The sequence below is a fragment of the Sphingobacterium spiritivorum ATCC 33861 genome (genome assembly GCF_000143765.1).
In the GTDB taxonomy this organism is placed as follows: Bacteria; Bacteroidota; Bacteroidia; order Sphingobacteriales; family Sphingobacteriaceae; genus Sphingobacterium; species Sphingobacterium spiritivorum.
In genome coordinates this window covers 57672-115342 of sequence record NZ_GL379770.1, presented here as the reverse complement: position 1 = coordinate 115342, position 57671 = coordinate 57672, and the positions used below count along the sequence as shown (strand labels likewise).

The window sequence follows — 57671 nt, the reverse complement described above, 5'->3', positions numbered from 1 at the left end:
CTATCAATACCCTCCCCTGGAGCTTTTGAAAGATTATGGTAGTGGTAAGATTACCATTAACCAACAAGAACTGGAAGCTAATAAAAATAAGATTGTAGATACACTACGTAACTACAGCATTGAAATTGAGCATATCAAAGCTACCATCGGACCAACGGTAACGCTTTACGAAATCATCCCCAAACCTGGTGTCCGGATTTCAAAAATAAAAAACCTGGAGGATGATATCGCATTAAGCCTTGCAGCATTGGGAATCCGTATCATTGCTCCAATGCCCGGCAAAGGAACTATTGGTATAGAAGTACCTAACAGTACCCCTGAGATGGTATCTATGCGTTCTGTACTGGCTACCGAAAAGTTCCAAAAGACAGATATGGATCTTCCTATTGCATTGGGTAAGACTATTTCAAATGAAGTGTATATTGCAGACCTTGCAAAAATGCCTCACCTGTTGGTGGCAGGAGCCACCGGTCAGGGTAAATCTGTTGGTATCAATGCGATTCTGACCTCTCTGCTTTACAAAAAACACCCTGCGGAATTAAAGTTTGTACTGGTGGATCCTAAAAAAGTCGAGCTTTCATTATTCAAAAAAATTGAACGTCATTTCCTTGCCAAACTTCCGGGAGAAGATGATGCGATCATTACAGATACCAAAAAGGTAATCAACACGTTAAACTCACTTTGTATCGAAATGGACCAGCGATATGACCTTCTTAAAAATGGTCAGGTCCGTAATTTAAAAGAATATAATGCAAAATTTGTCAATCGCAGATTAAACCCTGAGGAGGGTCATCGATTCTTACCATTTATAGTTCTTATAGTAGATGAGTTTGCCGATCTGATGATGACAGCAGGAAAAGAGGTAGAAACACCGATTGCACGTTTAGCGCAGTTGGCTCGTGCAGTGGGTATCCACCTGGTGATTGCGACACAGCGTCCTTCCGTTAACATTATTACAGGTACGATCAAAGCTAACTTCCCGGCCAGGTTGGCTTTCCGGGTTCTTTCCAAAGTCGATTCACGTACTATCCTGGATTCAGGAGGTGCAGATCAGCTGATTGGTCGCGGAGATATGCTACTGTCAACGGGAAGTGATCTGATTCGTATTCAATGTGCTTTTGTTGACACGCCTGAAGTAGATCAGATATCCGATTATATCGGTGGTCAGCGTGGCTATCCTTCAGCTTTCATGCTGCCGGAGTACATTGATGAAAACGGAGAAGGTAGTGGACTGGCAGATTTTGATATGGATGACAGGGATCAGCTGTTTGAAGACGCTGCCCGCTTAATAGTTATGCATCAGCAAGGATCAACATCTTTAATCCAACGTAAATTAAAGTTGGGCTATAACAGAGCTGGACGAATCATCGATCAACTGGAAGCTGCAGGTATTGTAGGTCCGTTTGAAGGGAGTAAAGCACGCGAGGTGCTGTATCCGGATGAATACTCGTTAGAACAGTATTTGGAAACATTAAGAAAAGACAATTAAAGATGAAAACAACATTATGGTCATTTGTGGTAGCTGCGTTTATGCTATTCATAAGTAATCCGGTCTCAGCACAACAGGAAGCCTTTGCAAAAAAGCTACTGAATCAGGTATCTGCAAAATACGACGGTTACAAAACGATTAAAGCATCGTTCTCTTTCTCTGCCAAACAGGCAAACGGAGGAACATATACAGATGCGGGCACACTCTATCTGGATAAGAAAGCGAATAAGTATCTGATCGAGATGAAATCTCAGGACCTTATCAGTGACGGAAAAAGTTCATGGACAATTCTAAAAGAAGAAGACGAAGTACAGATAAATGATGCGGACCAGTCTAATGACAATATTAATCCGAGTAATATCTTTTCATTCTACAAAACGGGATTTAAGTATGTGAGTGCTGATGATGAGAAAGTGGGTGCAACAACCTTAAATGTAATCGAGCTCTCTCCTATTGACACGAAGAAGAATTATTTCAAGATAAAGCTCCGTATTAATAAAGCATCGAAATTAATCTATGATGCTACCATTTTTGACAAGTCCGGTTCACGGTATACATACACTATAAAATCATTAAACGGTAATGCATCAATAGCAGCAAGTACATTCACCTTTAATAAATCGAAATATCCGGGAATGGAAATTGTCGATCTCAGATAAAATAACAAAAAGGGAATACGACAACGATATTCCCTTTTCTTTTTAGCTTTTGTCATATTTTCAGCTTAACTTTATTACTCACCTTTGAAACTTAAAACATGTCAAGCATTACTATTAAAGAGATTGCCAAAGCGCTGAATGTTTCCATTTCTACTGTTTCCAAGGCTTTGAATGACAGTCATGAAATTGGAGAGAAAACAAAAAAAAGAGTTTTAGAATACGCAGAAGCCCATCACTATAAACCAAACCTTCTGGCACAAAATCTGAAGACCGGTAAATCCAATACTATTGGGGTGATACTGACTTCTATCAACAATCCTTTTTGTTCTCAGATAATCGAGGGCATACAGCAGCATGCGCTTAAAGTAGGATTTGAAGTTATCTTTATGCAGAGCCGGGAAAATCCTGAAATTGAAAGATCCTGTATAGAGACACTCATGCAACGCGGTGTTGACGGACTGCTGATTTCACCGGTAGATGAGACCTCTAATCAGAAATTGCTGGAAGATATCCATGACCACAATTTTCCGGTTGTTATTTTTGACCGGATACAGCACAATCTGGAAACTTTCAAGATCGGAGTGAACAATTTTCAGGGAGCTTACCTTGCGACCAAACATCTGATTGATTCGGGAAGAACTAAGATTGTAAATATCACAGCGTCCAGATTTGGTCTTTCAGGTGAACGTTTTAAAGGATATCATCAGGCACTTACAGATGCAGGTATCGCTTTTGACGACCAGTTCCATATTCAGTGTAATATGCAAAATCAGGAAGTACTGGATGTAGAGTTGAAGAATGCGATCACCAGACTAATGAGTGCGGAGAATAAGCCTGACGCCATATTAGGTTCTTCGGATACGATTACAGTTACGTTGCTGGGGGTGTTGGCAGAATTAGGCTATTCTGTACCAGATGAGTTAGCGGTAATCGGTTTTTCCAATATTGATTTTGCAAGATCTCTTAATCCTGCTCTATCTACTATCCGTCAGCCTGCACTGGAAATAGGTGATATGGCTATGGAGAAGCTGATGAAATTTATAGCGAAGAAAAACTGGCATCAAGTTCAGATAGAAACTACAGAACTTGATACCATTCTTACATTCAGAAAATCTTCAATTCAAAGTTAGTCTACCTGAACGACTTTCATTTTCGGAACCAGTGCTTTCATAATACACCAGGCCACCAGATAAGCTAATGCACAGATAGAAAACATAATTGTGTAACCGGTCTCGATATGTCCCAGACCACCATAGTAATCAAACAGACCACCTCCCAGCTTGGACATAATCACTCCTCCGAAACCACCGGCCATACCGCCTATACCGGTTACGGAGCCAACGGCACTTTTGGGAAACATATCGGATACAGTCGTAAAAATATTAGCCGACCATGCCTGATGTGCAGAAGCACCTATTCCTATCAGCACTACCGGAATCCAGAAGGTATAGTGTCCCAGCGGCTGTGCAGCCAGTACCACTAAAGGGAATAAGGCAATGACAAACATAGCACGCATCCGACCGTCATATGCCGCATATCCCTTATTGATAAAATACATCGGAAAAGCACCTCCACCAATGGATCCAAACATGGTCATACTATATAATACCGCTAATGGAAGCATCATCTGTGTACTTTCCATTCCATACTGCGTTTTCAGGTATGACGGCAGCCAGAATAAAAAGAACCACCATACTCCATCTGTCAGAAATTTGCCTAAGGTAAATGCCCAGGTTTGCTTATACCCCAGCAATTTGAACCACGATATTTTAGGCTGAGGAGCTTCAAAATCCCTGTTAGCAACTAATAAAGAGTCACTTACCACATAATCATATTCTTCCTTAGATAACTTTTTCTCCGGTTTGTCATATAGGATAAACCAAAATATCAGCCATATAAATCCAACTGCCCCAACAATAATAAATGCAGACTGCCATCCCCAGTTATGCGCCATCCATGGCACTGTCAACGGCGCCAGAATAGCACCGATATTAGACCCTGAATTAAATATTCCCGTTGCAAGAGCACGTTCCTTTTTGGGGAAGAACTCCGCTGTAGCTTTAATAGCGGCCGGAAAATTACCGGATTCTCCGAAGCCAAGTACAATCCGTGCGATTATAAAACCTAACACTGATGTCGAAATGGCTGTTATACCTAATACACGCGCAGAGATCTCTCCCATCTCTACAGCATACGCATGAATTATAGCTCCTATAGACCAGATAATAATAGCAATGGCAAATCCCATTTTTGTGCCTAACCTATCTATAAAACGTCCTGCAAATAACATAGATACTGCATATGCAAACTGAAAAGTTGCTGTGATATTGGCATAGTCCGTATTTGTCCAGCCAAATTCATCCTCCAGAATGGGGTGCAGCAGACTCAACACCTGACGGTCCAGATAGTTAACTGTAGTAGCGAAAAATAATAAGGCGCAGATCGTCCAGCGATACTTTCCTATTTTTTGGTTCATAATAAGTAAGGTTTATAAAAGGTGTACTCCGGTTAAAAACCGAAATACTCTTTTGCATTAAAATAACAAATATCTGATATGATCTTCCCGATCCATTCAGGATCATTCGGGATCAATCCTTTATGAATGTCTTCAGCAAAGATATTACACAACAGCCTTCTGAAGTACTCATGTCTCGAATAGGACAAGAAGCTTCTGGAATCCGTAAGCATTCCGATGAAACAGCTTATCAGCCCCATATTGGATAAAGCGTCCATTTGCTTTTTCATTCCGTCCAGTTGATCCAGAAACCACCATGCTGAGCCAAACTGTATTTTACTTTTTATTCCCTCTCCCTGAAAATTCCCGGCCATGGATGCAAAAACTGCATTATCGGCAGGATTTAAATTGTAAATAATAGTTTTGGCCAATTGGTCTGTCCTGTCCAGATGGTTTAGGAAAGCGGACAAGGCTGCAGCATGCTGATAATCGCCGATAGAATCAAAACCTGTATCTGGCCCTAATAAAAGACGTTGCCTTTGATTATTATTACGCAACGCGCCTACGTGATATTGCTGTGCCCAACCCTTTTCATGATATTTTCTGGATACAGCTGCTAAAATATAGAATGAAAAACTATCTTTAATCTCGACTGTGACACCTGTATCATCACCATCCAATACAGCCTTAAATATATGATTTATTTTTTCAGTATCTGAATTTCCTTTCAATGGAAAACAGCTTAATCCATGATCAGAGATACGACAGCCCAAAGCATGAAAAAATTCAATACGAATATGTAATGCTGCGATCAGGGAGTCTAAGTCTACGATCTGTACATTTGCAACCGCTGACAATCGTGTCAAGTATGTTCTGTAATCATCACCACCGTCAAGTTGTAGTGATTTGTCTGGTCTGAATGAGGGTAATATTTTTGTTTTGAAATCAGATTGTGCAATAGCACTATGATCTGCCAGATCGTCTGCAGGGTCATCTGTTGTGCCGACCATCTCTACATTAAAATGCTGCAATAATCCCTGAGTAGAGAATGCTGATGTTTGTAACTGTTGTTCAGTCTTATCAAAAACATCCTGCGCATTCTGACCATTCAGCAATCCGCTGAATCCAAATGGATTCTTAAGCTCCATATGCGTCCAGTGAAACAATGGATTCCTTATTGTAAAAGGTACTGTTTCTGCCCATTTTTGAAATTTATCGCGGTCGCTGGCATCTCCTGTGATGTATTTTTCTTCTACACCAAAAGCACGCATAGCTCTCCACTTATAATGATCTCCTGCCAGCCAGATATCCGTTATATTTTTATAATTCTTATTTTCCCTGATATCTAATGGCGGTAAATGGGAATGATAATCAATAACAGGTAAGCTGGCAGCATAATCGTGATAAAGCTGTTGTGCCAAAGGAGTTGACAACAGAAAATTGTCATTTAAAAACTGTTCTGTCTGCATCTTTAACTGCCTAAAATTCCAAGTTCCAACCCTCTCAATTCAGCCAAACCTCTTAATCTTCCGATTGCAGAATAACCCGGATTCGTCACTTTATTCAGATCGTCTAACATCTGATGCCCGTGGTCCGGGCGAAATGGAATCGCTTTTTCTCTTTTTTGATTTTCTGCAGTTAATAACTTCATGACGTGGTACATATCTACATCCCCGTCAAGATGATCTGCTTCATAAAAGTTTCCAAAAACATCTTTCTTCACATTCCGCAGATGTGCAAAATAGATACGGTCTTTGACTACATTAAAAATGTCTAAGACATTATTACTTACCCCTGCTCCCAAAGATCCTGTACAGAAACAAACACCATTAAAAGTCTGATCGACTCCTTTAATAATAAATTCAAAATCATCTTTATCAGAAGCAATTCTTGGCAAGCCTAATATAGGATAAGGCGGATCATCCGGATGGATGGTCATCCTGATCTGATTTTGCTCACAAGTCTCTGCAATTTGGGATAAGAACCATAGCAGATTGTCCCGCAATCCATCTTTACCTATATGCTGATATACATGGATACTTTGTGTAAGGTCTTCGAGCGTTATCCCTTTTTCACTCGGAATTCCCATCAGTATATTTTCAGACAACTTATCAATATCAGCTTTGGTATACTGGTGAGATTTTGCCAATGCCTCTTCCAGTACGGCCTGTGGATAATCCTGCTCCGCCCCTGCTCTTTTGAGTACATACAGATCGAAGAAAGCCAGGTCAAACCAATTAAAGTACAGGGCCTTAGAACCGTCTGTCATGCCGTAATCCAGATGCGTACGTGTCCAGTCCAGTACCGGCATAAAATTGTAACAGACCGTATGTATCCCGCACTCCGCAAGATTACGCAGAGATTGTTTATAGTTTTCGATATATAGACCTGCATTTTCGCTTTTAGTCTTTATCGCTTCGTGTACAGGTACACTCTCTACAACAGACCAAGTAAGACCTGCTGCTTCAATAATGGCTTTTCTTTCTTTTATATCTCCTAATGGCCATATTTCACCATGAGGAATATGATGCAGTGCACTGACAATACCTGTTGCACCTGCCTGTTTAACATCTTGAAGAGATACCGGATCATTAGGACCATACCATCTCCATGTCTGTTCTAATCTGTTCATTTTCTGTTTTTAAACTTTAGCTGTTATACTCCTGACCATGAATTGAAACCTCCGTCTACATAGAGCGTTTCCCCATTTATAAAACCTGAAGCCTGACTAAGCAGGAATATCAGCGCGCCTTCCAGTTCGGACGGATCTCCTAATCTAGAGAAAGGAGTTTTGTTGAGAAAACGTTGGGCACGCGCGGTGAATGTACCATCTTCATTGGTCAGTAATGTTCTGTTTTGCTCGGTTAAAAAGACACCCGGGGCAATTGCATTGACACGGACTTTATCTCCATATCTTAAGGAGAGTTCCGTAGCCATCCACTTTGTATATCCGATAATCCCGCATTTAGCGACATTATATCCCAATACACGGGTAATAGCACTGCTGGAGGCCAGAGAAGCGATATTAATTATCGATCCCTTACCTTTTTCCGCCAGTACACGGCCAAGGACCTGTGTCGGGATGATCGTTCCATTGAGATTGAGCTCTATAGCCTTTAATGTATCCTCTATTTTGGAGTCAAATAAATTCTGATCTGGTCCGATGGTCGCTCCGGGGATATTTCCTCCGGCCGCATTTACCAGTCCGTCTATTGTACCCCATTTTTCTATAATTTTATCCCTTGCAGCAATCATTTCAGATTCACTAAGTACATCTGCCACGATTGCAAGTCCCTCACCCCCTAACGTCTCTACTAACTTCACGCGCTCATCTGCGCGTTCCTGATTACGTCCGATAATAACGACTTTGGCTCCAGCCTCAGCCAATGCTTTCACAAAAGATTTTCCTAAGATACCGGTACCGCCTGTTACGACAATAACCTGTCCTTTTAAGGAAAATTGTTCTAAAATATTCATAAGGATGCTTGTTTATAATCTTATAATCTATAAAAGTGCTAATTTCCAACTACATTGTAAAGTTTACACTTCTGTATTTTTACGATAACGATTTCGGAAATATTATAGTCCTCCAATCTTTAAATAACAAATAGTTAGTATTTTCGTTTTCAACAATAAAATAATCAATCTATGCCCAATAAGAGAGTGCTTTCCTTCGGTGAATTATTAATACGGATGCAGGCGACTTCAGACTACTTTTTTGAAACAAACCGGAATACTTTAAAAGTATACCCAGGCGGATCAGAAGCCAATGTAGCTGTTACATTAGCCCGATTGGGTATTCCGACGACTTATTTCAGTGCTGCTCCGGATAATGCCCTTACACAGGAAATTCTGTCCAAATTAGGAAACTATGGAATAGATACCTCCCTAATGAAAATTCAGGGCGACCGTCTGGGGAGTTATTTCTTACTGTCAGCCAACGGATTGAGTAAAGGTGAAGTTATTTATGATCGTAAATATTCCTCCTTCAGTCAACTCTCGATAGATGATATAAACTGGGATATTATTTTTGAAGGAATAGACTGGTTTCATTTTACAGCCCTCACGCCGTCACTTAATCAGGAATTGGCGAATATCTGTAAACAAGCCTTACAAAAGGCAGATGAAAGAGGCATTACGATATCTGTAGATCTGAATTACAGAAACAGATTGTGGCAATACGGGAAGCTGCCAAATGAAATTATGCCGGAGCTGGTACAATATGCAGATGTCATTATGGGAAACATATGGGCTGCTAACAAGATGCTGAATAGCCCTATTGATGAAACATTAGACCGTGAGACTTCAAAAGAAACGTATGTAGCCTATTCAAAAAAATCTGCTGCTAACATCTTCCAGTCTTATCCTAAATGTAAGCATATCGCAAATACGTTCAGATTTATGGATAATGCAACACACAATCTGTTTTATGGAACATACCACAGCAGAGAGGCTGATGCCGTATCGGAGACCTTGGAAACAAATAATGTCATTGACCGTATCGGAAGTGGTGATGCTTTTATGGGAGGTCTGATATACGCGGTTATACAGGAACAATCTCCTCAGGATATTATTAATACGGCTACTCAGGCCGGCTTTCAAAAATTATTTGTTGAAGGCGATTTTGGAAATGGAAAAATAAATTAGTGATATGAATGAAGTACTTAAATTAATCGGAGGCAATCCGGTCATTCCGGTATATTATAACGATAACATTGACTCTTGTAAAGATGTTCTTACTAAGTGCTACAAAGGAGGCATACGTGTATTTGAATTTGTAAACAGAGGTGTCAATGCCAGGGAGAATTTCAAACAACTTCTGACCTTTAAGAGTGAACATTTTCCGGATTTGAAGTTAGGAATCGGAACGATTAAGACGGGAGAACAGGCAAAGGAATTCATAGCACTTGGAGCGGAATTCATCGTAAGTCCTATTATCAAGAAAAAAATAGCTGAAATAACAGCAAAACATGGATTGCTATGGATCCCCGGCTGCATGACTCCTACAGAGATTGCAAAGGCTGAAGAATTAGGTGCTTCTCTTGTCAAGCTTTTCCCGGGCGATAGTCTTGGCCCTAACTTTTTGAAAGCAATAAAACCTTTGTTTCCTGATCTGAAATTTATGCCTACCGGTGGTGTAGATACTACAGAGGAAAACATCCGCACCTGGAAACAGGCTGGTGTATATGCTGTCGGACTTGGATCAAAGCTATTCAGCCCTCCTGCAGATGAAAGTGGGGAAGACTGGTTGAGTGAGCGATGTAAGTTATTGCTAAAATGGTCGAAAGCATAATTTAAAAAACATAAAAAAGGGGTAACAATCAGATTGTTACCCCTTTTCTTATATCAGCAAGATTAATTAATCTTCTTCTTTCGATGCTAACAATTGATCGTATTCCTCACGGGAACCTACGATAATATTACCATAATCACGTAAACCTGTACCTGAAGGAATCAGGTGACCTACGATTACGTTTTCTTTAAGGCCTAATAAATCATCACGTTTACCTGCAATAGCTGCCTCATTCAACACTTTCGTTGTTTCCTGGAAGGATGCTGCAGAGATAAATGATTTAGTACCTAATGAAGCTCTGGTAATACCTTGCAGCAATGGACTTGAAGTCGCAGGGATAGCATCCCTTACTTCTACTAATTTCAGGTCGCGACGTCTCAGGCTGGAGTTCTCTTCACGTAATTTACGTAATGTAACAATCTGACCAGGACGAAGGTCGTTAGAGTCTCCTGCATCTACAACAACTTTTTTGTCGTACAATGAGTCGTTCTCCTGCATGAAATCCCATTTGTTTACAGCTTCTTTTTCTAAGAAACGTGTATCTCCCGGATCCTCGATATTCACTTTCTGCATCATTTGGTGAACGATTGTCTCGAAGTGTTTATCGTTGATTTTTACCCCCTGAAGACGGTAAACCTCTTGAATACCATTTACGATATAATGTTGTACTGCGGAAGGACCTTTGATCGATAAGATATCTGCTGGAGAGATCGAACCGTCTGATAAAGGCATACCAGCCTTAATAAAGTCATTATCCTGTACAAGGATGTGTTTCGAAAGTGGAACAAGATATTTTTTGATCTGCCCGTCACGAGATTCGATAGAAATCTCACGGTTACCACGTTTTACACCACCCAATGCTACAACACCGTCAATCTCTGTTACTACAGCAGGGTTTGAAGGGTTACGTGCTTCGAATAATTCGGTTACACGTGGAAGACCACCTGTAATATCTCGGGTCTTACCAGTAGAACGAGGGATCTTAACTAAGATCGCACCTTCTTTGATTTTCTGACCGTCAGATACCGAAACGTGAGCTCCAACAGGAATATTGTATGAACGAACGACTTCACCTTTCAGATCAAGGACTTTGATCGTAGGGTTTTTCGTTTTATCACGTGTTTCAATAATAACTTTCTCTTTGTGACCAGTTTGTTCATCTGATTCTTCACGGAATGTTACACCTTCGATAATCGCATCAAATTCAACTTTACCGCTGAACTCGGAGATGATCACGGCGTTATACGGATCCCATGATACCAAACGTGCACCTTTTTCAACTTTATCACCTGCATTCACGTAAAGTTGTGAACCGTAAGGGATATTTTGCTGATAAAGTACTTTCTTAGTTGTAGGCTCGATAACACGAAGCTCACCTGAACGGCCTAATACCACCTGGTGTGTACCATCTTCACCTTCCTGAGATACTGTACGTACGTTTTCGAATTCGATGACACCTTCATGTTTTGCTGAAATCTGAGACTCAGCAGCAATGTTAGATGCCGTACCACCCACGTGGAACGTACGAAGTGTCAACTGTGTACCCGGCTCACCGATAGATTGTGCTGCAATAACACCGACAGCTTCACCTAACTGAACACGTTTACCGGATGCAAGGTTACGTCCGTAACATGAAGCACATACTCCGCGTTTAGACTCACAAGTCAATACCGTACGGATTTCGATACCTTCGATACCTGCATTTTCAATACGTTCTGCTATTTCTTCTGAAATATCCTGATTAGCAAATGCAATGATCTCGTTAGTCTCAGGATCTAATACATCGTACAGAGATACACGGCCTAAGATTCTGTCGTATAATGGTTCTACAATATCGTCATTGTCTTTCAAGGCTGTCGTGTAGATACCTCTCAGACCGTTACAATCCTGCTCAACTACGATCATATCCTGTGCCACGTCATGTAAACGACGAGTCAGGTAACCCGCATCGGCTGTTTTCAATGCCGTATCGGCAAGACCTTTACGCGCACCGTGAGTAGAGATAAAGTACTCAAGGACTGACAGACCTTCTTTAAAGTTAGAAAGAATCGGGTTTTCGATAATTTCACCACCTGAAGCACCTGATTTCTGAGGTTTAGCCATCAGACCACGCATACCACACAACTGACGAATCTGCTCTTTGGAACCACGGGCTCCGGAGTCAAGCATCATATACACTGAATTGAATCCCTGATTGTCGTTAGACAGGATGTCCATTACGTGTGCAGTCAACTTATTGTTGATACGTGTCCAGATATCGATGATCTGATTGTAACGCTCGTTGTTAGTAATGAAACCCATGTTATAGTTACCCATTACTTCTTCAACTTCATTTGTAGCTTGCTGGATCAGATCAGCTTTTGCAGCAGGAATATTTAAATCCTGTAAGTTAAAGGAAAGACCACCTTTGAATGCTGTCTGGAATCCTAACTCTTTCATATCATCCAGGAATTTCGCGGCACGGGCCATACCCGTAGTCTTCACGATCTCACCAATAATATTACGAAGTGATTTTTTAGTCAGCAATTCGTTGATGAAACCCATCTCCTCAGGAACAATCTGATTAAAGATTACACGACCAACAGTCGTTTCCAATAAGGTATCAACGATTTCACCGTCTTTATTTCTTACTTTAGTTTTGACTTTAATGAAAGCGTGCAAGTCAATTTTCTTCTCATTCAAAGCAATAATAACTTCTTCTGCAGAGTAGAATGACATCCCTTCACCTTTTACAACTCTATCTTCAGCAGTTTTGCGGCCTTTAGTGATATAATAAAGACCGAGTACCATATCCTGAGAAGGTACTGTTACCGGAGAACCGTTTGCAGGGTTAAGGATATTGTGTGCAGCCAACATCAGAATCTGTGCTTCCAATACAGCAGCATTACCTAATGGTAAGTGAACAGCCATCTGGTCACCGTCAAAATCGGCGTTGAATGCGGTACACACTAACGGGTGCAACTGGATGGCTTTACCTTCTACCAACGTAGGTTGGAAAGCCTGGATACCCAGACGGTGAAGCGTAGGTGCACGGTTTAATAATACAGGGTGACCTTTCAATACATTCTCCAGGATATCCCATACTACAGGATCTTTACGATCCACGATTTTTTTAGCTGATTTTACAGTTTTTACAATACCTCTTTCAATCATCTTACGAATGATAAACGGTTTGTAAAGCTCTGCAGCCATATCTTTAGGAAGACCACATTCGTGTAATTTCAAATGAGGTCCAACGACGATTACCGAACGAGCCGAATAATCCACACGTTTACCTAATAAGTTTTGACGGAAACGACCTTGTTTACCTTTCAGAATATCAGAAAGTGATTTTAACGCACGGTTACCTTCTGTTTTCACAGCATTCACCTTACGTGAGTTATCAAACAGGGAATCCACAGCTTCCTGAAGCATACGTTTTTCGTTACGTAAGATAACTTCCGGTGCTTTGATTTCGATCAAACGTTTCAGACGGTTATTACGGATAATAACACGACGGTATAAGTCATTTAAATCCGAAGTCGCAAAACGACCACCATCCAAAGGAACTAACGGACGCAATTCCGGTGGAATAATCGGAACGATTTTCACGATCATCCATTCCGGACGATTTTCAATACGCTCATTTGCTCCGCGGAAAGCCTCCACAACATGAAGACGTTTTAATGCCTCATTTTTACGTTGTTGTGAAGTCTCATTAGCAGCCTGGTGACGAAGATCATATGATAACTGATCCAGATCAAGGCGTTTTAATAATTCTTCTAAAGCCTCTGCTCCCATTTTCGCAACGAATTTCTGAGGATCGTTGTCATCAAGGTATTGGTTTTCTTTAGGTAATGTATCTAAGATATCCAGGTATTCTTCCTCAGTAAGGAAGTCCATGTAATTGATACCATCTTCTTCTTTAATACCAGCCTGGATTACGACATAACGTTCGTAATAGATAATCATATCCAGTTTTTTGGTTGGAAGACCTAATAAATAACCAATTTTGTTAGGAAGTGAACGGAAGTACCAGATATGCGCTACAGGAACCACCAGGTTGATGTGTCCCATACGCTCACGACGTACTTTTTTCTCTGTAACTTCTACTCCACAACGGTCACACACGATACCTTTATAACGGATACGCTTGTATTTACCACAGTGACATTCGTAATCCTTTACAGGACCGAAGATACGCTCACAGAATAAACCATCACGTTCTGGTTTGTAGGTACGATAGTTAATCGTTTCCGGTTTTACAACTTCACCACTGGAACGCTCTAAGATTGTTTCCGGTGACGCCAAGCTAATGGTGATTGACGTAAAGTTGCTTTTAATTTTATTATCTTTTTTGTAAGACATACTTTTATTCCAAAGTTAAAGCTGTATAAAGAAGCTTAAGAGGATTTCGAAGCCTCTTAAGCTCTATTGCTTAATTAATCTAATGTAATATCTAAACCTAAACCGCGTAACTCATGTACCAGTACGTTAAACGATTCCGGTACGGATGGAGTTGGCAGGTTGTTACCTTTTACGATAGCTTCGTAAGTTTTGGCACGACCTACAACATCATCTGATTTCACAGTCAAGATCTCCTGTAAGATGTTAGATGCTCCGAATGCCTCAAGTGCCCAAACCTCCATCTCACCAAAACGCTGACCACCGAACTGAGCTTTACCACCCAGAGGTTGTTGTGTAATCAATGAGTATGGTCCGATAGAACGTGCGTGCATTTTATCATCAACCATGTGACCTAATTTCAACATATAGATCACCCCTACAGTTGTCGGCTGATCGAAACGGTCTCCGGTCAATCCGTTGTAAAGATAAGTTCTACCTGAAGCCGGTAATCCAGCTTTAGCGATCCATCCTTCTACTTCTGACGGCTCAGCACCATCGAAGATCGGAGTTGCAAATTTGACACCTAATTTCTGACCTGCCCAACCTAATACAGTTTCATAGATCTGTCCCAAGTTCATACGTGAAGGTACCCCAAGTGGGTTTAACACGATATCAACAGGAGTTCCATCTTCTAAGAATGGCATATCCTCATCACGTACGATACGTGCAACGATACCTTTGTTACCGTGACGTCCCGCCATTTTATCCCCAACTTTCAATTTACGTTTCTTAGCCACGTAAACTTTAGCCATCTGTACAATTCCGGAAGGAAGTTCATCCCCTACTGAGATTGCGAATTTTTCACGTTTGAATGCTCCAAGTTCTTCGTTCAACTTAATGTTGAAGAAGTGAAGAGCAGCTTTGATCAATTCGTTTTTATCATCATCTGTAGTCCATCCTGTTGGATTGATGTTATCGTAATTCAGATCAGCAAGAATCTTTTGTGTGAATTTAGCACCCTTTGGCACCAATAATTCTTTGTACACATTATAGATACCCTGACTGGTTTTACCATTTACGATTGTAAATAATTTATCAACCAGACGATCTTTTAATACTTTAACATTTCTGTCGTGTGTAGTTTCCAATTTTTCAAGCGTTTTGCGCTCTACTTCTTTAGACATTTTTTTCGCACGAGAGAATAATTTGGTATCAATTACTACACCTTTAATTGACGGAGGAGTTTTCAAAGAAGCATCTTTTACATCTCCGGCTTTATCACCAAAGATTGCTCTTAATAATTTCTCTTCCGGTGAAGGATCTGACTCCCCTTTAGGTGTAATCTTACCGATCAGGATATCTCCCTCACCAACTTCAGCACCGATACGGATAATACCGTTCTCGTCCAGGTCTTTGGTTGCTTCTTCTGAAACGTTAGGAATATCTGCAGTAAGTTCTTCTTCACCACGTTTTGTATCACGAACCTCCAATTCAAATTCTTCAATGTGAAGGGAAGTGAAGATATCCTGACTTACCACGCGCTCAGAGATTACGATCGCATCCTCAAAGTTGTATCCCTGCCAAGGCATGAAAGCTACTTTAAGGTTACGTCCTAATGCCAATTCACCATCTTCAGTAGCATAACCCTCACATAGTACCTGACCTTTTTCAACACGCTGTCCTTTTCTGACAATCGGTTTCAGGTTGATACATGTACTCTGGTTGGTTTTCTTGAATTTGATCAATTTATATGTTTTGATATCATCATCGAATGATACCAGACGATCGTCTTCTGTACGATCATAACGAATCTTGATTTCTTCAGCATCTACATATTCAACAACACCATTTCCTTCAGCGTTGATCAGTGTACGCGAGTCACGGGCTACGCGACCTTCAAGACCTGTACCAACGATAGGCGCCTGCGGACGTAACAATGGCACCGCCTGGCGTTGCATGTTTGATCCCATCAGGGCACGGTTGGCATCATCATGCTCCAGGAAAGGAATCAATGATGCTGCAATCGAAGTAATCTGATTTGGAGAAACGTCCATAAGATCCAGTTTTTCAGGCTCGATAATCGGGAAGTCACCTTCATATCTTGCTTTTACTTTTGGATCTTCGAAATTTCCTTTTTCATCGTAGATAGCATTTGCCTGAGCAATTGTTTTCTCATCTTCATCTTCAGCAGACAGATAGATAACAGGCTCTTCTACTACTACACGACCAGCTTCTACTTTACGGTATGGTGTTTCAATAAAACCAAGGTTATTGATTTTAGCGTGAACAGCCAGAGAAGAGATCAAACCGATGTTTGGTCCCTCCGGCGTCTCGATAGTACAAAGACGACCGTAGTGCGTATAGTGAACGTCACGAACCTCAAATCCTGCTCTTTCACGGGAAAGACCACCTGGACCTAAAGCTGATAAACGACGTTTGTGCGTAATCTCTGCCAATGGATTTGTTTGGTCCATAAACTGAGATAGCTGGTTTGTTCCGAAGAACGAATTAATGACGGACGATAATGTACGTGCATTGATCAGATCTGTAGGTGTGAATACTTCGTTATCACGAATATTCATACGCTCACGGATAGTACGTGCCATACGTGACAGACCTACTCCAAACTGTGCATATAACTGCTCTCCTACCGTACGAACACGACGGTTAGATAAGTGGTCAATATCATCGACCTCAGCTTTAGAGTTTATCAGATTAATAAGGTATTTCACAATCGCAATAATATCTTCACGAGTCAATACTTTCGTATCTGCCGGAGTATCTAATTGCAATTTGCGGTTGATACGGTAACGACCAACATCCCCCAGATCATAACGTTTGTCAGAGAAGAACAGACGATCGATGATACCACGAGCAGTTTCCTCATCAGGTGGTTCAGCATTACGTAACTGACGATAGATATGCTCTACCGCTTCTTTTTCTGAGTTGGACGTATCTTTCTGAAGGGTATTATATATAATAGAATAGTCCGCATTGTTAGATGCATCATCTTTAGCCAGAATGACAGATTTCACTCCTGCATCGATGATAAAATCAATGTGGTCTTCTTCCAAAACAGTTTCACGTTCAAGGATAATTTCATTACGGTCAATAGATACAACTTCACCTGTATCTTCATCCACGAAATCTTCTACCCATTTTTTCAATACCCTGGCTGCCAGACGACGACCAACATATTTCTTAAGACCAGACTTACTAACTTTAACTTCATCTGCAAGATCAAACAATTCTAAGATATCCTTGTCTGAATCGTACCCGATAGCACGTAATAAAGTTGTAACTGGGAATTTCTTTTTACGATCGATGTAAGCATACATGACGTTGTTTACGTCTGTTGCAAATTCGATCCAAGATCCTTTAAAAGGAATAACCCTTGCAGAATAAAGTTTAGTACCATTTGTGTGTCTACTCTGACCGAAGAATACGCCTGGTGAACGGTGTAATTGTGAAACGATCACACGCTCTGCACCATTTACAACGAAGGTACCTTTAGGAGTCATATAAGGAATAGTTCCCAAATATACATCCTGAACAATGGTTTCGAAATCTTCGTGTTCCTCATCATTACAAGATAACTTTAATTTTGCCTTTAAAGGAACGCTATAAGTAAGACCACGCTCGATACACTCTTGTATATCATAGCGGGGAGGATCAATAAAATAATCCAAAAACTCAAGCACAAAAATGTTTCTTGAATCAGAAATAGGGAAGTTTTCCGAAAATACTTTGAACAGCCCTTCCTGATGGCGGTTGTCAGAAGTAGTTTCTAATTGAAAAAACTCCTTGAAAGACTGTAATTGTACGTCCAAGAAATCAGGATAATCGATAACCTTCTTACTTGTCGCAAAATTTACTCTTTCTTTTTGAATATTATTGTTTGCCAAGGGAATAAGAATTTTAGTTTAAAAAAACTGAGCTAACTATATGCTGCTTAATTCACATTTACAATTATGCAACAGCACACATAACTGATAGTGGTGTGTTAAAATAGGAATAGACTCTGATGGATATACCGTCAGAGTCTAAACCTTTAAGGTGCTTAATATGTGAGATTACTTGATCTCAACAACAGCTCCAGCTTCTTCTAATTGTTTTTTCAAAGCTTCAGCTTCGTCTTTAGATACACCAGCTTTTAATTCTTTAGGTGCTCCGTCAACTAAATCTTTAGCTTCTTTCAAGCCTAGACCAGCTAAATCTTTAACCAATTTAACTACTGCTAATTTCTGACCACCAGCTTCTTTCAAGATAACGTCAAATGAAGTTTTCTCTTCAGCAGCAGCAGCGCCACCTTCAGCAGGAGCAGCAGCAACTGCAACAGCAGCAGCAGCAGGCTCGATACCATACTCATCTTTTAAGATATCAGCTAATTCTTTAACTTCTTTTACTGTTAAGTTCACTAACTGTTCAGCAAGTTGTTTTAAATCTGCCATTTTATTTTGATTTTTGAATTTACTTTTAAAAATTTTTGTTAATTAAATAATAACGAATATTTCTGTTAGAGAGGATTCGTTAGCCTCTTTCTTCTAAAGCTTTTACTAAGCCCGAAATTGTATTTCCGCCTGACTGAAGAGCTGAAATAACATTCTTCGCAGGAGATTCAAGCAATGCGATAACATCAGCGATAAGTTCATTTTTAGACTTAAGATTCACTAATGCATTCAATTGACCGTCTCCAACAAATGCTGCTGAATCGATATAAGCTGCTTTCAAAAGAGGTTTATCACCTTCTTTACGTAACTGCTTGATTAATTTAGCAGGAGCGTTACCAACTTCAGAGAACATTAATGTAGATGCACCTTTCAGTGTACCAAAGATCTCTTCCGAATCAACACCTGCTTCGATTAATGCTTTTTTAATTAAAGAGTTTTTCACTACTTTAATTTCAATACCGCTTTCAAAACATTTGCGACGAATGCCATTCACCTTCTCAACGCTTAAATCAGCAGTGTCAGCAATATAAAAATTACCGTATGATTTAATCTGCTCGGCCAAAGCTAGAACAATTTCTTGTTTTTCTTCTTTTCTCATGATTAAATTCCTGCTACTGATTTAGTCTCAACATGAATTCCAGGACTCATTGTTGATGAAATGTGAATGCTCTTAAAGTATGTTCCTTTAGCTGCAGATGGTTTCAAACGAGAGATAGTTTGTAATACCTCTAATGCGTTATCATAAATCTTATCTGCATCGAACGACGCTTTACCAATCGAAGTGTGGATGATACCTGTTTTGTCAACTTTGAAATCGATTTTACCACCTTTAACATCTGTTACAGCTTTACCTACTTCTGTAGTTACTGTACCAGTTTTAGGGTTAGGCATTAAGTTTCTTGGACCTAAAATACGACCCAATTTACCTACTTTAGCCATAACACTAGGCATGGTAATAATGATATCAACGTCAGTCCAACCGCCTTCGATTTTACTGATATAGTCATCTAAACCTACGAAATCTGCGCCTGCTGCTTTAGCTTCTTCTTCTTTATCAGGAGTACATAAAACTAAAACGCGAACAGTCTTACCAGTTCCGTGAGGTAAAGTTGCAATACCACGAACCATTTGATTTGCCTTACGAGGATCTACGCCTAAACGAACGTCGATATCCACAGAAGCGTCAAATTTGGTTAATGATATCTCTTTTACCAAAGCCGAAGCTTCTTTCAAAGAGTATGCTTTACCAGCTTCAATTTTGGATAGTGCCGCTTTTTGATTTTTTGTTAATCTAGCCACTTTTCTTAAACTGATTTCGTTAATTAATTGTTCCAAGGAGCATTACCGGACACGGTAATACCCATACTACGTGCTGTCCCAGCTACCATACGCATAGCTGCTTCTACAGTAAATGCGTTTAAATCTACCAATTTATCCTCAGCGATTGTTTTCACCTGATCCCAAGTAACAGAAGCTACTTTCTTACGGTTAGGCTCTCCAGATCCGCTTTTCAACCCTGTAGCTTCCTTTAACTGGATTGCTACCGGAGGAGTTTTGATGATAAAATCAAAAGATTTGTCGCTGTAAACTGTAATGACAACAGGTAATACTTTGCCTGGTTTGTCTTGCGTACGAGCGTTAAATTGCTTACAGAAATCCATGATATTAACACCTTTAGCACCTAATGCAGGTCCTACTGGTGGCGATGGATTTGCAGCTCCGCCCTTAACTTGTAATTTTACTAACGCACTGACTTCTTTTGCCATTTTGTTCTGAATTTAATTATTAAATGTTTGTTAGTAAGTTGGAAGCATATAACGTAACATTTATTTATTCAATGATACCGGACCGAAATCAGGCACCAAATGAGGTGCAAAGATATACTATTTTTTATGAAATACAAAAAATAAATAAACAAAAGAAAAGAGGAAATTTTAATTCTCCTCTTTTCTTTTGTTTATTCTTTCTCTACTTGCATGTAGTTAAGTTCTAATGGGGTTTTTCTTCCGAAGACCTTCACCATCACGATCAGCTTTTTCTTGTCTTCGTGAACTTCTTCGATTTCTCCGGTAAATCCGTTAAACGGACCATCGTTTACTTTTACCGTTTCACCAACGTAATAAGGTACGTTGATTGTCTCACCTTGCTCAGCCATCTCATCCACTTTACCTAAGATGCGGTTCACCTCGCTTGGACGCAACGGAATAGCATTTCCGGCCTTATCTCCTAAGAAACCGATTACGCTGTTAATATTTTTGATTACGTGTTCTGTTTCTGCATCAAGAGATGCTTCAATCAACACATATCCAGGGTAGTAGTTACGTTCTTTTGCCACTTTCTTGCCATCACGCATCTGGTAATACTTTTCCATTGGAATAAGTACCTGAGCAACCAGGTGCTGGATTCCTAAGCGACTAATCTCAGCATCAATATATTGCTTTACTTTCTTTTCCTTTCCACTTACAGCACGAACCACGTACCATTTTAAACTTTGATCTGCCATAAATTAAATACTGAAAAAATTATGAAGTAATACCGTACAACAACTCTAATACGTTGCTCGACGCTTTATCCATCACAAAAACCAGAAGAGCGATGATAAGAGAAGCAATAAGTACAATCACAGCTGAACTTTGCAACTGAGCCCAGGTAGGCCAAGTTACCTTCTGTGTGATCTCTTCATAAGAGTCTTTAAAAAAATCTAGTACTTTCGCCATTTTATAGTTTATCTATAGTTTGCACGGGCACAAGGATTCGAACCCTGATCAAAGGTTTTGGAGACCTCTATTCTACCATTGAACTATGCCCGTGGGTTTTGTTTTTTGACGTTGCAAATATAGCGTTTTCGCACCTCTGCAACAAATATATTTCACTTTTTTTTACTATTTCTTAATGCACTTTTGCATCAGAAAAAATAAGCTAATCAGCCTCAGCTGATTAGCTTATTTATATTTCTAATCTATTTCAGATTAAATGATTTCAGTTACCTGACCAGCACCTACTGTTCTACCACCTTCACGGATTGCAAAACGTAGACCTTTTTCCATTGCGATAGGACTGATCAACTTAACAGTGATTGTTACGTTGTCACCTGGCATTACCATTTCAGTACCTTCAGCTAAAGTGATTTCACCTGTAACGTCTGTTGTACGGAAATAGAATTGAGGGCGGTATTTGTTAAAGAATGGAGTGTGACGTCCACCTTCTGCTTTTGATAATACGTAAACCTCAGCTTTGAAGTTATCGTGAGGAGTTACTGAACCTGGTTTACAGATAACCATACCACGACGGATATCAGTTTTCTCAATACCACGTAACAATAAACCTACGTTATCACCAGCCTCACCGTAATCCAAAATTTTACGGAACATCTCAACACCTGTTACTGTAGATTTCAAGTTCTCAGCACCCATACCTAAGATCTCAACCGGATCTCCTGAGTTGATCACACCTCTTTCGATACGACCTGTAGCTACTGTACCACGACCTGTGATCGAGAATACGTCCTCTACCGGCATCAAGAAAGGAAGTTCAGTCAAACGTGGAGGGATTGGAATGTAGTTATCAACAGCATCCATCAATTCCATGATTGAATCAACCCATTGTTGCTCACCGTTCAATGCACCTAAAGCAGAACCTTTGATTACTGGAATATCATCTCCTGGGTATTCGTAGAATGATAATAATTCACGAACTTCCATTTCAACTAAGTCTAATAATTCGCTGTCATCTACTAAGTCAACTTTGTTCAAGAAAACTACTAGTGCAGGAACACCTACCTGACGAGCCAATAGGATGTGCTCACGAGTTTGAGGCATAGGACCATCTGTAGCCGCAACTACGATGATAGCTCCGTCCATCTGAGCAGCACCTGTTACCATGTTTTTTACATAATCGGCGTGACCTGGACAGTCAACGTGCGCATAGTGACGATTAGCTGTTTGGTATTCTACGTGTGCTGTATTAATTGTGATACCACGTTCTTTTTCTTCAGGAGCAGAGTCAATTGAATCAAATGAACGAGCTTCTGATAAACCTGCATCCGCTAATACTTTAGTGATAGCTGCAGTTGTAGTAGTTTTACCGTGGTCAACGTGACCGATTGTACCAATGTTTAAGTGTGGTTTACTGCGGTCAAATTTCTCTTTTGCCATGTTTATGCGAATTAGTAAATTAAAATTTTATTTTTTCTTCTAAAAAAGTTGTTATTACGAGCCAAAGATGGGATTTGAACCCACGACCTCTTCCTTACCAAGGAAGTGCTCTACCCCTGAGCTACTTCGGCTTTCAAAAGCCATTTATAGATAAACGCCTCCACCTGCAAGATATTATTATATCAAATGAGACAGAGACTTAAATCGTATAATAAAAAGAGAGCGGAAGACGAGGTTCGAACTCGCGACCTATAGCTTGGAAGGCTATCGCTCTACCAACTGAGCTACTTCCGCTTTTGCTTACAAATACCTAGCTTGAAAAACAAGCTCGGATTTGTAAACTGATTTGGTGTGGAGGGAGAAGGATTCGAACCTTCGAAGCCGAAGCAACGGATTTACAGTCCGTCCCATTTGACCGCTCTGGAACCCCTCCAGATACCTGCAATTTAAGATTGCAATTCTTGAGCCTCCTATCGGAATCGAACCAATGACCTACTGATTACAAGTCAGTTGCTCTACCAGCTGAGCTAAGGAGGCTTCTATATTTTAATATTTTTAAACTCTCTAAGAACGATGCTGTTTCGATCAGCGAGTGCAAAAATCAGATTAATTTTTGACTTCTGCAAGTTTTATTTAAAAATTATTATCAAACGACTTAAAGAACATTTCAAACGCTTCCGGGACAATTACAGACCCTGTTTGTTTGAGTTGCAAAGATAGATACTCCGATGACATTACAAAAATATTTTTGCAAAAAAACTTCCGCATAACGACAATGTATCTGATATGCAAGGGAATAATTTTCAGCTCAAGATTTCAATTTATTAAATCCGGTCAATATCCTATATTTGAAAATGCAAAAATTGATCTCCAAATCCATGCTTGGCAGTATTAGCATGGCTGTTTTTCTTTTAATTTTTCTTCCAAATTCATATGCTCAGGAGCAGAATCTTGTTCAAAAATTTAAAAATAAATTCCTTTCCAGTGAAAAAGATTCGACCAGATCGGCAAGTTTTATGGTTTTACCGGCAGCCGGATATGCACAAGAGTCAGGTTTCGAATACGGAATTGCGGGCACTTATAATTTTTATGTAGACAAATCTGACGCCACAAACCGCACATCAAGTCTGATTCTGATGGGAACAATGACCACAAAAAGTCAAAAAAACATAAAACTCAACAGTGACATCTGGACAAAAAATAACGATTACCATATTCTTTCTGAATTCAGATACCGTGACTGGCCTTTCAATTTTTACGGATTGGGTAATAATACATGGGAATCTGATGAAGATAAGATAGGCCAGAAATTGTTTCGCGCCCGCATCGATGTAGAGAAAAAGATCACTTCTTCCTATTATGCAGGAATCAATATCAATTATGAACACTTTAAATACGAAGATCAGGAAACCGGCGGAATATACGATCAGCAGGATCTGATTGGTAAAACAGGCGGGCAATTTCTGGCCTTTGGAATTTCTCAGCTCTTTGACACCCGGAATGTAACCACTTTTACGACTAGAGGATATTATGCCAGACTCCGTTATGCCTATGCTCCTGACTTCTGGGGTAATGAAAATTTCAGAGGCAATCTGTTTGATATCGATCTCCGAGGCTTCTACCCTGTTTCAAAAACGCTGTCTGTAGCTATACAGGGAATCTACAGATCTACTTTCGGCGAACGCATTCCTTTTTATCAATACCGGGATCTGGGCGGAGATAATATAATGCGCGGTTATTATCTGGGCAGATATAAAGACCGTAATTATATTGCAGGCCAGGCTGAATTGCGTTACCGCTTTCACCCGCGTTTTGGAATAACGGGCTTTGGAGGGACAGGTAGTACATTTTCTAAAGAGCATGACATCCGTCTTGTACCAAGCTATGGAGCAGGTATCCGCTATTTCTTTAGTCTGGAGCATAGCAGTACGGTTCGTTTTGATTATTCTTTCGGAGAAAAAAGACCGGGAGAAAAACGGCAATCCGGATTTTACCTATCCATAAGTGAGGCTTTCTAATCAGAAACGGGGAAACCTCAGCTTAAAATTCTGTTTGCGCTGACCTTGTCTGAAGATGATCAGACCAAAATAAAACAGATCTATTGTTAAGGTTACCCTTTCCGCCTGTTGAACTTGCTGCCAGGCGCTCTGCCGCTCTCTGTTGAAATAAGGTTCATCCCATATATATATAGTATGCCTTCCGGCGCGATGAAACTCTTGCTGCTCCGGAAGCTCATCCTTACTGATCAGAATGGCTTGTTTGAAACAATCCTCCGGAGTCTCCACAACATCCTGCTCAGCCTCATTACCTCTGTTGTCTGACAGGGAATGAACAGTCTGTATTCCGAGATGATAAAGTATGCGGACTAATGCGGCTTTTTTCTTCGAACTCCAACCGCTCAGGTTGATTTCAACTCCTTTTGCTGATCGTTGATAAATAGCTTCATCAGCGAGTTTGTATACAAAAGGTGAATGTGTCCCGTGACGGGTATTTGAAGTAAGGGCGTGTATAAATCCGGAGCATCTGTATCTTAAAGAAACCATGCCACAAACATAATAAAAAGTTGATTTGTGTAGCATCATATCTGTAACAGTTGCCTTCCCTCCTGCTGATAATCATTTACTATAAACCTGACAAAAGGTGGTAATTTCTTTAATATGTTGACTTTTCCCACTTTTAAATAAAAGAAATTTTAATTAAGTTTGAATATGAGCGATAATGAATTAAAGGCTTTAATCTCATTACTGGACGATCCGGACACTACTATTTTTGAGGAGATCGAACAAAAACTGATTACGTGTGGTCCTGAGGTCATCCCCTCCCTTGAATCTTCCTGGGAAAGTTCTTTCGATGTATTGATGCAGACACGGATTGAGAATATTATTCACAAAATCCAGTTTGATCAGATCAAAAATGAGCTGCAGGTATGGAAGATGAGTAATTCATTTGATTTGCTTAATGGCTTACTCATTATCAACAGATATCAGTATCCGGCAATGAATGTGGACCAGATTATGTTTCAGCTGGCCGAATTAAGAAGAGAAGTCTGGTATGAACTGATATACGATATGAGTCCTTATGAAAAGGTCAAACTCATCAATCATGTATTGTTTCAGGATTTTGGCTTGTCAGGTAATACAGCTAACTATCATGATCCACAAAATTCCTATCTGAATAAGGTGCTGGAAAGCAAGAAGGGCAATCCGATTACGCTGGCCTGCATCTATTGCGTCATTGCGCAACGTCTGGATATCCCAATTTACGGAGTCAATCTGCCGAAACACTTTGTGCTGGCTTATATGAATGAGGATAACATGGATTCAAAGCCATTGTTTTATATTAATGTATTCAATAAGGGGCAGGTGATGAAGATGGAAGATATCCTTTCGTTCTTAAAACAACTTAATCTGGCACCGTCTCCGGAATACGTATTGCCTTGCGATAACGTAGCTATTATAAAAAGAGTGCTAAGAAATTTGATTTCCTCCTATACCCAGATAGATAATATGGAGAAAAAAGAGGAAATCGAAATATTGCTGGATCTGATGGAAAAAGATTAATCTCTTCCGTCGAAGTATATCCCTTCAGGAATCATTTCCACATTGATACCTGTTTCCGGAGTCTTATCTACTTTTAATCTGGCATCAGGAGCTACGTTACCATTATCTGTAATTTTGAATCTGGATATATACCTTGAAGATTTATCCACTACAAACATGAATGTGCCATTCGCCCGTTTATCAATAGAAACATCCACAGGCTCAATAAGCCCTGTACTTGCCCCCTGAATAGTCCGGGTTGGTGTAATTTCGCCTGCCGGAAGTTTAGAAAAGTTTTCAATGATATATATTTTTCCTACTGCAGAAGGTCCTTCTCCCGTATAATCAGTCAACACCAGTATATCCTTCAAAAGATGGTAAGAAATTCCTCTTACTTTTGAAGCTCCGGCAATTGTATGCATTTGTGTATTGGAATAATCAGCCAGCAACGTATCTAGGTTATTGACAACATTAGGCAATACCATGACGCCGCCATTGGGCCCCGATATAGAAGCATACAAGGTTTTTCCGTTTATGGCCAATCCCCATGGTGCTCTTTCTTCACCCAGACCGGCTAAGGTAATTTTCTGTCCATACCTGACATACCCGTTTGCAATAGCACTATTGAATTTATAGATTCCTACAGGTTGTACATCCCTATTAATACCTGTCCGGCTTGTTTTGGTAACATACAGGAATCTGGGCTCATTATTATTCTCCGGAATATTAATAGCCATACCTCTGACACTTCCCATTACACTGTTTTGAATGCTATTGGTACTGGCCGGAATACCATTGAGATTATAACTCATATGTCGTAAGACCGTATCACTTAATCCATTCTCATTTTTAGGAGACTGATAAATGCGCTGTACAAAAGGATCAAAATAAAGAGTTGCTCCGCCTTTAACTCCTGAGGTAATGGATATATTGCGTAATTTGAAGATAGTAGACATATCCCCTCCGTTTGTCAATACAGAATCTGCATTATCAATGATACCTATAGTAGGGAAAGGAGTAGCTCCGTCACGGTAATTTGAAAAGGATATATATAAACGTCCGATTTTTCCTTTCGTAACAGGCGGTTCATCATCTGAACGTTCACAGGATACTATCCCGGTGATCACACTTCCGACCATTAAAGATAAAATCAGGGCTTTGGAGAATTTCTTCATTTTACAATGCTAACTTAAATGCTGTTACAAATGTATAAAATAGTTATCTGAAAAGAGGACGTATTGTACAGCCTTCTTGCTACATTAACAGTCAATTGTTGCAAATATTGTGCAATTTCGTTAAAATTGCAACGCATTTAATCAGGACTGGTATGGACGGTAAAGAATTTAAGCGTGAAAAATTAGAACTCCCGAACGAAGGCAAAAAACTATTGCTTCATTCGTGCTGTGCCCCGTGCTCCGGGGAAGTAATGGAAGCATTAATTGCCTCGGATATTGACTTTACTATCTATTTTTACAACCCCAACATCCATCCACGTAAGGAATATGACTTGCGTAAAGATGAAAATATACGTTTCGCAGAAAAGCACAATATCCCTTTCATAGACGCAGACTATGACGTTGATCATTGGTTTGAACTTGCGAAAGGCATGGAACAGGAGCCTGAACGCGGGATAAGATGTACGATGTGCTTTGATATGCGATTTGAAAAAACAGCAGAGTATGCGGCTAAAAATGGGTTTGATGTCATCTCCAGTTCATTAGGTATTTCTAGATGGAAAAACATGGAGCAGATCAATGACTGCGGACTTCGGGCGGCATCCCGTCATGAAGGCATGGAATACTGGACCTTCAACTGGAGAAAGAAAGGCGGATCGGCAAGAATGCTGGAGGTCTCCAAAAAAGAAAAATTCTATATGCAGGAGTATTGCGGTTGTGCATATTCTCTTCGCGACACGAATCACTGGAGATTAAAAAACGGACGTGACCGTATAGAATTAGGAAAAAATTACTACGAATAATAACTCCCCTGCATACGTAATTCAGGAAGGTTTATCAAGCCATTTGAGGCTCTCAAATAAATTGAAAAAAATTTCCTTTCTATAAGATTTATAATTACCTTTGCAGGCTCAAATGCAGAATTGTGAAATATCTAAAACAATATAGGATACCCTTTTCAGGGCTGAATGCAGGGAAACACAGTTTTGATTTTGACATTGAAAAGAAGTTCTTTGATTGTTTTGAGCATTCCATTGTCAAAGATGGAAACTTAAAAGCTCAGGTAGACTTGCAGAAGCAGGAGAACATGTTGATTGTCCACTTTACTATTACCGGCACGATCAAACTGACCTGCGATGTATGTTTGTCCGAATTTGACTACCCTATCGATGTAAAAGAGCGGATCCTTGTCAAATTCACAGATGAAAACTGGGAAGAAGATACCGAAGAAGTAATTGTTTTATCTAAAAATGATTACGAATTTGACATTGCACATTTACTCTATGAGTATATCAATGTAGCAGTACCTTACTACACCAAGTGCAGCGAACAGGGCTTAAATCAATCATGCGACCCGGAGATGTTGGCGAAAGTCAATCAAACCGAGGAAGAAGAAGAGAACAGTGCAGAAGAACACATTGACCCCAGATGGTCGGCATTAAGAAATATAAAAAATAACTAAAACGGAAATACGAGATGGCACATCCAAAGCGTAAAACTTCTAAATCAAGAAGAGACAAAAGAAGAACACATTATAAAGCAGAAAAACCTAGCTTAACAGTTTGTCAAGAAACTGGCGCGGTTCATTTACCTCACCGTGCTTACACAGTAGATGGAAATTTATACTACAACGGTAAATTAATCATCGAAAATACAGCTGTTGTCTAACAATCTTTCAAGACATTAAACATCCCAAAATAAGTGTAAAATTTATCTTTTATGCTTTACTTTGGGATGTTTTTGCGTATTATTGAATCGAAAAATAATAACGAATGAAGATTGGTTTAGATATTTTAGGAGGGGATTTTGCTCCGGAATCCACAATTTTAGGAGCTATTGAAGCTCAGAAAGTGTTGCCAACAGAACAACGTATTGTTCTTATCGGTGACGAACATGCTGCTAAGCAGCGTATCCAGGAATTAGGAGCTCGAATCGAGGATTTTGATTTTGTACATGCTCCTGATAATATTGGAATGGGTGAACACCCGACCAAAGCAATTGCCAAAAAACCGGATTCCAGTATAGTAAGAGGTTTTGACCTTTTGAAAAACGGAGAGATAGACTCTTTTGCTTCAGCAGGTAATACCGGAGCTATGTTGGTCGGTGCTCTTTTCAGCGTGAAGGCAGTACCGGGAATTCTACGTCCGGCCATCGCCACTAACGTTCCCAAACTCAAAGGTGGCAGCGGACTGTTGTTAGACGTAGGAGCTAATGCAGATTGCAAACCCGAAATGCTAAATCAATTTGCTATCCTTGGAAGTCTTTACATTGAACATGTATTAGGCATAAAATCTCCTAAAGTCGGATTAGTCAATATTGGCGAAGAAGAAGAAAAAGGAAATATCCTTACAACCACAACCTATCCACTGCTCAAAAACAATTCCCAATTAAATTTTATCGGTAACATTGAAGGAAGAGATCTTTTCACAGATCTGGCTGATGTAATGGTATGTGATGGATTTACAGGTAATGTTATTTTGAAAATGGCGGAGTCATTTTATGTGGTGACCAAGAAAAAGAAAATAAATGATGAATTCTTTGATAGATTCAATTACGAACAATACGGAGGCACCCCTATTCTGGGTGTGAATGCTCCTGTTATTATAGGACATGGTATTTCTCCTCCGGAAGCTATCAAAAACATGGTTTTACAATCAAGAGCAATGATCGAATCGAATTTTATCGATAAGATCAGATCTGTTTTCAATTAACGTATTATGTCAAAAATTCATGCAGCTATTACAGCTGTTAATGGCTATGTTCCTGACTATGTGCTTACAAATAAGGAGCTTGAAACAATGGTTGACACCAATGACGAGTGGATTGTCTCTCGTACGGGTATCAAAGAAAGACGCATCCTGAAAGGGGAAGGTAAAGCTACTTCAGATCTGGCTGTGCCTGCAGTATTGGGTCTTTTGAAAAAAAGAGGAATTACTGCTGAAGAGATCGATCTGATTGTTTTTTGCACGAGTACCCCTGATATGTTGTTTCCGGCCACTGCCAATATTCTTGCAGATAAGATTGGCGCTAAAAATGCCTGGGGATTTGATTTGCAGGCCGCTTGTTCGGGATTTTTATTCGGACTGAACACAGCCTCACAATTTATTATATCAGGTACCCACAAAAAAGTATTGGTTGTCGGTGCTGATAAAATGTCTTCAGTAGTCAATTACAAGGATCGCAACACCTGTATCCTCTTTGGTGATGGATGTGGTGCTGTATTATTAGAACCCAATGAAGAAGGAATGGGCATTCAGGATGCTATCCTCAAAACGGACGGATCAGGCGGACAATACCTTAATATTAAAGGCGGAGGTTCTTTAAATCCTGCAACACATGAGACCGTAGACGCCGAAATGCACTACGCTTATCAGGAAGGCCGTACTGTATTCAAATTTGCAGTAACCAATATGGCTGATGTGGCAGCGGAAATAATGGATAAGAACAATCTGACATCTGCAGACATCAACTGGTTAGTACCTCACCAGGCCAATAAGCGTATCATCGATGCAACGGCTGAACGTGTAGGTCTGCCCGAAGAAAAAGTAATGGTAAATATCCAGAAATACGGAAATACAACCAGTGCTACTATTCCAATGTGTCTTTGGGAGTGGGAGAATCAATTGAAAAAAGGAGACAACCTGATCCTTGCTGCATTCGGCGGAGGATTTACATGGGGTTCTATTTATTTAAAGTGGGCATACTAATACCCTATTTATTTATTACCTTTACAGGCTAATTTTTTTGAAACATTAAACATTTAAACATCTAAAACCTGCTAATATGAGTATGGATATTAAACAAATACAAGATCTGATTAAATTCGTTGCAAAATCTGGTGTAAATGAAGTTGCAATCGAAGAAAAAGATTTTAAAATCACAATAAAGACTAATCAGGAACCTACAATCGTTACAGCTACTGTACCTACTGCTGCTCCTGTTGCAACGGCTTTACCAGCTGCTCCTGTTGCCACTGCACCAGCTGCTCCTGTAGCCGTAGCTGCTGACAACAATGCAAACTACATCACTGTAAAATCTCCGATGATCGGAACATTCTACCGTGCTGCTGGTCCTGGTAAACCAAACTTTGTTAATGTTGGCGATGAGATCACAGCAGGAAAAGTTCTTTGTATCGTAGAAGCAATGAAACTTTTCAACGAAATTGAATCTGAAGTTTCAGGTAAAATCGTCAAGATCTTAATTGATGACGCTAAACCTGTTGAATACGATCAGCCATTATTCCTGGTAGATCCTAGCTAAGAATATACTTCTCTTATAAAGGAGTATTAGCACATTCAGCGAGAAATCGCATAACAGAAACATCAATTAAGACTCATGTTTAAAAAAATATTAATTGCCAACAGAGGTGAAATCGCCTTACGCATCATTCGCACGTGTCGTGAAATGGGCATTAAGAGTGTTGCGGTTTATTCTACAGCAGACAGAGATAGTCTTCATGTCCGTTTTGCGGATGAAGCGGTCTGTATCGGACCTCCGCCAAGTAAAGATTCTTATTTAAATATCCCTAATATCATTTCTGCAGCAGAATTAACGAATGCAGATGCGATCCATCCGGGGTACGGATTTTTATCCGAAAACGCTCGTTTTTCTGCTATCTGTGCGGAGTACGGTATCAAATTTATCGGTGCTACTGCAGAACAGATCGAAAAAATGGGAGATAAATCTTCCGCTAAAGCAACTATGAAAGAGGCTGGTGTTCCTACAGTACCGGGTTCTGAAGGCCTGTTAAGCAACGTAAAAGAAGGGATACAACTTGCCAATGAAATCGGATATCCGGTGATCATCAAAGCTACAGCAGGTGGCGGTGGTCGCGGAATGCGCATCATCTGGAAGGATGAAGATTTTGAAGCTGCATGGGATTCTGCACGTCAGGAATCTGCAGCAGCTTTCGGTAATGACGGAATATATCTTGAAAAATATGTTGAAGAGCCTCGTCACATCGAAATTCAGGTTGTAGGTGACCAATACGGAACCGTATGTCACTTATCCGAACGTGATTGTTCGATTCAGCGTCGTCACCAAAAACTATTGGAAGAAGCTCCTTCTCCGTTTATTACACCTGAACTTCGCCAGACAATGGGTGAAGCAGCTATAAAAGGTGCTAAAGCTGTTAATTACGAAGGTGCCGGAACAATTGAATTCCTGGTAGATAAACACCGTAATTTCTACTTTATGGAGATGAATACCCGTATTCAGGTAGAACATCCCGTGACAGAAGAAGTTATCAACTTTGACCTGATCAAAGAGCAGATCAAAGTTGCGGCAGGTATTCCTATCTCCGGAAAAAATTACGAACCAACTATGCATGCTATAGAGTGTCGTATAAATGCTGAAGATCCGTTCCAGAACTTCCGCCCTTCACCAGGAAAGATTACGAACTTCCACTCTCCGGGTGGACATGGTGTCCGTGTAGATACACACGTGTATTCCGGATATACTATTCCTCCGAATTATGACTCTATGATCGCTAAACTGATCACTGTAGCGCAGACCCGTGAAGAAGCTATATCGACAATGGAAAGAGCATTAAGCGAATTCGTTATCGAAGGTATTCATACAACTATCCCTCTGCATTTGAGAATCTTAAAGGATCCGAATTTCAGAGCCGGAAACTTCACTACTAAATTCATGGAGACTTTCGATCTGTCAAAGTACCCTGAAGAAGAGGAGAATACATAAAATTTCTTTTACAGAAGCAAAAAATACCATTCTTACCAATAAGAATGGTATTTTTGTTTTTCGCGATCATGTATTATGAGTAAAATGACTAAATCAAGCCTGGTTCAAGCTATTAAAGATAAAGGAAAGAATATTGAAGGAGAAATGTCCTTTTTTGACCATTTAGAGGTCTTAAGATGGCATATTATCCGCTCTGTATTAGCCGTAGCCGTATTTGCGACATTAGCTTTCACCTTCTACGACTATGTGTTCAATGAAATTATTATGGGCCCTAAAAAGCTTGATTTCTGGACCTACAGAATGATGTGTAAAGTCGGTGAATTACTGCATATTGATGGTTTTTGTGTGGAGAGAATCCCATTCAATATTATCAATACCGAGATGGCAGGTCAGTTTATGCTACAGATTAACTCCTGTCTGATTACAGCTGTTGCCTTAGGATTCCCATATCTTCTCTTTGAAGTATGGCTGTTCGTCAAACCGGCGCTGACGGATATAGAAAAGCGCTCAGCAAGAGGATTTGTCTTCTATGCGACTATCCTGTTTGCATTAGGAGTGCTCTTCGGATACTATATCGTTGTTCCGCTTTCGGTAAATTTTCTCTCTAACGTATCGTTAAGTGAAGAGATCACCAACCAGATTACCATTGACTCTTACCTGTCTACTATTGCGACCCTGTCTTTAGGTTGTGGAATAGTATTTTTATTACCAATCCTGATTTTCATTTTATCCAAGATCGGATTGATGACACCCGAATTTATGCGGGCGAGCAGAAGATACGCTGTCGTTATCATTCTGGTAATTGCGGCCGTGATTACACCTAGTGCAGATGTCATCACTATGCTTACGGTGAGTGCGCCTATGTTTATCCTTTATGAGATCAGTATAATGGTATCAGCGAATGTAAAGAAGGCAAGAGCTGCGAAAGAAAAAGAATTTTATAGCAATAAATAGAGAATATGAGTTCAGTAAAAACCATCGCTATCGGAGGCGATCATGCAGGATTTGATTACAAAAAAGAACTGATCCCCTTTCTGCAGGAGTTGGGTTATGAAGTAAAAGATTTTGGAGCACATTCTACAGATTCTGTAGATTATCCGGATTTTGCGCATCCTGTAGCCTCTGCTGTGGAGAGCAAGGAGTTTGACAAAGGTATACTTATCTGTGGTAGTGCCAACGGTGTCGCGATCACAGCCAATAAGCATCAGGATATTCGTGCTGCAATATGCTGGCTCGAAGAAATTGCAGCATTAGCCCGTCAGCACAATGATGCAAATATTGTATGTATTCCTGCCCGTTTCATTAGTCTGGATCTGGCAAAAGCAATCGTCAAAACATTTATGAGTACAGATTTTGAAGGCGGCCGTCACGCTAACCGCGTCAATAAAATCTCTTGTTAATTATAACATTTTAGGGTAGCTCACCGCTACCCTATTTAGTAAACCTATTTTCTGATGAAAAAACTTCTAATACTTCTGAGTGTCCTGCCTTGGTTATACAGCTGTGCTTTTGCACAGGAGCCTGTTCAGAAAAAATACGCTGAAATGCTGAATGAAGAGAGCGCTAAAAAACATCTTACTATTTTATCATCTAAAGAATACGAAGGTCGCGGTACCGGACAGAAAGGTGGCGAAAAAGCAGCTCAATACATCGCAGCTGAATTTAAAAGATTAGGACTGAAAGCTCCGCAATCCGGTTATTTTCAAAAAATAAATCTCAAAAACAGACGTTTTGAAGTCAATCAGTTTACTATAGGAAGTAAGGATTTCAAAAACGGAAAAGACTTTTTTATTCTGGGGGATAATGAAAAGACGGTTATAAACACTAATGACATCGTATTTGTCGGTTATGGTATTGAGGATACAAAATATAACGATTATGCGAATATAGATGTCAGCAATAAAGTAGTTTTACTGATTACAGACGATGAACCTACAGATAAAAGTGGAAATTCCCTGATCACAGGTACTTCGAAGAAATCAGAATGGAGTACTTCCAGAAATAAAAAGCTGCAACATCTGATGAAAAAGAATCCAAAGTTAATTCTGGCAGCTTCAGTCACAACCGAACTCATGCTGAAAAGAATGGCCGGAAGATTGACAGGAGGCTCTTATGAATTACAAAAGGATAAGGAAGAAGCTGAAAAGCAGACTTCAGTCACGCCTGCAGTCGTTTTTATTACCCCTGCAATTGCAAATGATATTCTTCAGGTAAAGAACACATCTTTTCAGAAATTTAAAGAAAATAACAGCGTACAATCTACTCTGATCCCCGTAAAGTTTAATGCAGAATACGGAATTACAGAAGAAATGCTTAATGACGCAAATGTATTAGGTCTACTGGAAGGTACAGATCTAAAAGAAGAAATAGTGGTCTTATCGGGTCACTATGATCATGACGGGATCGATGAGAACGGCACTATTTTTCCGGGTGCTGATGATAACGGCTCCGGCACGACCGGAGTATTGGATCTTGCCCGCGCCTTTGCTCAGGCTAAGGCTGATGGTCATGGCCCGCGCCGGAGTATCCTTTTTATTGCTTTTGCAGCAGAAGAAAAAGGTCTCCTTGGATCCGAGTACTACTCGGAGAATCCTGTCTATCCCTTGTCCAATACTGTTGTCTGCCTGAACATGGATATGATAGGCCGTATTGATGATAAACACCTGAATGGAAATCACAATTATATACATGTTATCGGATCAGATAAACTAAGTTCCGAACTACATGCAATCAATAAGAAAGCAAACGATGATTTCACAAAGATGGAACTGGATTATATGTATGATGATCCCAAAGATCCTTTGCGCATCTATTACCGATCGGATCAATATAACTTTGCCAAACACAAGATTCCGGTTATTTTTTATTTCTCAGGATTACATCCACATTACCATACTCCGGAAGATACTATTGAAAAGATAGATTTTCCGATGATGGTCAAACGTGAAAAGTTAGCCTTTTACACCGCCTGGGAAATTGCCAACCGGGATAAAAGACTTGTCGTAGACAGTAATAAAGAATAAAAAATTCTACTTCTTAACTAAGTTGTAAAAAGCCTTTCTCGGATTACGGAAAAGGCTTTTTTGCAGTGTGAATTGGCTTTAGGGAAACAAATATATCCTCCCAATTAGTTAATAATTGTTAATTAACATTTATTAATTATCCCGTTAAATATATTTTAATATTATTGTAGCATAATCAATAAACCCTTTATGAAATTAGTGCTACTCGGGCTTTTCATGCTTATGTATCAGCTTTCCTTTGCTCAATCTTCCGGATTAATTTCGGGTACTGTACACAATGCTGAAGACAAGATTTTGGAAAAAGCTACTGTAAGTGTTCTTAATAAAAAAGATTCAACTGTTATTTCTTATACACTGACTGATGAAAAGGGAAATTTTCGTCTGATTAAACTTCCGGTGGAACGGGAGCTTCTTCTCTATATTTCGCACATATCCGGACAACCTTTCCAGCAGACTTTATCTCTTAAGGATCATGAAGCAAAAAATATGGGCGTTCTCAAACTATCCGAAAACATGCTGGAAGAAGTCAGCATTACAAGTGCCCCTCCTATCCGCATGTCAAAAGACACGCTGGAGTATAACACAGCTTACTTTAAAACCAGACCAAATGCAAACGTGGAAGAATTACTGAAACAGCTGCCGGGACTTCAGGTCAATATGGATGGCACGATCTATTATCAGGGAAAAGAGGTGTCTTCAGTCAAAGTGAATGGAAAAGATTTTTTTGCTACGGATTTAAAAATCGCTACCCGAAATCTGGATGCTTCTCTTATTAAAACGGTACAGGTGTACAGAGATAAGGGGGAATCAAAGCGAATTGTTGAAAATGAGGAACATCTTCCCGTAACAATCAATCTTAAGTTTAAAAAAGATTTTCTGAAAGCGGATTTTGGAAAAGTTTACGGCAGTGGTGGTACCCGCAAACGATATGAGGCCGGAGGTCTGTTTAATACTTTCAGAGATACCTTACAATTAAGTTTTATAGGATTCGGTAATAACATCAACAGACAAAGTTTTGACTATGGTGAACTGCAACAGCATGCCGGCCTTGGAAGAGCAGAGAACTACGGATTTGATAATTTCGGGGGAAGGAATTACTGGGGGATCGGCAATGATGTTGCAGGTGGGTTCAATCTCAATAATGACTGGGGAAAGAAAACAAAACTCAATCTCATGTATATGCTTTCCTACAACGAAAATAACAGCGAAAACAGGAATAGCAGTACCTCGCTTTATGACGGAGAGAAGCAATTGGGCACATATTTCTCTGACGCACAAAGCAAAGCATGGAAACACAATATCAAGACCTTGCTTCGGCATCGTTTTGACACAACGGCATATTTTGAATTTACCCCTCGTCTGCAATTAGAAAACACTAAAAACAAGAATAGCAGTATCGGAGAAAACAGCACGGAATCTGCTATGCTCAACAGAAGTGAAAACAATAGTAACAGAGATCAGAAAAAACTGACCTATGAACATGGATTTTTTATTGAAAAGCAAATAACACCAAATCATGTTGTTTCATTCAGAAATAATCTAAACATCAATAGTGGTCAAAATGATAATATCAATGAGCAAATCGCTCTTATATACAAACAGAATGATGGATCTGCACGCAACATATGGCAGAATATGAATGCGAAAAAAAGATCTAACACCTTTGGAAACTCCTTTAATTATGGTAATAAGACTATAAAAAAGCTCAATTTTGAACTTTACTTCACCTTTAACACTTCCGGTAACCGCTCTATGGAATCACTCCTGCTCAATAAAGATAACACGGGTACGATACGGGCTACGGAACTGGAAAACAGTTACAAATACAGGGATCAGGATTACATATCAGGAGTAAAGTTCTTTTGGAAGCCTGTAGATAAGTTATCCGTTAATTTCGGGACAGCTTATCAGACCAAGAAGAATTATTTTGATTTTCTGGATATAGCGCCGGATATCAATAAAAACCAAAGCTATTGGCTGCCTAATATTTCTGTACGATATAAAGAACTGGAACTATCATGGGCTAAAGATCTGGAGGGTCCGGAGACACAGCAAATTGTAGTCCAGCGCAAGGATCAGGATCCACTGTATACCGTATTGCCTTCTCTTAATTTCGATAATATCGAACGCCAGGATTTCAGATTAAGCTACAATAAGTATGCACAGAAGTATCAAATGGGAATCAATGGCGGATTTAACTTTAAGAACAGAAGCGTTGGGTACAAAAGCTGGAGAGAGAATGAAACCGGACACTATACCATGCAGGCATTTCAGTCCGGCAAAGTCAGCAGTGCTAATGCTTCTTTCTACCTGCGCTATAATATACTGACCGGTAAAAAATGGCAACTGTACTTTTCTCAAAACTCGAATAGTTACAGCTATCAGAATTACTCCACCATCAATGATATTGCTAATAAATCTACGACCTGGTCCAGTACCTTCACACAGGAATTATCTTTCATGTGGAACAATCTGATAGGCATATCCCCTAAGTATACTTTCTCTACCAATCGGAATTTTAATACCGTCAAAGATAATCCGGATTTTATTGAAAGTCAGTACAAGACACATACTTTTGGCATGGGCTTAAATATTAATCCGATAAAAGGGTTTTCTCTGGAATCCAGTTATTCGCTTGAAAACAGAGCCAGTGGCCTGAATGCACGACAAAATTTTAATATCCTGAATGCTTCTGTTTTCTATAATATCAATAGCCAGTCCCAGATCAAATTATCGGGTTTTGACATACTCAATCAAAATAGCAGTAACTATTGGGGTGTACAGGGGAATACCACCTATTATGTAAATTCAATTGTATTACGCCAGTACTTTTTACTGGGATATGTACATAAATTTAATCTGATAAAGGTAAAAGATTAAACCTTTCTGTAAATTGTATGTTTTCAAATAAACACGTAGTCTAAAGCAATATTTAAAATGGCATTTGTAGATTATTATAACATATTGGGACTGGATAAGTCCGCTTCTCAGGATGATATAAAAAAGGCTTACCGTAAACTTGCCCGGAAATACCATCCTGATCTCAATCCGAATGACGAAACAGCAAAACAAAAATTTCAGGAAATCAATGAAGCAAATGAAGTGCTTACAGACCCTGAAAAACGTAAAAAGTATGATCAGTACGGAGAAAACTGGAAACACGGGGAAGAGTATGAGAAAGCGCAACAGCAATACAGACGAAACCCGGGAGGAGGCAACCCATTTGCCAGCGGAGGCAGCGATTCAAATACATACTCCGGAAATTTTGATGACAGTCAGTTCTCCGATTTTTTCGAGCAGATGTTTGGAAACCGTCGTGGCGGAGGAAGACAAAGCACATTCAAAGGTCAGGATTTTAATGCGGAGTTACACCTCACCTTACAGCAAGCTTATACTACGCATCAGCAGACTTTTACGGTCAACGGGCAGAATATCCGGATCACGATCCACGCTGGTGTAGAAGACGGGCAGAAGATAAAATTAAAAGGACACGGCAGCGAAGGAATAAACGGAGGACCTAAAGGAGACCTCTATATTACTTTTACTATTGATAAAGATCAACGGTTCAGAAGAGAAGGAAATGATCTGTATACTAATCTGGATATTGATCTTTATACCGCTGTTTTAGGCGGAGAAGCAACCCTGGATACCTTTGGTGGCAAGGTTAAACTTAAGATCAAACCCGAAACGCAGAACGGAGCTAAGATGCGCTTAAAGGGTAAAGGATTTCCGGTCTATAGAAAAGAGGATCAGTTCGGAGATCTGTATGTTACGATCAATGTACAAATCCCGACACAGCTCTCTGAAGAAGAGAAAGCACTATTCAAACAATTAGCTGAACTAAAAAAGTAAGTGATGGAAACTACAAAAATTAAGGTAATAGACTTTTGTCATTCCAGAAAGGTGGAGGCATCTTTTATTCAAATACTGAGGGATAGCGAATTGATCCATATCACTGTAGAGCAGAATGTGGAATATGTGGATGAAGATGAGTTGAGAAATCTCGAACGATTTGCCGCCTTATATTATGATCTGGATGTCAATCCGCAAGGAATAGAGGTCGCACACCATTTATTGCAGAAGGTAGAACGTCTGCAGGAAGAATTACGTCTGCTACAGGCAAAAATGAGAAGTCTGGAACAGGGCTAACCTTCCGGCGACGTATAGATCTACAATACCCGATTCAGAAAGTGATCTATTTTTTCCAGCATTGGAGTAAACCAGGGCTCATAAAACCAAAAAGTATGGGGCGAAGGATCAAAAGTACAGACTTCCGTATCTGTCCCATACTTTTTCAGCTTCAGGATCATATCCTCCCTTCCGGCATGAAACCGAGGAAATGAGCTGTTCAGGAATAGGACAGGAGCGGTTCTTTTACTGACCTGATACAGGGCTGACGCCTGTTCCCAAATTTTAGGGACCTCTTCATATTTACCTCCCAGCCATAAGGCAGCTACTTCACCTTCTGCAGATTCGGGATGATGAAAGGCTAATATACCGTCTATATTTACAGTAGCCTGAACCTGCTTGCGTCTGTCTGAATAAGTATTGGTTCCCAGCAGGCTGGCAAGCTGACCGCCTGAAGACGTACCCAGTGTTACTATTTTTCGTTTATCAATCTGGTATTGATCTGCATGCTTCCGGGCCCATACAATCGCATCTTCCAAATCATGCACTGCTGCAGGATACTTTGCCTCCAGAGATAATCTGTACCCGACACTGAGTACCACATATCCCCGAAGAGAAAGGTTAGAAGCAAAGCCGGCCATCATATCCTTATCACCCGAACGCCAGCCTCCGCCATGAATCATAATGACACAAGGATATTTCCGATCTTGTTTAGCAGGAGCATATATATCCAAAAGAAGTTTTCTGTCTCCTATTTCTTTGTAAAGAATATTTTTTTGAGTCCGGATATCGTCTCCTTTATATTCGGTAACTGTTCGGATATCCGGAAATTTTTTCCGATCCTTCTGATAAGCGCTGTTAAGTGTAAAACTGGTATCACGCGGGAAATCAGATTGAGCTGATACAGCAGCTGTCAGCAGAATAAACAGAAGAATAAAGAAACTACGTATATACTTCATATCGAATAGCATTCTTATTGATTTTTCAATGGATTCCAGTCCCCGAAAACTTTTTGGAGAGCATAATCCTTATTATTGTACTTCCTCCATTGCCGGCTCCATGTTACACGTCCCGAAAGATCTGCGGCGCCGGCCCCATAATTAGCCATCTCGATGTAAGTGGCTGTCTTATGTTTGTCCGGAAACATTTTATCTCCGTCCCAGGGATCCCAGCCTTTAGCTGTTATATGCTCCCCCAGTTCACAACGGATAAACACTGTTTTGGCATAAGGTCGCCATGGTCTGCCCAGATACACTTTAGTTACCGCTTTATCTTTGGTTATCAGTTTACAATCTTGAAATATAAATCCAAATGCCGATTGTTGGGTCGTAGATGCAGCAGTGATATATGAATTGCTCCGGCTCTCGATAACGCAGTTTTTAAAAAAGGCAGTGGCAGCCCCAAAAATAAAATCGGTCGATCCGGAGATATAGCAGTCCTCCACATAATTTCGGGTACCATCTTTCGCCAGATAAAAAGAATCCTGCCACCCTGATACACTGCAGTTTTTGACGGTCACTCTGTCCGCTTCCAGATGTAAAGCCACTGCCTGACCTACAGGGCCTGCAGTATTTTCAATGGTCAGATTTTCCAGTCTCGTATCATTACCCTGTACCAGAACTGTATAGGACAGGTAAGTATTTATCTTATCCAGTCCTTTTGTCTTATCAGGATTAACCTTTCCTGAAAAATCATCATACTGGATAATCGTTCCTTCTCTGCTCTCTCCCACGATATGGATATAACGTTTCCAAGCCGGAATAATCAGTTTCTCGCGATAAATACCGTTCCTTACTAATATCTGTACAGGTTGTTCAAAATGATCTCTTACTGCATAAACGGCTTCCTGTATAGTTCTGAAATCAGCCGTCCCCTGCTGTGCTACCGTGAGTTTCAGGGGTTGCTGCGCAAACACAGTTGTACACAGCATCAGACACCATATTGTGATCTTAGTCTTCATTATCTGAGTTTTTCTATCCGCAACCAATCTACATCTGCATATCCGCTGTCGTTGATCTGCTGATCGCGAATAGCGTACAGACCGAGGGTTGCTCCTATCCATCGCCCGGGTTTAGCCACAAACTTGTCCTCTATCGCTATAAATTTCTGCCCGTCCAGACTATATGACCAATTACAGACAGCCCCCTTCCTGACTTCTACCCGAAGATAAACATATTGTTCCTTCTCCACTTTAGTCAATAGCTTTTCCTGTTCCGTTCCCGATTTCAATCCGTTTATACATTTTGCATAGTACAGCGCAGGTCCCTCAGCCGATTGCCGGATAAACAGGGTAGAATAATTTTCTCCCAATACTGTGAAACCTGCTCTTTCATTCTTTAACTTATCATTAGGAATAAGCTTTAGCTTTGTCGTAGCCATGAATTCATCTGCAGGCATTTTCTGTGTAAGGATATTTGGTACATCCAGTAAATTCTTATACGAAGAAGGTACGTTTACCGTATACAATTTGAGATGTCCGGCATCATTTGGCATCAGCCAGCTTCCTTCCGGATTTGCCTGCCACTGCCACTGTTTACCTAATAAAGTCGTTTCAAACTCATCGGATTCAGCAGGAGTCGCTACAGGATAAGTCTTCCCTACGTCCGGCTTTTTGAACTTCATTACAGGTTCGCCTGTTCCTGTCCCCTTTTTATCTGTGCCAATGACAGGCCAGTCATTCACCCACTTCATAGGCTGCAAATGTACGACACGTCCATAGGCATCTTTATCCTGAAAATGTACAAACCAGTCTTCTCCGTTTTGTGTATCTATCCATGCGCCCTGATGAGGTCCGTTGACTGGCGTATTTCCCTGATGCATGACTACTTTGCGCTCATATGGTCCATAAATATCCTTAGACCGGAGTACCAGCTGCCAGCCTGTAGAGACTCCGCCTGCGGGAGCAAACAGATAATAATAGCCGTTACGCTTATATACTTTAGGTCCTTCAATTGTCGGGTCCAGTTTATGTCCGTCGTATACAATTACTCCCCTGTCCAATACCGCTGTCCCCGCTTCATTCATACGTGCTATGGCCAAGACACTTTTCAATCCTGCACGACTACCTGCATAAGCAAAAGCCAGATAATGCTTTCCGTCTTCATCCCGGAAGGGACAGGGATCGATAAGTCCCTTTCCTTCAAATACCAGAACAGGATCAGACCACGGGCCTGCCGCATCTTTTGCTTTCACCATATATATGCCATAGTCAGGATCGGGATAATAAATATAAAACTCATTATTATAATAACGGATAGCCGGAGCCCATACCCCGTTCCCATGCTGCACTTTCTGAAATACATCATAAGGCTTCTGTTTCGGAAGAACATGCGTTAAGATAGTCCAGTTTACCAAATCCTTCGAATGCAATAAAGGAATCCCGGGAACATGATTGAAGCTGGAAGCTATCATATAAAAATCATCTCCTACACGAATCGCATCAGGATCGGAATAGTCTGCATTCAAAATAGGATTTTGGTAATAACCATCTCCCAGATCAGCTACCCAGACACTGGAGGGTGAGCCCTTTGGTTGTTGAGCATACACAAAATGACTTAATGAACTAATACTATACAACAGGAATGAAATTTTCAATGGTAGTCTCATAGGACAGAAATAAGGTTTACAATTTTTAATGGCTTCTATAAACCATCCGGCAATCGGTCAGTACAAGGATAGCCCATTTACATTAAAATAGCAATGTATTACTACGCAATCGTTGCCGGTATCGATTGCGGATTTATTCCCATGCAAACAGGACTTTTTTCATCTATTAATGAGTAATTTGGAATCACGCCAATCAAATTGTAAACAAAAAACAACCAATTTAAGAATCCATTGCGATGAGGAATTTAGTGCTTTTTACGGTTATGCTATTTACAGGTCTTCAATATGCTGTTGCCCGATCCTACGATTATTGTGTTGCACAGGATGGCAGCGGGCAGTTCAAAACAGTACAGGAAGCCTTGAATGCTGTACCTGATTTTCGCAAAACAGTCACCACTATCTACATCAAAAACGGAATTTATAAAGAAAAACTTATTCTGGCCGGATCAAAACAGAATGTCAGACTGATCGGTGAGCAGGTAGAAAAAACCATATTGACCTACGATGACTTTGCGCAACGTAAAAATACTTTTGGAGAAGAAAAAGGGACTTCAGGCTCTTCAAGTGTGTATCTCTACGGAGATGGATTTGTTGCAGAGAATATTACTTTTCAGAATTCTGCCGGCCCGGTTGGTCAGGCAGTAGCTGTATGGGTGGCCAGTGACCGTGCAGTCTTTTCAAACTGTCGTTTTTTAGGTTTTCAGGATACACTCTACACCTACGGAAAAGGTAGCCGGCAGTATTACTATAACTGTTATATAGAAGGTACTGTAGATTATATATTCGGATCTTCGACAGCCTGGTTTGAAGAATGTGAACTGTACTGCAAAAACAGCGGATATATCACCGCTGCATCTACTCCTGATACGGTTGCCTATGGCTATGTTTTCAACAAATGCCGTGTTACGGGTGACAAGGATACCAAACGTTTTTATCTGGGACGTCCCTGGAGACCTTATGCTAAAGTCATTTTTATGAATACTCAGCTGCCGGCTTTTATTGCATCCGAAGGCTGGCACAACTGGGGTAAGGAAAGTAATGAACAAACAGTGCTTTATGCAGAATATAATAATACAGGTGCAGGAAGTTTGTCACAAAACAGAGTCAAATGGTCACACCAACTCTCTGAAGATGAAGCCAAAAAAGTGACTTTAGAGGCTGTTTTCAAAGATTGGAACCCTTTATTGTCTCTCCGGTAGACAACAGTTACCGGTAACGATTGCATAGATTTCTCTTCAATTTTAATAGGAAACAACGTACACTTGCTATGAACAAACCAGTTATATATTTAGGATACCATATGATGATACAGATCAAAACAATAGTATTGGGTTTAAAGTTTGCGCTCCTGGGGTGGTTTACACTCTCCTCATACGATGCAGTTCAAGCTCAGACAGCCCCATCTTTACCAAACATTAAACAAGTCAATATAAAAGCCGATACCATCAGCATCGTACGCTTTGGCGCTCAGGGCGACGGTATTTCCCTGAATACACAAGCTATTAACAGAGCGATTGCTGAGACGAGTCAAAAAGGAGGTGGAGTCGTATTGATCCCTGCCGGTGTATGGGTAACAGGTCCGATAGAGCTGAAAAGTAATATCAACCTGCATATACAGCGGGATGCTATTCTGCTGTTCACAGATGATTTCGATCAGTATAAATTAGTAGAAGCGAACTGGGAAGGTCAGCCGGCATGGCGTAACCAAAGTCCTATTTCCGGCAGTAACCTTGAAAATATAGCGATCACAGGGACAGGTATCATCGATGGTAATGGTGGTGCATGGCGAATGGTCAAAAAGAGCAAAATGACAGCCTCCCAATGGAAAAAACTAGTGGAATCAGGAGGCGTTCTGAATGAGGAGAAAAATATCTGGTATCCTTCAGCAAGTTCGCTGAATGGTTCTAAAACCAAAAATCCAAGTGCTGTAGTCCCGGGAAAGACTGCTGCAGATTATGCCGATGTCAAAGATTTCTTCAGACCCAATTTGTTGGTTTTGAATAACTGTAAACAGATTCTTCTGGAAGGAGTTACTTTTCAGAATTCACCGGCATGGAATCTCCACCCCCTATTGTGTCAGGATCTGACAGTGCGCAATGTAATGGTCAGAAACCCATGGTATGCACAGAATGGTGACGGTATCGATATCGAGTCCTGCAAAAATGTATTGGTAGAAAACAGCACCTTCGATGTCGGCGATGATGGTATATGCATCAAGTCCGGGCGTGATGAAGCAGGTCGTCTGCGTGCTGTTCCTACGGAAAATGTCATTATCCGCAACAATGTAGTCTATCATGCGCACGGTGGTTTTGTAATCGGAAGTGAGATGAGTGGCGGAGCCCGCAACATCTGGGTATATGACTGTTCATTTATCGGTACAGACATTGGCTTGCGTTTCAAGACAACACGTGGCCGTGGAGGTATCGTAGAGAATATCTTCATAGATCGTATCAGCATGTTTGATATTCCGGGAGAAGCTATTCTGGCAGATATGTATTATGAAGCAAAGGATCCTATTCCGTTGATCGGAGACAAACAGGAAGCAGTAAAAGCCGTTACACTTCCGGTCACTGAAGCCACTCCTCAATTTCGCAATTTCAAAATCAAAGATGTCGTAGTGAACGGTGCCGATAAAGCCATTTTCTTCAGAGGTTTACCAGAGATGAACATCAAGGGAATGAGTCTGGAGAATATTTCCATCAAGTCCAAAAAAGGAATTGAGATCATTGAATCGACAGATATAGAGCTGAAAAATGTAAAGGTTATCACGCCTGAAACAAAACCGGTCGTACATATTGACAATAGCCAGAACATCAAATTTTCGGCATTCAGCTATCCTGCCGGTTCAGAAACACTATTTCAGGTCTCCGGCGAGAAAAGCAAAAATATCAGTGTCTCCGGTACAGATGTATCTAAAGCAAAGCAGACATCAGATCTTAGCCCGGGAGTATCTAAAAACGCAATCAAAATAGCTAAATAGCAGCCCCATGATGAAAAGATTATTCTTTTATATACAAGCCATTTTATTACTTCAGGTACCTTCGGCATTTGCGCAAAAAGCTACTTCCGAACAAATGGCTCTGACCGTTATCGACAAAATGTTTAAAGATGAAACCTTTGTCAATGAAAAGAAAGGTCCAAAATGGACCTACGATCTGGGTGTGACACTCGAAGGGATGACCGAAGTGTGGCGTAACACCGGAGACGGAGTCTACTTCAATTACATTCAGAACTGGATGGATCAATATGTAGATAATGAGGGTAACATCAGAAACTATAAACTTGCTGACCACAACATTGATAATGTAAAAAATGGCCGCACCTTGCTGATGCTCTATAAAGTAACACGAAAAGAAAAATATTTAAAAGCTGCTTCTATCCTGTTTGATCAGCTCAAAGAACATCCGAGAACAAAACAGGGCGGATTCTGGCACAAAAAGATCTACCCCTACCAAATGTGGCTGGACGGACTTTACATGGGACAGCCTTTCTATACGGAATATGCTGCACTCATGAACAAACCTGAAGTATTCAATGATGTAGCAGATCAATTCGGCTTCATGGAACAAAATGCCCGTGACCCGAAAACCGGATTGTTATATCATGGATGGGACGAATCCCGACAGGAAAAATGGTCTGATCCCCAGACGGGCCTTTCCCCTCATGTGTGGGCTCGCGGAATGGGCTGGTATACAATGGCACTGGTAGATGTACTGGACTATTTTCCGGCAAATCATCCGCGCAGACCGGAACTGTTAGCGATCTTGAATCGTACGGCAAAAGCTATTGTGGATTTTCAGGACAAAAAATCAGGAGTCTGGTATGACGTACTGAATGTGAACAGGAAGGAGAATTACTTTGAATCTTCAGCTTCAAGTATGTTTGTTTACGGCCTTGCCAAATCCGTCCGTAAAGGTTACATTTCTGAATCCTACCTTCCTGTAGTTCGCAAAGGATACCAGGGATTACTCAAAGAATTTGTTACAACAGCAGGACCAGATCGCGTAGACCTGAATAAGACTGTAGCTGTATCCGGATTAGGAGGTTCCAAGAATTACAGAGACGGATCTTTCGAATACTATATGAGCGAGCCGGTTATTTCCAATGATCCTAAAGGTGTAGGACCTTTTATGCTGGCTGCTTTAGAGCTCGAATGGATCAATGCTCCGAAAAAAGGAAAAGGCAAGGTCGTCACTCTTGACAATTATTACAATAACGAATACAAGGTAGAACCTTCCGGACTGAAAGAACCTTACCACTACCTCTGGAACGGTGAAGACAACAATGGTTTTTCCTTTATGGGAAGAATATTTAATCGCACAGGAGCCGCTACCAATACCTTAAGAACAGCTCCCGATGCACAACAATTAAAGGGAAGCAATATTTACATTATCGTTGATCCGGATACAGAAAAAGAAACTGAAAATCCTCACTTTATGAATGAGAAAGAGGCTTCAGCTATAGAAAAATGGGTCAAAGCAGGTGGCGTACTTGTGCTCTTATTAAATGATAGTGGCAATTGTGAAATTGCGAAGTTCAACACACTATCCAAAAAATTCGGAATCACTTTTAATGAAGACAGCCGTAACCGCGTACAGGGCAAAAACTTTGAGCAGGGAGCAATCCTGATTCCAAAATCGAATCCGATTTTCAAGACAACATCAAAAATCTACATCAAAGAAATTTCTACACTACAGATCACAAAACCTGCTGTAGCCAATCTCACAGATCAGGGTGATATCATCATTGCTACCGCAAAATATGGTAAAGGTACCGTGTTTGCAGTGGGAGATCCCTGGTTTTATAATGAGTATATAGACGGACGCAAATTGCCGGCCGGATATCAAAACTGGAATGCCACTAATGATCTGGTAAACTGGTTAATCAGTCAATCAAAATAACAAAAGAGGACGTATGAAAAAGACTTTAGGAATACTGTTTATACTGATGAGCGCAGGCATTGTGCATGCACAGACACAGATAGATACCCTGGCAGATAAAATGTTGCGTTATCAGTTGCCCGTAGGAGCATGGTCCAAACAACTCGCTGACAAATCCACAGTAGATTATTCTAAACCGATAGATAAATCTCTGGCGGATAAGATCCGCAAAACTACGGATCAGTATGCAACTATAGATAATAAGGCTACATCACGTGAAATTGAATATCTGATACAGGCTTACCACAAAACCAAAAATCCAGCTTATCTGAAAGCGGTAGAAAGAGGTATAGAGTATCTGTTGAAAATGCAGTATCCAAACGGTGGGTTTCCGCAATATTATCCCAATGCATCACTTTACCGGGGTGAAATCACCTACAACGATAATGCAATGATTAATGCACTGGATATTCTTTACAATGTATCGAACAAACTGGAAGGGTATGAAGTGGTACGCTCCGGTCTTAGTAAACGTGCTCAAAATGCTGTAAGCCGCGGATTAGACTGTATTCTGAAGACACAGGTCAGACAGAATGGAACTCTCACCATCTGGGCTGCACAATATGATCAGAATACGCTCCAACCGGCTAAAGCCCGCAATTTTGAACCAGCTTCCCTCAGCACCAGCGAATCTATGGGGGTCGTGAAATTTTTAATGCGCCTTGAACAACCTTCTGCAGAAGTAATACAGGCCGTCAAATCAGCCAAAAAATGGTTTGAAACAAACGATATCGAGGGATACCGCTTTGATTTCAGCAAAGATCCGGAAACGAATAAACCTACACGTCAGCTTGTAAAAGATCCGGATGCTGTAGTATGGGCACGTTTTTATGACCTGAAGGATAATCGTCCCATCTTCGGAGACAGAGATAATTCCGTCAAATATAACCTGTCTGAAGTAAGCGAAGAACGGCGTAACGGCTATGCATGGTATGGCGTTTGGCCGTTGAATTTTGTACAGAAAGATTATCAAAAGTGGTTAAAGAAAAATAAGATAGAAGAATAAAAGTAAATACAATGATACTCAACCGAAAGAATTTAGAACATATACAGCATACCGGACTGGTCAAACCTTCGGCAGATCTTCTCGATCTTCCCGAAAAGATATTACAGTTCGGAACAGGCGTATTATTACGGGGATTGCCGGATTACTTTATTGACAAGGCCAATCGTCAGGGTATCTTCAACGGAAGGATACTTGTCGTCAAATCCACCAGTCAGGGGGGAGTTGATGCATTTTCTACACAGGATGGTCTGTATACAGTAGCTATACGGGGAATCGAAGAAGGTAAGAAAATACACGAGAATATTATTAACTCATCCATCAGCCGTGTACTCTCCGCTACAAACGATTGGAAAGAAATTTTAAAAGCTGCACATCGTCCGGAGATGCAGGTCGTTTTCTCCAATACTACCGAAGTCGGGATAGTGATGAGTGAAGACAAAGTAACGGATATGCCTCCATCCTCATACCCGGGCAAACTGCTTGCGTTTCTATACGAAAGATTCAGCGCTTTTGGCGGAACTCCCGAGAGCGGAATGGTGATCGTACCGGCCGAATTAATCAGTGATAACGCAACCAAACTTCAACAGATCGTATTTGATCTGGCCGAACAAAATAATCTGGACAAACAATTTATCACCTGGCTAAAAGAAAACAACCATTTCTGCAATACACTGGTAGACAGAATTGTACCCGGAAAACTTCCGCAGGACGAACAAAATATACTGGAACAACAACTCGGATATACCGATGAGCTGACCATCATGGCAGAACCCTTCCGGCTCTGGGCTATAGAATCTGAAGATTCCCGGGTTGCCGAAATACTTTCCTTTGCACAAGCAGACAAAGGCATATTTATCGTTCCCTCCATCAGCAAATTCAAAGAACTGAAATTACGCTTACTGAATGGCACACATACCTTAACCTGTGCGCTTGCCATATTAGCCGGTTTTGAAACTGTCAGAGAAGCCATGCAGGATGAAGCTTTCACAGCTTATGTCAAAGGGCTTATGGAAGACGAAATATCTGCGGCAATTCTCAGTGACAGCATTAGTCGTGAAGATACAGCTTCATTTGCGAATAGTGTTATAGATCGCTTTAGCAACCCTTCACTCGAACATAAATGGCAGTCCATAGCCATGAACTATACCTCAAAAATGGAGATGCGAAACCGGGAGCTGTTTGAAAAATGGTATCAAAAATATGAACATGTCCCGCAGCACATGGCTTTAGGTTTTGCTGCTTACCTGCTCTTTATGAACAGTAAAAATACAAGCGATGGCTACTGCAGCACTGTAGGAGAAAAGAAGTATATGCTACAGGATGAGCATGCTCCCCTGCTGGCAGGCTACTGGAACGATCCGGAAACACTGGTAGAAAAAGTACTCGCAGACCAAAGTCTGTGGGGTATGGATCTGAACCGTTTACCGGGCTTTGCCACCAGTGTAAAGAAACAATTGAATACATTACAAAACAGCGGTGCAAAGTCGGCAATCGAATCTTTGCAAGCTGAAAAAACAATATAATAAAACATGGTAACCAGAATTTTAAAAATCCATCCCAATGATAATGTATTAGTGGCCTTACAAAATTTAGTCAAAGGAGAGACCATTATTTACGATGGCGAAAATTACACTTTACTAGATGATATCCCTGCCAAACATAAATTCTTTATGCAGGACATGAATGCGGGAGATCCCATCATGATGTATGGTGTATTGGTCGGAAAAGCTCAGCACCATATCGGCAAGGGCGGATTAATGGATACTGAAAATACCAAACACGCTTCCGAACCGTATGAATACCGCCCCTACCATTACGAATGGCATGCACCGGACGTCTCTAAGTTTGAAGGTCGTACATTCAATGGTTATGTGCGTCCGGATGGTCGTGTCGGCACTGCCAATTATTGGTTATTCATCCCTACTGTATTCTGTGAAAATCGCAATCTGGATGTCATCCGTGAAGTACTGCACAATGAACTGGGCTATGCCGTTACAGATAAATATAAAACCTATACACGTCACCTGGTCGAAGCCTATAAAAATGGTGAAGATCTGTCTGCTGCAGACGAGTTATCTTTAGCTGCCAGTCAAAGCAAGGCAGGACGTCTCTTTAAAAATGTTGACGGAATCAAGTTTCTGAATCATCAGGGAGGATGTGGAGGTACACGTCAGGATGCAGCTGTACTCAGCAAATTATTAGCGGCATATGCGGACCACCCTAATGTAGCAGGTGTCACCATCCTCAGTCTTGGATGCCAGAATCTGCAGGTAAAAGATTTTTTAGAAGATCTCAAAAACCGTAACCCGCACTTTGACAAACCAATGTTCATCTTCGAACAGCAGCAATCTCAAAGTGAAGAACAACTGATCAAGGAAGCGATCCAAAAAACATTTGTCGGCCTCACCGAAGTTAATGAAACAGAACGTCAGCCCGCACCCATAAGTAAATTGGTGTTAGGGGTTAAGTGTGGTGGCAGTGACGGGTTCAGTGGCATCAGTGCCAATCCTGCTGTTGGATATACCTCAGATCTGCTGGTAACCCTTGGCGGAACAGTACTGCTTGCCGAATTCCCTGAGCTGTGTGGTGCAGAGCAGAATCTGATAGACAGAACTATTGATGAATCTGCCGCACGCAAATTTATACAACTCATGACAGCCTACAGCAATGCTGCAGAAAACGCAGGTTCAGGATTTCATATGAACCCATCACCGGGTAATATCAAAGATGGCCTTATTACAGATGCCATAAAAAGTACCGGGGCTGCGAAAAAAGGAGGTAACTCTCCTGTGGTGGATGTATTGGATTACACCGAAACAGCTACAAAACCGGGACTGAATCTGGTTTGTACACCAGGGAATGATGTAGAAGCCACTACAGGTAAAGCTGGCTCAGGAGCAACCTTAATTCTGTTTACCACAGGATTGGGTACACCTACCGGCAATCCGGTCTGCCCAGTTATAAAGGTCGCGACAAATAACGCACTTGCAAACCGAATGGCCGACATTATAGACATCAACACCGGACCTATCATAGAAGGCGAAAAAACAATAGCTCAAATGGGAGAAGACATTCTGGAATACTGTATCAGGGCTGCAAGTGGTGAAATCATTCCAAAAGCTGTGCTGCTCAATCAGGACGATTTTATTCCATGGAAAAGAGGAGTAAGCCTTTAAATTATCCGGATACAGAACACAGAATATTAAAACACAAAAAGTACTACAACTTATTCAAAAATGAAAAGCTTTCTAGACCAGAACTTTCTTTTACATTCAAAGACCGCTCAAGACTTGTATCATAATTTTGCGAAGAATCAACCCATCATTGATTACCATAATCACCTGATACCTGAACAGATTGCCAACAATGCATCTTTCGAAAATATCAGTCAGGTATGGCTGAACGGAGACCACTACAAGTGGCGCGCTATGCGCACCAACGGTGTCAATGAAAAATATATCACCGGCAATGCGTCTGATGAAGAGAAGTTCAGAAAATGGGCAGAAACGGTTCCTTCGACCATGCGTAATCCGCTGTATCACTGGACTCACCTGGAATTGCAAAGATATTTTGGCATCACGGATCTGCTATCTGCAAAGACAGCAGATAAAATCTATGCAGACACCGCTGCCAGATTGCAGACGCCTGAGTATTCCGTAAGAGGATTATTGAAGAAAATGAATGTGGAAGTCGTCTGTACAACAGATGATCCGACTGACAGCCTAAACTATCACCAACAATTTGCTGCAGAAAAAGAGTCTTTCAAAATGTTACCCGCATTTCGTCCCGACAAAGCGATGAATAGTGATGACATAGAGGCGCTGAATGCATATATCAATAAACTGGAATCTGTATCTGACCGCTCCATATCTACCTTACAAGAATACCTGGATGCCTTAAAAAAACGTCACGATTTCTTCGCAGACAACGGATGTTCTGTTTCCGATCACGGACTGGAGCAGATCTATGCAGAAGACTATACAGAACAGGAAATCGCAGACATCTTCGCTAAGATCAGAGCCCGTCAGACTATCTCTTATCAGGAAAATCTGAAATTTAAATCGGCCATGCTGATCTATTTTGCAGAATGGGATCATGAAAAAGGCTGGGTACAGCAGTATCATCTGGGCGCACTGCGTAATAACAACAGCCGTATGCTGAGCATACTCGGTCCGGATACCGGATGGGATTCTATCGGTGATTTCAGTCAGGCAAGAGCCCTGTCCAAATTCTTAAACAAACTGGATACGCAGGATAAATTAGCAAAGACCATTATCTATAACCTCAATCCTGCTGATAATGAGCTGATCGCTACTATGATCGGTAATTTCAATGACGGGTCCGTAGCCGGTAAAATCCAGTTTGGATCAGCCTGGTGGTTCCTGGATCAGAAAGACGGGATGACCAAACAAATGAATGCCCTATCCAATATGGGACTGTTGAGTCGCCTGGTAGGGATGTTGACAGATTCACGCAGCTTCCTTTCCTTTCCGCGTCATGAATATTTCAGAAGATTATTATGTGATCTTTTTGGCCAGGATGTAGAAAACGGAGAATTGCCAAATGATATAGAAGAGATAGGAAAGATTATCGCTGATATTTCTTATTTCAATGCCAAAAACTACTTTAAGTTCTAATCCGGGATGATTGATCAAGATTTTCAGGGAGCAGGAAAAGGTAAGGTATTAAGTTTTGGCGAACTGCTGTTACGTATCTGTCCGGATGGAAATGGAATGTGGCTGGCCGAAAACAAACTTCCGTTTTACATCGGAGGTGCAGAACTGAACGTTGCTACAGCTTTAGCGTTGTGGGACGTTCCGTCTTCCTATCTGACGGCAGTTCCCGACCATGCAATAGCACATGATATTGTCAATTCTGTGTCCGGAATAGGTGTTGATATGGATCCTGTATTATTTTCAGGAGACCGTTTTGGGATCTACTATCTTCCGAAAGGAAAAGACCTGAAAAATGCAAGTGTAATATATGACAGAGCCAATTCGTCTTACGCAGAACTAAAAACAGGCGACATTGACTGGAATAATGCTTTTAAAGGCGTTTCCTGGTTTCATTTCAGTGCCATATGTCCTGCCATCAGTCAGGACATCGCCGATATATGTCTCCAGGCAGTAAAGGCAGCTTCAGAAAAAGGAATTACAGTTTCGTTAGATCTGAATTACCGAAGTAAACTGTGGAAATATGGAAAAGAACCTTTGGAAATATTACCGGAGCTGGCACCCTATTGTACACTTATAATGGGAAACGTATGGGCTTCAAATAAAATGCTGGGCACAACCCTACATAATTCTTTGACTGAAAACGGTGAATATGAAAGAGATATATTACTGGAACAGGCTACCGAAACATCAAAAGAAATTATCGCTGCTTATCCCCATTGTAAAGCCGTAGCCAATACCTTCAGATTCGATTACGGACAAGGTATACGTTATTATACCACCCTCTATACACAAGGAGAACTGACTGTTTCGCGCGAATATATTTCTACACAGATATTGGATAAAGTAGGAAGCGGGGACTGTTTTATGGCAGGCCTTATCTATGGATTTTACCATCAGCTACCAGCAAAAGAAACATTGGCTTTTGCTACTGCAGCAGCGTATGACAAACTTTTTATCCCAAGTGATGCGACTACCAGCAGTGTGGCAGATGTACTAAAAATGAAAACAGAAAATGAGTAATAAAAGACAAATAGTACTGGATGCTATTCTTCAGCAAGGCATGCTTCCCCTGTTTTATCAGGATAGCGAAGAAGGCACAATCGCATTGGTGCGTGTACTGTACAAAGCCGGAATACGAGTCTTTGAATATACCAACAGAGGAGAATTCGCCTTAAACAATTTCAAAAAACTGATCGCTGTACGTGATCAGGAACTTCCGGGGTTGTACATAGGAATAGGTACGATCACAAATGCCGGCCAGGCAGAAGATTTTGTGACTGCAGGAGCAGATTTCCTGGTAGCACCGACCATCAATCCGGATGTAGCAGCTATAGCAAAGAAAAATGAGCTCTTGTGGATTCCGGGCTGTATGACACCCACCGAGATTAGTCTTGCACAACAGCATCAGGCAGCACTTATCAAGATATTTCCGGCCAACATACTGGGTCCGGAATTTATTTCTTCTATCAGAGATCTCTTCCGGGGGCAGTTGTTTATGCCTACAGGAGGTGTCGAACTTCATATCGACAATCTTCGTAAATGGTTTAAGTCAGGGGTATGTGCAGTAGGTATGGGGAGCAAACTGATCAGCCAGGAAGTCATAGAAAAAGGATTGTACGACGAATTATATGATAATACGGTATTAGCGCTGCAGCTGGTACAAGAAAGTAAATATTAAAACCAACTACCATTATGAACCAAATAAAAGCAGGCAAGTTTCGCTGGACAATATGTATCCTGTTGTTTTTTGCTACTACGATCAATTACTTAGACAGACAGGTACTGTCCCTGACCTGGAAAGACTTTATAGCGCCGGAATTTCACTGGACCAATAACGACTACGGAACTATTACCGCTTTATTTTCTATTTTCTATGCTGTCAGTATGCTGTTTGCAGGACGGTTTGTAGATTGGATGGATACAAAAAAAGGATTTTTATGGGCCATTGGGATATGGTCTTTCGGAGCCATATTGCATGCCTTCTGTGGTATTGCTACTTCAGGAATAGTCGCAGGAGAATGGCTTGTCGGATTTCACGGTGCAAAAGAAGCTATTTCGAAAATCAACGATGTCGGCCTGATCATTAATGTCAGTGTAACCCTGTTTATCTTTGCCCGGTTCTTACTCGCAGTAGGTGAAGCCGGCAATTTTCCTGCAGCCATTAAAGCGACTGCAGAATATTTTCCGAAAAAAGACAGAGCTTTATCCACCAGTATCTTTAATGCCGGAGCGACTATAGGAGCACTGGCAGCTCCGATTACGATACCTGTTATCGCTGCAAAATGGGGATGGGAAATGTCATTTATTATTATCGGGGCTTCAGGTTTTGTGTGGATGGGCTTCTGGACGTTTATTTATAAGAAACCCGAAGTACATCCTAAAGTTAATGCTGCGGAATTGGCCTATATACAGCAAGATAGTCTTGCTGATACTGCAGCAGGTGTAGTAGAAGTAAAGAAAGTATCCTTTAAAGATTGCTTCAAACACAAGCAAACCTGGGCTTTTGCCTTTGGTAAATTTATGACTGACGGCGTATGGTGGTTTTATCTGTTCTGGATGCCAGCCTATCTCAGTGAAGTCTACCACATCAAATCCTCTGACGGAGAAGGACAATTAGCGATCTTCGTCCTCTATGCTATTACATTATTATCCATCTATGGCGGATACCTGCCAACAATATTAGTAGAGAAAAAAGGCATGAATCCATACGAAGGGCGTATGAAAGCCATGCTCATCTTCGCATTCTTCCCGCTATTGGTTTTATTTGCCCAGCCATTAGGACATTTATCCTATTGGTTTCCCGTGATTCTTGTGGGGATAGGCGGTGCTGCACACCAATCCTGGTCGGCGAATATTTTTTCTACGGTGGGAGACATGTTTCCGAAAGCAGCTATTGCTACCATTACCGGAATAGGAGGACTCGCAGGAGGGGTAGGATCATTTTTTATCAACAAAATTTCAGGATGGCTATTTGATCATGCTGAACAAACACATATGCAATTCCTGGGTTTTCAGGGTGCTGAGGCAGGATATTTCATCATATTTTCTTTT

At 40.7% G+C, this 57671-nt stretch carries 48 protein-coding genes and 5 tRNA genes (2 of these 53 cut by a window edge); 30 read left to right on the top strand and 23 right to left on the bottom strand.

Going from position 1 to position 57671, the window contains the following annotated elements:
* From HMPREF0766_RS00545 to HMPREF0766_RS00535, 3 genes are all read left to right on the top strand, one after another.
* A protein-coding gene (locus HMPREF0766_RS00545; protein WP_002992807.1) for an FtsK/SpoIIIE family DNA translocase crosses the window boundary here: on the top strand, window positions 1-1489 show its 3' portion. It extends 1133 nt beyond the left edge of the window; the window shows 1489 of its 2622 coding nt (coding positions 1134-2622); the start codon falls outside the window, past its left edge; its stop codon occupies window positions 1487-1489.
* 2 nt (window positions 1490-1491) lie between these two features.
* Window positions 1492-2148, top strand: a complete 657-nt coding sequence (gene lolA1 / locus HMPREF0766_RS00540) for an outer membrane lipoprotein periplasmic chaperone LolA1 (protein ID WP_002992806.1) — start codon at window positions 1492-1494, stop codon at window positions 2146-2148.
* A gap of 98 nt (window positions 2149-2246) precedes the next feature.
* Window positions 2247-3278 (top strand): LacI family DNA-binding transcriptional regulator, encoded by a 1032-nt coding sequence (locus HMPREF0766_RS00535; protein WP_002992804.1) that lies wholly within the window; start codon window positions 2247-2249, stop codon window positions 3276-3278.
* Here the strand turns inward: HMPREF0766_RS00535 and HMPREF0766_RS00530 are convergent.
* Genes HMPREF0766_RS00530 through HMPREF0766_RS00515 form a run of 4 tightly spaced genes read right to left on the bottom strand, consistent with a single transcriptional unit; the run spans window position 3275 to window position 8080 of the window.
* Window positions 3275-4624: an MFS transporter gene (locus HMPREF0766_RS00530; protein ID WP_002992803.1), complete on the bottom strand. Its 1350-nt coding sequence runs from the start codon at window positions 4622-4624 to the stop codon at window positions 3275-3277. The two genes, HMPREF0766_RS00535 and HMPREF0766_RS00530, sit on opposite strands and share 4 nt — an antisense overlap.
* A 32-nt stretch (window positions 4625-4656) precedes the next feature.
* Window positions 4657-6072, bottom strand: coding sequence for a glucuronate isomerase (uxaC, locus tag HMPREF0766_RS00525; RefSeq protein WP_002992802.1), 1416 nt, complete (start codon window positions 6070-6072; stop codon window positions 4657-4659).
* A 2-nt stretch (window positions 6073-6074) separates the two neighbouring features.
* Window positions 6075-7235, bottom strand: a complete 1161-nt coding sequence (uxuA, locus tag HMPREF0766_RS00520; protein WP_002992796.1) for a mannonate dehydratase — start codon at window positions 7233-7235, stop codon at window positions 6075-6077.
* Window positions 7236-7258: 23 nt separating this feature from the next.
* Entirely contained in the window at window positions 7259-8080 is an 822-nt protein-coding gene (locus HMPREF0766_RS00515) for an SDR family oxidoreductase (RefSeq protein WP_002992795.1), read from the bottom strand.
* A 171-nt stretch (window positions 8081-8251) separates the two neighbouring features.
* Here HMPREF0766_RS00515 and HMPREF0766_RS00510 point away from each other — a divergent pair, with 171 nt between their 5' ends.
* On the top strand, window positions 8252-9250 hold the full coding sequence (locus tag HMPREF0766_RS00510) for a sugar kinase (protein ID WP_002992794.1): 999 nt from the start codon (window positions 8252-8254) through the stop codon (window positions 9248-9250).
* 4 nt (window positions 9251-9254) lie between these two features.
* Window positions 9255-9896: a beta/alpha barrel domain-containing protein gene (locus HMPREF0766_RS00505; RefSeq protein WP_002992793.1), complete on the top strand. Its 642-nt coding sequence runs from the start codon at window positions 9255-9257 to the stop codon at window positions 9894-9896.
* Window positions 9897-9962: 66 nt separating this feature from the next.
* Here HMPREF0766_RS00505 and rpoC read toward each other — a convergent pair whose 3' ends face one another.
* The 14 genes from rpoC to HMPREF0766_RS00435 all read right to left on the bottom strand — a co-directional run bounded on the left by rpoC (window position 9963) and on the right by HMPREF0766_RS00435 (window position 23364).
* Complete coding sequence (gene rpoC / locus HMPREF0766_RS00500; RefSeq protein WP_002992792.1) at window positions 9963-14243, bottom strand: DNA-directed RNA polymerase subunit beta'; 4281 nt, start codon at window positions 14241-14243, stop codon at window positions 9963-9965.
* Between the two features lie 74 nt (window positions 14244-14317).
* Complete coding sequence (rpoB, locus tag HMPREF0766_RS00495) at window positions 14318-18127, bottom strand: DNA-directed RNA polymerase subunit beta (protein ID WP_002992790.1); 3810 nt, start codon at window positions 18125-18127, stop codon at window positions 14318-14320.
* Window positions 18128-18295: 168 nt separating this feature from the next.
* Window positions 18296-18673, bottom strand: a complete 378-nt coding sequence (rplL, locus tag HMPREF0766_RS00490) for a 50S ribosomal protein L7/L12 (RefSeq protein WP_002992785.1) — start codon at window positions 18671-18673, stop codon at window positions 18296-18298.
* 79 nt (window positions 18674-18752) lie between these two features.
* Entirely contained in the window at window positions 18753-19271 is a 519-nt protein-coding gene (gene rplJ / locus HMPREF0766_RS00485) for a 50S ribosomal protein L10 (protein ID WP_002992783.1), read from the bottom strand.
* A gap of 2 nt (window positions 19272-19273) precedes the next feature.
* Window positions 19274-19972: a 50S ribosomal protein L1 gene (gene rplA, locus HMPREF0766_RS00480; protein WP_037459808.1), complete on the bottom strand. Its 699-nt coding sequence runs from the start codon at window positions 19970-19972 to the stop codon at window positions 19274-19276.
* Window positions 19973-19995: 23 nt separating this feature from the next.
* Window positions 19996-20439 (bottom strand): 50S ribosomal protein L11, encoded by a 444-nt coding sequence (gene rplK, locus HMPREF0766_RS00475; RefSeq protein ID WP_002992779.1) that lies wholly within the window; start codon window positions 20437-20439, stop codon window positions 19996-19998.
* A 191-nt stretch (window positions 20440-20630) separates the two neighbouring features.
* Window positions 20631-21176: a transcription termination/antitermination protein NusG gene (nusG, locus tag HMPREF0766_RS00470; RefSeq protein ID WP_002992777.1), complete on the bottom strand. Its 546-nt coding sequence runs from the start codon at window positions 21174-21176 to the stop codon at window positions 20631-20633.
* A 19-nt stretch (window positions 21177-21195) separates the two neighbouring features.
* Window positions 21196-21390, bottom strand: coding sequence for a preprotein translocase subunit SecE (gene secE, locus HMPREF0766_RS00465; protein WP_002992776.1), 195 nt, complete (start codon window positions 21388-21390; stop codon window positions 21196-21198).
* Between the two features lie 22 nt (window positions 21391-21412).
* Window positions 21413-21483, bottom strand: a tRNA-Trp gene (locus HMPREF0766_RS00460).
* A gap of 159 nt (window positions 21484-21642) precedes the next feature.
* Window positions 21643-22827 (bottom strand): elongation factor Tu, encoded by a 1185-nt coding sequence (tuf, locus tag HMPREF0766_RS00455; RefSeq protein ID WP_002992774.1) that lies wholly within the window; start codon window positions 22825-22827, stop codon window positions 21643-21645.
* A 59-nt stretch (window positions 22828-22886) separates the two neighbouring features.
* Window positions 22887-22958, bottom strand: a tRNA-Thr gene (locus HMPREF0766_RS00450).
* Between the two features lie 90 nt (window positions 22959-23048).
* Window positions 23049-23121 (bottom strand) — tRNA-Gly (locus HMPREF0766_RS00445).
* 58 nt (window positions 23122-23179) lie between these two features.
* Window positions 23180-23260, bottom strand: a tRNA-Tyr gene (locus HMPREF0766_RS00440).
* A gap of 31 nt (window positions 23261-23291) precedes the next feature.
* A tRNA-Thr gene (locus HMPREF0766_RS00435) sits at window positions 23292-23364 on the bottom strand.
* Window positions 23365-23681: 317 nt separating this feature from the next.
* On the opposite strand from HMPREF0766_RS00435, the gene HMPREF0766_RS00430 reads away from it, so the two are divergent.
* Entirely contained in the window at window positions 23682-24845 is a 1164-nt protein-coding gene (locus HMPREF0766_RS00430) for a BamA/TamA family outer membrane protein (protein ID WP_002992771.1), read from the top strand.
* Here the strand turns inward: HMPREF0766_RS00430 and HMPREF0766_RS00425 are convergent, their stop codons facing one another.
* The gene (locus tag HMPREF0766_RS00425) at window positions 24846-25370 is read right to left on the bottom strand and encodes a hypothetical protein (RefSeq protein WP_002992769.1); all 525 of its coding nucleotides are present in this window, start codon (window positions 25368-25370) and stop codon (window positions 24846-24848) included.
* Window positions 25371-25535: 165 nt separating this feature from the next.
* Between HMPREF0766_RS00425 and HMPREF0766_RS00420 the strand changes: the two genes are divergently transcribed.
* The gene (locus HMPREF0766_RS00420) at window positions 25536-26387 is read left to right on the top strand and encodes a transglutaminase-like domain-containing protein (RefSeq protein ID WP_002992767.1); all 852 of its coding nucleotides are present in this window, start codon (window positions 25536-25538) and stop codon (window positions 26385-26387) included.
* On the opposite strand, the gene HMPREF0766_RS00415 is transcribed toward HMPREF0766_RS00420, so the two are convergent.
* Window positions 26384-27541, bottom strand: a complete 1158-nt coding sequence (locus HMPREF0766_RS00415; RefSeq protein WP_002992765.1) for a hypothetical protein — start codon at window positions 27539-27541, stop codon at window positions 26384-26386. The two genes, HMPREF0766_RS00420 and HMPREF0766_RS00415, sit on opposite strands and share 4 nt — an antisense overlap.
* 152 nt (window positions 27542-27693) lie before the next feature.
* Here HMPREF0766_RS00415 and HMPREF0766_RS00410 point away from each other — a divergent pair, with 152 nt between their 5' ends.
* The 13 genes from HMPREF0766_RS00410 to HMPREF0766_RS00355 all read left to right on the top strand — a co-directional run bounded on the left by HMPREF0766_RS00410 (window position 27694) and on the right by HMPREF0766_RS00355 (window position 40413).
* Window positions 27694-28344, top strand: coding sequence for an epoxyqueuosine reductase QueH (locus HMPREF0766_RS00410; RefSeq protein WP_002992763.1), 651 nt, complete (start codon window positions 27694-27696; stop codon window positions 28342-28344).
* Between the two features lie 122 nt (window positions 28345-28466).
* Window positions 28467-29003 carry a YceD family protein gene (locus HMPREF0766_RS00405; RefSeq protein WP_002992761.1) on the top strand — a complete coding sequence of 179 codons (537 nt, stop codon included), beginning with the start codon at window positions 28467-28469 and terminating at the stop codon, window positions 29001-29003.
* A gap of 14 nt (window positions 29004-29017) precedes the next feature.
* Window positions 29018-29209 carry a 50S ribosomal protein L32 gene (rpmF, locus tag HMPREF0766_RS22015; protein ID WP_002992760.1) on the top strand — a complete coding sequence of 64 codons (192 nt, stop codon included), beginning with the start codon at window positions 29018-29020 and terminating at the stop codon, window positions 29207-29209.
* Window positions 29210-29313: 104 nt separating this feature from the next.
* On the top strand, window positions 29314-30252 hold the full coding sequence (gene plsX / locus HMPREF0766_RS00400; RefSeq protein WP_002992759.1) for a phosphate acyltransferase PlsX: 939 nt from the start codon (window positions 29314-29316) through the stop codon (window positions 30250-30252).
* A gap of 6 nt (window positions 30253-30258) precedes the next feature.
* A complete protein-coding gene (locus tag HMPREF0766_RS00395; RefSeq protein ID WP_002992758.1) occupies window positions 30259-31248 on the top strand; it encodes a beta-ketoacyl-ACP synthase III in 990 nt (329 codons plus the stop codon).
* Window positions 31249-31324: 76 nt separating this feature from the next.
* Complete coding sequence (accB, locus tag HMPREF0766_RS00390) at window positions 31325-31801, top strand: acetyl-CoA carboxylase biotin carboxyl carrier protein (protein ID WP_002992757.1); 477 nt, start codon at window positions 31325-31327, stop codon at window positions 31799-31801.
* A gap of 75 nt (window positions 31802-31876) precedes the next feature.
* Window positions 31877-33241: an acetyl-CoA carboxylase biotin carboxylase subunit gene (accC, locus tag HMPREF0766_RS00385; protein WP_002992756.1), complete on the top strand. Its 1365-nt coding sequence runs from the start codon at window positions 31877-31879 to the stop codon at window positions 33239-33241.
* A gap of 75 nt (window positions 33242-33316) precedes the next feature.
* Window positions 33317-34195 carry a twin-arginine translocase subunit TatC gene (gene tatC, locus HMPREF0766_RS00380; RefSeq protein WP_002992755.1) on the top strand — a complete coding sequence of 293 codons (879 nt, stop codon included), beginning with the start codon at window positions 33317-33319 and terminating at the stop codon, window positions 34193-34195.
* Between the two features lie 5 nt (window positions 34196-34200).
* Window positions 34201-34641, top strand: coding sequence for a ribose 5-phosphate isomerase B (rpiB, locus tag HMPREF0766_RS00375; protein ID WP_002992753.1), 441 nt, complete (start codon window positions 34201-34203; stop codon window positions 34639-34641).
* Window positions 34642-34695: 54 nt separating this feature from the next.
* Entirely contained in the window at window positions 34696-36264 is a 1569-nt protein-coding gene (locus tag HMPREF0766_RS00370; RefSeq protein ID WP_002992752.1) for a M28 family peptidase, read from the top strand.
* 189 nt (window positions 36265-36453) lie between these two features.
* Window positions 36454-39144 (top strand): carboxypeptidase regulatory-like domain-containing protein, encoded by a 2691-nt coding sequence (locus HMPREF0766_RS00365; protein ID WP_002992750.1) that lies wholly within the window; start codon window positions 36454-36456, stop codon window positions 39142-39144.
* Between the two features lie 57 nt (window positions 39145-39201).
* Entirely contained in the window at window positions 39202-40116 is a 915-nt protein-coding gene (locus tag HMPREF0766_RS00360) for a DnaJ C-terminal domain-containing protein (protein WP_002992748.1), read from the top strand.
* A gap of 3 nt (window positions 40117-40119) precedes the next feature.
* Entirely contained in the window at window positions 40120-40413 is a 294-nt protein-coding gene (locus HMPREF0766_RS00355; protein WP_236590573.1) for a chaperone modulator CbpM, read from the top strand.
* A 20-nt stretch (window positions 40414-40433) separates the two neighbouring features.
* Here HMPREF0766_RS00355 and HMPREF0766_RS00350 read toward each other — a convergent pair whose 3' ends face one another.
* The 3 genes from HMPREF0766_RS00350 to HMPREF0766_RS00340 are packed head-to-tail and all read right to left on the bottom strand — an operon-like array spanning window position 40434 to window position 43998.
* On the bottom strand, window positions 40434-41351 hold the full coding sequence (locus HMPREF0766_RS00350; RefSeq protein WP_236590574.1) for an alpha/beta hydrolase: 918 nt from the start codon (window positions 41349-41351) through the stop codon (window positions 40434-40436).
* A 14-nt stretch (window positions 41352-41365) separates the two neighbouring features.
* Window positions 41366-42352 carry a pectinesterase family protein gene (locus HMPREF0766_RS00345; RefSeq protein WP_002992740.1) on the bottom strand — a complete coding sequence of 329 codons (987 nt, stop codon included), beginning with the start codon at window positions 42350-42352 and terminating at the stop codon, window positions 41366-41368.
* Window positions 42352-43998 carry a glycoside hydrolase family 43 protein gene (locus HMPREF0766_RS00340; protein ID WP_052646362.1) on the bottom strand — a complete coding sequence of 549 codons (1647 nt, stop codon included), beginning with the start codon at window positions 43996-43998 and terminating at the stop codon, window positions 42352-42354. The genes HMPREF0766_RS00345 and HMPREF0766_RS00340 overlap by 1 nt, the downstream gene beginning before the upstream one ends.
* A gap of 236 nt (window positions 43999-44234) precedes the next feature.
* On the opposite strand from HMPREF0766_RS00340, the gene HMPREF0766_RS00335 reads away from it, so the two are divergent.
* The 10 genes from HMPREF0766_RS00335 to HMPREF0766_RS00290 form a co-directional block, all read left to right on the top strand.
* Entirely contained in the window at window positions 44235-45197 is a 963-nt protein-coding gene (locus HMPREF0766_RS00335) for a pectinesterase family protein (protein WP_002992735.1), read from the top strand.
* 68 nt (window positions 45198-45265) lie between these two features.
* Window positions 45266-46978 (top strand): glycoside hydrolase family 28 protein, encoded by a 1713-nt coding sequence (locus HMPREF0766_RS00330; RefSeq protein ID WP_002992733.1) that lies wholly within the window; start codon window positions 45266-45268, stop codon window positions 46976-46978.
* A gap of 7 nt (window positions 46979-46985) precedes the next feature.
* Window positions 46986-48899 carry a glycoside hydrolase family 88/105 protein gene (locus HMPREF0766_RS00325; RefSeq protein ID WP_002992730.1) on the top strand — a complete coding sequence of 638 codons (1914 nt, stop codon included), beginning with the start codon at window positions 46986-46988 and terminating at the stop codon, window positions 48897-48899.
* A gap of 13 nt (window positions 48900-48912) precedes the next feature.
* Window positions 48913-49944 carry a pectate lyase gene (gene pelA / locus HMPREF0766_RS00320; RefSeq protein WP_002992729.1) on the top strand — a complete coding sequence of 344 codons (1032 nt, stop codon included), beginning with the start codon at window positions 48913-48915 and terminating at the stop codon, window positions 49942-49944.
* Window positions 49945-49955: 11 nt separating this feature from the next.
* Complete coding sequence (locus HMPREF0766_RS00315) at window positions 49956-51467, top strand: tagaturonate reductase (RefSeq protein ID WP_002992728.1); 1512 nt, start codon at window positions 49956-49958, stop codon at window positions 51465-51467.
* 6 nt (window positions 51468-51473) lie between these two features.
* Window positions 51474-53120, top strand: coding sequence for a UxaA family hydrolase (locus HMPREF0766_RS00310; protein ID WP_002992727.1), 1647 nt, complete (start codon window positions 51474-51476; stop codon window positions 53118-53120).
* A 60-nt stretch (window positions 53121-53180) separates the two neighbouring features.
* Window positions 53181-54581, top strand: coding sequence for a glucuronate isomerase (uxaC, locus tag HMPREF0766_RS00305; RefSeq protein WP_002992726.1), 1401 nt, complete (start codon window positions 53181-53183; stop codon window positions 54579-54581).
* Between the two features lie 6 nt (window positions 54582-54587).
* A complete protein-coding gene (locus tag HMPREF0766_RS00300; RefSeq protein WP_002992725.1) occupies window positions 54588-55640 on the top strand; it encodes a sugar kinase in 1053 nt (350 codons plus the stop codon).
* The gene (locus tag HMPREF0766_RS00295; protein WP_002992724.1) at window positions 55633-56298 is read left to right on the top strand and encodes a beta/alpha barrel domain-containing protein; all 666 of its coding nucleotides are present in this window, start codon (window positions 55633-55635) and stop codon (window positions 56296-56298) included. Before HMPREF0766_RS00300 ends, HMPREF0766_RS00295 begins: the two co-directional genes overlap by 8 nt.
* Before the next feature lie 14 nt (window positions 56299-56312).
* A protein-coding gene (locus HMPREF0766_RS00290; protein ID WP_002992722.1) for an MFS transporter crosses the window boundary here: on the top strand, window positions 56313-57671 show its 5' portion. The gene runs 75 nt beyond the window's last position; the window shows 1359 of its 1434 coding nt (coding positions 1-1359); it begins with the start codon at window positions 56313-56315; its stop codon lies off the right edge, out of view.

Bases quoted from the DNA above. Each gene is read 5' to 3' on its own strand.
- HMPREF0766_RS00350 (WP_236590574.1), bottom strand. From the start codon at position 41,351: ATGAAGTATATACGTAGTTTCTTTATTCTTCTGTTTATTCTGCTGACA.
- HMPREF0766_RS00505 (WP_002992793.1), top strand. From the start codon at position 9,255: ATGAATGAAGTACTTAAATTAATCGGAGGCAATCCGGTCATTCCGGTA.
- HMPREF0766_RS00300 (WP_002992725.1), top strand. From the start codon at position 54,588: ATGATTGATCAAGATTTTCAGGGAGCAGGAAAAGGTAAGGTATTAAGT.
- HMPREF0766_RS00430 (WP_002992771.1), top strand. From the start codon at position 23,682: ATGCAAAAATTGATCTCCAAATCCATGCTTGGCAGTATTAGCATGGCT.
- nusG (WP_002992777.1), bottom strand. From the start codon at position 21,176: ATGGCAGATCAAAGTTTAAAATGGTACGTGGTTCGTGCTGTAAGTGGA.
- HMPREF0766_RS00345 (WP_002992740.1), bottom strand. From the start codon at position 42,352: ATGAAGACTAAGATCACAATATGGTGTCTGATGCTGTGTACAACTGTG.
- HMPREF0766_RS00295 (WP_002992724.1), top strand. From the start codon at position 55,633: ATGAGTAATAAAAGACAAATAGTACTGGATGCTATTCTTCAGCAAGGC.
- HMPREF0766_RS00515 (WP_002992795.1), bottom strand. From the start codon at position 8,080: ATGAATATTTTAGAACAATTTTCCTTAAAAGGACAGGTTATTGTCGTA.
- HMPREF0766_RS00360 (WP_002992748.1), top strand. From the start codon at position 39,202: ATGGCATTTGTAGATTATTATAACATATTGGGACTGGATAAGTCCGCT.
- tatC (WP_002992755.1), top strand. From the start codon at position 33,317: ATGAGTAAAATGACTAAATCAAGCCTGGTTCAAGCTATTAAAGATAAA.
- HMPREF0766_RS00415 (WP_002992765.1), bottom strand. From the start codon at position 27,541: ATGAAGAAATTCTCCAAAGCCCTGATTTTATCTTTAATGGTCGGAAGT.
- rpoC (WP_002992792.1), bottom strand. From the start codon at position 14,243: ATGTCTTACAAAAAAGATAATAAAATTAAAAGCAACTTTACGTCAATC.
- secE (WP_002992776.1), bottom strand. From the start codon at position 21,390: ATGGCGAAAGTACTAGATTTTTTTAAAGACTCTTATGAAGAGATCACA.
- uxaC (WP_002992802.1), bottom strand. From the start codon at position 6,072: ATGCAGACAGAACAGTTTTTAAATGACAATTTTCTGTTGTCAACTCCT.
- HMPREF0766_RS00530 (WP_002992803.1), bottom strand. From the start codon at position 4,624: ATGAACCAAAAAATAGGAAAGTATCGCTGGACGATCTGCGCCTTATTA.
- HMPREF0766_RS00365 (WP_002992750.1), top strand. From the start codon at position 36,454: ATGAAATTAGTGCTACTCGGGCTTTTCATGCTTATGTATCAGCTTTCC.
- HMPREF0766_RS00510 (WP_002992794.1), top strand. From the start codon at position 8,252: ATGCCCAATAAGAGAGTGCTTTCCTTCGGTGAATTATTAATACGGATG.
- plsX (WP_002992759.1), top strand. From the start codon at position 29,314: ATGAAGATTGGTTTAGATATTTTAGGAGGGGATTTTGCTCCGGAATCC.
- rplJ (WP_002992783.1), bottom strand. From the start codon at position 19,271: ATGAGAAAAGAAGAAAAACAAGAAATTGTTCTAGCTTTGGCCGAGCAG.
- tuf (WP_002992774.1), bottom strand. From the start codon at position 22,827: ATGGCAAAAGAGAAATTTGACCGCAGTAAACCACACTTAAACATTGGT.
- pelA (WP_002992729.1), top strand. From the start codon at position 48,913: ATGAAAAAGACTTTAGGAATACTGTTTATACTGATGAGCGCAGGCATT.
- HMPREF0766_RS00425 (WP_002992769.1), bottom strand. From the start codon at position 25,370: ATGGTTTCTTTAAGATACAGATGCTCCGGATTTATACACGCCCTTACT.
- uxuA (WP_002992796.1), bottom strand. From the start codon at position 7,235: ATGAACAGATTAGAACAGACATGGAGATGGTATGGTCCTAATGATCCG.
- HMPREF0766_RS00340 (WP_052646362.1), bottom strand. From the start codon at position 43,998: ATGAGACTACCATTGAAAATTTCATTCCTGTTGTATAGTATTAGTTCA.
- lolA1 (WP_002992806.1), top strand. From the start codon at position 1,492: ATGAAAACAACATTATGGTCATTTGTGGTAGCTGCGTTTATGCTATTC.
- HMPREF0766_RS00370 (WP_002992752.1), top strand. From the start codon at position 34,696: ATGAAAAAACTTCTAATACTTCTGAGTGTCCTGCCTTGGTTATACAGC.
- rpiB (WP_002992753.1), top strand. From the start codon at position 34,201: ATGAGTTCAGTAAAAACCATCGCTATCGGAGGCGATCATGCAGGATTT.
- HMPREF0766_RS00315 (WP_002992728.1), top strand. From the start codon at position 49,956: ATGATACTCAACCGAAAGAATTTAGAACATATACAGCATACCGGACTG.
- accC (WP_002992756.1), top strand. From the start codon at position 31,877: ATGTTTAAAAAAATATTAATTGCCAACAGAGGTGAAATCGCCTTACGC.
- HMPREF0766_RS00420 (WP_002992767.1), top strand. From the start codon at position 25,536: ATGAGCGATAATGAATTAAAGGCTTTAATCTCATTACTGGACGATCCG.
- HMPREF0766_RS00330 (WP_002992733.1), top strand. From the start codon at position 45,266: ATGAACAAACCAGTTATATATTTAGGATACCATATGATGATACAGATC.
- rplL (WP_002992785.1), bottom strand. From the start codon at position 18,673: ATGGCAGATTTAAAACAACTTGCTGAACAGTTAGTGAACTTAACAGTA.
- HMPREF0766_RS00335 (WP_002992735.1), top strand. From the start codon at position 44,235: ATGAGGAATTTAGTGCTTTTTACGGTTATGCTATTTACAGGTCTTCAA.
- rplK (WP_002992779.1), bottom strand. From the start codon at position 20,439: ATGGCAAAAGAAGTCAGTGCGTTAGTAAAATTACAAGTTAAGGGCGGA.
- accB (WP_002992757.1), top strand. From the start codon at position 31,325: ATGAGTATGGATATTAAACAAATACAAGATCTGATTAAATTCGTTGCA.
- HMPREF0766_RS00535 (WP_002992804.1), top strand. From the start codon at position 2,247: ATGTCAAGCATTACTATTAAAGAGATTGCCAAAGCGCTGAATGTTTCC.
- HMPREF0766_RS00355 (WP_236590573.1), top strand. From the start codon at position 40,120: ATGGAAACTACAAAAATTAAGGTAATAGACTTTTGTCATTCCAGAAAG.
- uxaC (WP_002992726.1), top strand. From the start codon at position 53,181: ATGAAAAGCTTTCTAGACCAGAACTTTCTTTTACATTCAAAGACCGCT.
- HMPREF0766_RS00395 (WP_002992758.1), top strand. From the start codon at position 30,259: ATGTCAAAAATTCATGCAGCTATTACAGCTGTTAATGGCTATGTTCCT.
- HMPREF0766_RS00310 (WP_002992727.1), top strand. From the start codon at position 51,474: ATGGTAACCAGAATTTTAAAAATCCATCCCAATGATAATGTATTAGTG.
- rpmF (WP_002992760.1), top strand. From the start codon at position 29,018: ATGGCACATCCAAAGCGTAAAACTTCTAAATCAAGAAGAGACAAAAGA.
- HMPREF0766_RS00410 (WP_002992763.1), top strand. From the start codon at position 27,694: ATGGACGGTAAAGAATTTAAGCGTGAAAAATTAGAACTCCCGAACGAA.
- HMPREF0766_RS00325 (WP_002992730.1), top strand. From the start codon at position 46,986: ATGATGAAAAGATTATTCTTTTATATACAAGCCATTTTATTACTTCAG.